56 protein-coding genes and 1 riboswitch (1 of these 57 only partly in view) are annotated in these 55,947 nt (G+C 73.4%); of the genes, 35 read left to right on the plus strand and 21 right to left on the minus strand.

Going from position 1 to position 55,947, the window contains the following annotated elements; translation table 11 throughout:
• Positions 1-13: 13 nt before the first annotated feature.
• On the minus strand, positions 14-475 hold the full coding sequence (locus CLV70_RS30985) for a GNAT family N-acetyltransferase (RefSeq protein WP_245908561.1): 462 nt from the start codon (positions 473-475) through the stop codon (positions 14-16).
• A gap of 81 nt (positions 476-556) precedes the next feature.
• Here CLV70_RS30985 and CLV70_RS30990 point away from each other — a divergent pair, with 81 nt between their 5' ends.
• A complete protein-coding gene (locus CLV70_RS30990) occupies positions 557-1,342 on the plus strand; it encodes a GNAT family N-acetyltransferase (protein ID WP_106130233.1) in 786 nt (261 codons plus the stop codon).
• A 407-nt stretch (positions 1,343-1,749) separates the two neighbouring features.
• On the opposite strand, the gene CLV70_RS30995 is transcribed toward CLV70_RS30990, so the two are convergent.
• The 3 genes from CLV70_RS30995 to CLV70_RS31005 all read right to left on the minus strand — a co-directional run bounded on the left by CLV70_RS30995 (position 1,750) and on the right by CLV70_RS31005 (position 4,085).
• Complete coding sequence (locus CLV70_RS30995; RefSeq protein ID WP_106130234.1) at positions 1,750-2,742, minus strand: MerR family transcriptional regulator; 993 nt, start codon at positions 2,740-2,742, stop codon at positions 1,750-1,752.
• Positions 2,743-2,788: 46 nt separating this feature from the next.
• Positions 2,789-3,367: a DM13 domain-containing protein gene (locus CLV70_RS31000; RefSeq protein ID WP_106130175.1), complete on the minus strand. Its 579-nt coding sequence runs from the start codon at positions 3,365-3,367 to the stop codon at positions 2,789-2,791.
• A gap of 67 nt (positions 3,368-3,434) precedes the next feature.
• Positions 3,435-4,085, minus strand: a complete 651-nt coding sequence (locus CLV70_RS31005; protein WP_106130176.1) for a cysteine hydrolase family protein — start codon at positions 4,083-4,085, stop codon at positions 3,435-3,437.
• Between the two features lie 59 nt (positions 4,086-4,144).
• On the opposite strand from CLV70_RS31005, the gene CLV70_RS39890 reads away from it, so the two are divergent.
• The 4 genes from CLV70_RS39890 (at position 4,145) to CLV70_RS31020 (ending at position 6,468) form a co-directional block, all read left to right on the plus strand.
• The gene (locus tag CLV70_RS39890; RefSeq protein WP_158277856.1) at positions 4,145-4,306 is read left to right on the plus strand and encodes a hypothetical protein; all 162 of its coding nucleotides are present in this window, start codon (positions 4,145-4,147) and stop codon (positions 4,304-4,306) included.
• Positions 4,307-4,506: 200 nt separating this feature from the next.
• Positions 4,507-4,710, plus strand: a complete 204-nt coding sequence (locus tag CLV70_RS31010; RefSeq protein ID WP_245908562.1) for a hypothetical protein — start codon at positions 4,507-4,509, stop codon at positions 4,708-4,710.
• A 16-nt stretch (positions 4,711-4,726) separates the two neighbouring features.
• Entirely contained in the window at positions 4,727-6,133 is a 1,407-nt protein-coding gene (locus CLV70_RS31015; protein WP_106130178.1) for a DUF4331 domain-containing protein, read from the plus strand.
• Complete coding sequence (locus CLV70_RS31020) at positions 6,130-6,468, plus strand: phospholipase (RefSeq protein ID WP_106130179.1); 339 nt, start codon at positions 6,130-6,132, stop codon at positions 6,466-6,468. The genes CLV70_RS31015 and CLV70_RS31020 overlap by 4 nt, the downstream gene beginning before the upstream one ends.
• Positions 6,469-6,522: 54 nt before the next feature.
• On the opposite strand, the gene CLV70_RS31025 is transcribed toward CLV70_RS31020, so the two are convergent.
• Positions 6,523-6,957, minus strand: coding sequence for a DUF5980 family protein (locus CLV70_RS31025; RefSeq protein ID WP_146164217.1), 435 nt, complete (start codon positions 6,955-6,957; stop codon positions 6,523-6,525).
• A gap of 278 nt (positions 6,958-7,235) precedes the next feature.
• Between CLV70_RS31025 and CLV70_RS39295 the strand changes: the two genes are divergently transcribed.
• Positions 7,236-7,502 carry a hypothetical protein gene (locus CLV70_RS39295; RefSeq protein WP_146164218.1) on the plus strand — a complete coding sequence of 89 codons (267 nt, stop codon included), beginning with the start codon at positions 7,236-7,238 and terminating at the stop codon, positions 7,500-7,502.
• A gap of 95 nt (positions 7,503-7,597) precedes the next feature.
• A complete protein-coding gene (locus CLV70_RS31030) occupies positions 7,598-8,185 on the plus strand; it encodes a hypothetical protein (RefSeq protein WP_106130235.1) in 588 nt (195 codons plus the stop codon).
• A gap of 184 nt (positions 8,186-8,369) precedes the next feature.
• Here CLV70_RS31030 and CLV70_RS31035 read toward each other — a convergent pair whose 3' ends face one another.
• Positions 8,370-9,536 (minus strand): erythromycin esterase family protein, encoded by a 1,167-nt coding sequence (locus tag CLV70_RS31035; protein ID WP_106130181.1) that lies wholly within the window; start codon positions 9,534-9,536, stop codon positions 8,370-8,372.
• Between the two features lie 97 nt (positions 9,537-9,633).
• On the opposite strand from CLV70_RS31035, the gene CLV70_RS31040 reads away from it, so the two are divergent.
• Positions 9,634-10,299 carry a TioE family transcriptional regulator gene (locus CLV70_RS31040; RefSeq protein ID WP_342750429.1) on the plus strand — a complete coding sequence of 222 codons (666 nt, stop codon included), beginning with the start codon at positions 9,634-9,636 and terminating at the stop codon, positions 10,297-10,299.
• A 60-nt stretch (positions 10,300-10,359) separates the two neighbouring features.
• Positions 10,360-11,388 carry an AraC family transcriptional regulator gene (locus CLV70_RS31045; RefSeq protein ID WP_106130183.1) on the plus strand — a complete coding sequence of 343 codons (1,029 nt, stop codon included), beginning with the start codon at positions 10,360-10,362 and terminating at the stop codon, positions 11,386-11,388.
• Between the two features lie 12 nt (positions 11,389-11,400).
• On the opposite strand, the gene glgC is transcribed toward CLV70_RS31045, so the two are convergent.
• Positions 11,401-12,633, minus strand: coding sequence for a glucose-1-phosphate adenylyltransferase (glgC, locus tag CLV70_RS31050; RefSeq protein WP_106130184.1), 1,233 nt, complete (start codon positions 12,631-12,633; stop codon positions 11,401-11,403).
• Positions 12,634-12,693: 60 nt separating this feature from the next.
• Between glgC and glgA the strand changes: the two genes are divergently transcribed.
• The gene (glgA, locus tag CLV70_RS31055) at positions 12,694-13,917 is read left to right on the plus strand and encodes a glycogen synthase (RefSeq protein ID WP_106130185.1); all 1,224 of its coding nucleotides are present in this window, start codon (positions 12,694-12,696) and stop codon (positions 13,915-13,917) included.
• Here the strand turns inward: glgA and CLV70_RS31060 are convergent.
• Positions 13,899-14,798, minus strand: a complete 900-nt coding sequence (locus CLV70_RS31060) for an NAD(P)/FAD-dependent oxidoreductase (RefSeq protein WP_106130186.1) — start codon at positions 14,796-14,798, stop codon at positions 13,899-13,901. The two genes, glgA and CLV70_RS31060, sit on opposite strands and share 19 nt — an antisense overlap.
• Before the next feature lie 32 nt (positions 14,799-14,830).
• Here CLV70_RS31060 and CLV70_RS31065 point away from each other — a divergent pair, with 32 nt between their 5' ends.
• Positions 14,831-16,450: a glycoside hydrolase family 10-like protein gene (locus CLV70_RS31065; RefSeq protein ID WP_106130187.1), complete on the plus strand. Its 1,620-nt coding sequence runs from the start codon at positions 14,831-14,833 to the stop codon at positions 16,448-16,450.
• On the opposite strand, the gene CLV70_RS31070 is transcribed toward CLV70_RS31065, so the two are convergent.
• Entirely contained in the window at positions 16,440-18,074 is a 1,635-nt protein-coding gene (locus CLV70_RS31070) for an ABC-F family ATP-binding cassette domain-containing protein (RefSeq protein WP_106130188.1), read from the minus strand. The genes CLV70_RS31065 and CLV70_RS31070 overlap by 11 nt on opposite strands.
• A 39-nt stretch (positions 18,075-18,113) precedes the next feature.
• Positions 18,114-18,953: a PhzF family phenazine biosynthesis protein gene (locus tag CLV70_RS31075; RefSeq protein WP_106130189.1), complete on the minus strand. Its 840-nt coding sequence runs from the start codon at positions 18,951-18,953 to the stop codon at positions 18,114-18,116.
• A 96-nt stretch (positions 18,954-19,049) separates the two neighbouring features.
• Here CLV70_RS31075 and CLV70_RS31080 point away from each other — a divergent pair, with 96 nt between their 5' ends.
• From CLV70_RS31080 to CLV70_RS31130, 11 genes are all read left to right on the plus strand, one after another.
• On the plus strand, positions 19,050-20,474 hold the full coding sequence (locus CLV70_RS31080; protein WP_106130190.1) for a sigma 54-interacting transcriptional regulator: 1,425 nt from the start codon (positions 19,050-19,052) through the stop codon (positions 20,472-20,474).
• Between the two features lie 81 nt (positions 20,475-20,555).
• The gene (locus CLV70_RS31085) at positions 20,556-22,517 is read left to right on the plus strand and encodes a vWA domain-containing protein (protein ID WP_106130191.1); all 1,962 of its coding nucleotides are present in this window, start codon (positions 20,556-20,558) and stop codon (positions 22,515-22,517) included.
• 492 nt (positions 22,518-23,009) lie between these two features.
• Positions 23,010-23,621: a cardiolipin synthase ClsA gene (gene clsA / locus CLV70_RS31090; RefSeq protein ID WP_106130192.1), complete on the plus strand. Its 612-nt coding sequence runs from the start codon at positions 23,010-23,012 to the stop codon at positions 23,619-23,621.
• Positions 23,618-24,517 carry a DUF881 domain-containing protein gene (locus tag CLV70_RS31095; protein WP_106130193.1) on the plus strand — a complete coding sequence of 300 codons (900 nt, stop codon included), beginning with the start codon at positions 23,618-23,620 and terminating at the stop codon, positions 24,515-24,517. Before clsA ends, CLV70_RS31095 begins: the two co-directional genes overlap by 4 nt.
• Entirely contained in the window at positions 24,514-24,846 is a 333-nt protein-coding gene (locus CLV70_RS31100; RefSeq protein WP_106130194.1) for a small basic family protein, read from the plus strand. The genes CLV70_RS31095 and CLV70_RS31100 overlap by 4 nt, the downstream gene beginning before the upstream one ends.
• Before the next feature lie 8 nt (positions 24,847-24,854).
• A complete protein-coding gene (locus tag CLV70_RS41385; RefSeq protein WP_245908563.1) occupies positions 24,855-26,054 on the plus strand; it encodes a DUF881 domain-containing protein in 1,200 nt (399 codons plus the stop codon).
• Positions 26,055-26,082: 28 nt separating this feature from the next.
• A complete protein-coding gene (gene gcvH / locus CLV70_RS31110) occupies positions 26,083-26,463 on the plus strand; it encodes a glycine cleavage system protein GcvH (protein WP_106130195.1) in 381 nt (126 codons plus the stop codon).
• 230 nt (positions 26,464-26,693) lie between these two features.
• Complete coding sequence (gene odhI, locus CLV70_RS31115; protein WP_106130196.1) at positions 26,694-27,146, plus strand: oxoglutarate dehydrogenase inhibitor Odhl; 453 nt, start codon at positions 26,694-26,696, stop codon at positions 27,144-27,146.
• A gap of 59 nt (positions 27,147-27,205) precedes the next feature.
• Positions 27,206-27,886, plus strand: coding sequence for a transcriptional regulator FtsR (gene ftsR / locus CLV70_RS31120; RefSeq protein WP_245908564.1), 681 nt, complete (start codon positions 27,206-27,208; stop codon positions 27,884-27,886).
• 474 nt (positions 27,887-28,360) lie between these two features.
• Complete coding sequence (locus tag CLV70_RS31125) at positions 28,361-28,825, plus strand: bifunctional nuclease family protein (protein ID WP_106130198.1); 465 nt, start codon at positions 28,361-28,363, stop codon at positions 28,823-28,825.
• A 470-nt stretch (positions 28,826-29,295) separates the two neighbouring features.
• Positions 29,296-29,847, plus strand: a complete 552-nt coding sequence (locus CLV70_RS31130) for a MerR family transcriptional regulator (RefSeq protein WP_106130199.1) — start codon at positions 29,296-29,298, stop codon at positions 29,845-29,847.
• A 210-nt stretch (positions 29,848-30,057) separates the two neighbouring features.
• Here the strand turns inward: CLV70_RS31130 and CLV70_RS31135 are convergent, their stop codons facing one another.
• Positions 30,058-30,855: a LysR family transcriptional regulator gene (locus CLV70_RS31135; RefSeq protein WP_211303953.1), complete on the minus strand. Its 798-nt coding sequence runs from the start codon at positions 30,853-30,855 to the stop codon at positions 30,058-30,060.
• Positions 30,856-30,937: 82 nt separating this feature from the next.
• On the opposite strand from CLV70_RS31135, the gene CLV70_RS31140 reads away from it, so the two are divergent.
• Together CLV70_RS31140 and CLV70_RS31145 are read left to right on the plus strand one after the other, a co-directional pair.
• Positions 30,938-32,062, plus strand: coding sequence for an EamA family transporter (locus CLV70_RS31140; protein ID WP_245908565.1), 1,125 nt, complete (start codon positions 30,938-30,940; stop codon positions 32,060-32,062).
• 145 nt (positions 32,063-32,207) lie between these two features.
• Entirely contained in the window at positions 32,208-32,963 is a 756-nt protein-coding gene (locus CLV70_RS31145; protein ID WP_106130200.1) for a DUF3152 domain-containing protein, read from the plus strand.
• Positions 32,964-32,967: 4 nt separating this feature from the next.
• Here the strand turns inward: CLV70_RS31145 and CLV70_RS31150 are convergent, their stop codons facing one another.
• From CLV70_RS31150 to asnB, 3 genes are all read right to left on the minus strand, one after another.
• Positions 32,968-33,735 (minus strand): DUF6745 domain-containing protein, encoded by a 768-nt coding sequence (locus tag CLV70_RS31150; protein ID WP_106130201.1) that lies wholly within the window; start codon positions 33,733-33,735, stop codon positions 32,968-32,970.
• Positions 33,736-33,817: 82 nt separating this feature from the next.
• Positions 33,818-34,555, minus strand: coding sequence for a DUF3152 domain-containing protein (locus CLV70_RS31155; RefSeq protein WP_106130202.1), 738 nt, complete (start codon positions 34,553-34,555; stop codon positions 33,818-33,820).
• Positions 34,556-34,596: 41 nt separating this feature from the next.
• On the minus strand, positions 34,597-36,513 hold the full coding sequence (asnB, locus tag CLV70_RS31160) for an asparagine synthase (glutamine-hydrolyzing) (protein ID WP_106130203.1): 1,917 nt from the start codon (positions 36,511-36,513) through the stop codon (positions 34,597-34,599).
• Between the two features lie 170 nt (positions 36,514-36,683).
• Between asnB and CLV70_RS31165 the strand changes: the two genes are divergently transcribed.
• The 6 genes from CLV70_RS31165 to CLV70_RS31190 all read left to right on the plus strand — a co-directional run bounded on the left by CLV70_RS31165 (position 36,684) and on the right by CLV70_RS31190 (position 43,815).
• A complete protein-coding gene (locus tag CLV70_RS31165) occupies positions 36,684-37,367 on the plus strand; it encodes a response regulator transcription factor (protein ID WP_106130237.1) in 684 nt (227 codons plus the stop codon).
• Positions 37,364-39,145 (plus strand): sensor histidine kinase, encoded by a 1,782-nt coding sequence (locus CLV70_RS41845; RefSeq protein WP_211303955.1) that lies wholly within the window; start codon positions 37,364-37,366, stop codon positions 39,143-39,145. Before CLV70_RS31165 ends, CLV70_RS41845 begins: the two co-directional genes overlap by 4 nt.
• Before the next feature lie 37 nt (positions 39,146-39,182).
• A complete protein-coding gene (locus tag CLV70_RS31175; protein WP_106130204.1) occupies positions 39,183-39,827 on the plus strand; it encodes a nucleotidyl transferase AbiEii/AbiGii toxin family protein in 645 nt (214 codons plus the stop codon).
• 311 nt (positions 39,828-40,138) lie between these two features.
• Complete coding sequence (locus tag CLV70_RS31180) at positions 40,139-42,625, plus strand: DEAD/DEAH box helicase (RefSeq protein ID WP_106130205.1); 2,487 nt, start codon at positions 40,139-40,141, stop codon at positions 42,623-42,625.
• A gap of 1 nt (position 42,626) precedes the next feature.
• Positions 42,627-42,896 carry a hypothetical protein gene (locus CLV70_RS31185; RefSeq protein ID WP_106130206.1) on the plus strand — a complete coding sequence of 90 codons (270 nt, stop codon included), beginning with the start codon at positions 42,627-42,629 and terminating at the stop codon, positions 42,894-42,896.
• Positions 42,897-43,311: 415 nt separating this feature from the next.
• Positions 43,312-43,815, plus strand: coding sequence for a hypothetical protein (locus CLV70_RS31190; RefSeq protein ID WP_245908566.1), 504 nt, complete (start codon positions 43,312-43,314; stop codon positions 43,813-43,815).
• 444 nt (positions 43,816-44,259) lie between these two features.
• On the opposite strand, the gene CLV70_RS31195 is transcribed toward CLV70_RS31190, so the two are convergent.
• The 5 genes from CLV70_RS31195 to mgrA form a co-directional block, all read right to left on the minus strand.
• Entirely contained in the window at positions 44,260-45,360 is a 1,101-nt protein-coding gene (locus CLV70_RS31195; RefSeq protein WP_106130208.1) for a hypothetical protein, read from the minus strand.
• A 320-nt stretch (positions 45,361-45,680) separates the two neighbouring features.
• Entirely contained in the window at positions 45,681-46,079 is a 399-nt protein-coding gene (locus CLV70_RS31200; protein ID WP_245908567.1) for a hypothetical protein, read from the minus strand.
• A 216-nt stretch (positions 46,080-46,295) separates the two neighbouring features.
• On the minus strand, positions 46,296-47,042 hold the full coding sequence (locus tag CLV70_RS31205; RefSeq protein ID WP_106130209.1) for a nucleotidyltransferase domain-containing protein: 747 nt from the start codon (positions 47,040-47,042) through the stop codon (positions 46,296-46,298).
• The gene (locus tag CLV70_RS31210; protein ID WP_106130210.1) at positions 47,039-47,713 is read right to left on the minus strand and encodes a nucleotidyltransferase domain-containing protein; all 675 of its coding nucleotides are present in this window, start codon (positions 47,711-47,713) and stop codon (positions 47,039-47,041) included. Before CLV70_RS31210 ends, CLV70_RS31205 begins: the two co-directional genes overlap by 4 nt.
• Entirely contained in the window at positions 47,710-48,705 is a 996-nt protein-coding gene (mgrA, locus tag CLV70_RS31215; RefSeq protein ID WP_106130211.1) for an L-glyceraldehyde 3-phosphate reductase, read from the minus strand. Before mgrA ends, CLV70_RS31210 begins: the two co-directional genes overlap by 4 nt.
• A gap of 60 nt (positions 48,706-48,765) precedes the next feature.
• Positions 48,766-48,859: riboswitch (glycine riboswitch) on the plus strand.
• A 72-nt stretch (positions 48,860-48,931) separates the two neighbouring features.
• Between mgrA and gcvP the strand changes: the two genes are divergently transcribed.
• Positions 48,932-51,736, plus strand: coding sequence for an aminomethyl-transferring glycine dehydrogenase (gene gcvP / locus CLV70_RS31220; protein ID WP_106130212.1), 2,805 nt, complete (start codon positions 48,932-48,934; stop codon positions 51,734-51,736).
• 509 nt (positions 51,737-52,245) lie between these two features.
• Here the strand turns inward: gcvP and CLV70_RS31225 are convergent.
• Complete coding sequence (locus CLV70_RS31225) at positions 52,246-52,446, minus strand: DUF5999 family protein (protein WP_106130213.1); 201 nt, start codon at positions 52,444-52,446, stop codon at positions 52,246-52,248.
• A gap of 122 nt (positions 52,447-52,568) precedes the next feature.
• On the opposite strand from CLV70_RS31225, the gene CLV70_RS31230 reads away from it, so the two are divergent.
• From CLV70_RS31230 to CLV70_RS31240, 3 genes are read left to right on the plus strand one after another with little or no spacing between them, the layout of a single operon-like run.
• The gene (locus CLV70_RS31230) at positions 52,569-53,807 is read left to right on the plus strand and encodes a chorismate-binding protein (protein WP_106130214.1); all 1,239 of its coding nucleotides are present in this window, start codon (positions 52,569-52,571) and stop codon (positions 53,805-53,807) included.
• A gap of 25 nt (positions 53,808-53,832) precedes the next feature.
• A complete protein-coding gene (locus CLV70_RS31235; RefSeq protein WP_106130215.1) occupies positions 53,833-54,327 on the plus strand; it encodes a peptide deformylase in 495 nt (164 codons plus the stop codon).
• 7 nt (positions 54,328-54,334) lie between these two features.
• Positions 54,335-55,189 carry a phosphotransferase family protein gene (locus CLV70_RS31240; protein WP_106130216.1) on the plus strand — a complete coding sequence of 285 codons (855 nt, stop codon included), beginning with the start codon at positions 54,335-54,337 and terminating at the stop codon, positions 55,187-55,189.
• 26 nt (positions 55,190-55,215) lie between these two features.
• On the opposite strand, the gene CLV70_RS31245 is transcribed toward CLV70_RS31240, so the two are convergent.
• A complete protein-coding gene (locus CLV70_RS31245) occupies positions 55,216-55,830 on the minus strand; it encodes a TetR/AcrR family transcriptional regulator (protein ID WP_106130217.1) in 615 nt (204 codons plus the stop codon).
• Between the two features lie 63 nt (positions 55,831-55,893).
• Between CLV70_RS31245 and CLV70_RS31250 the strand changes: the two genes are divergently transcribed.
• Positions 55,894-55,947 carry the start of an NAD(P)H-binding protein gene (locus CLV70_RS31250; RefSeq protein WP_245908568.1) on the plus strand. 831 nt of this gene lie beyond the right edge of the window, so the window shows 54 of its 885 coding nt (coding positions 1-54); its start codon is at positions 55,894-55,896; its stop codon lies beyond the right edge, outside the window.

Genomic DNA, 55,947 nt, shown 5'->3' on the forward strand with positions numbered 1-55,947 from the left:
CGACGTCGCCGGGCTACCGGACGTAGTGCCGCAGCCGGACCGTCTCGCCGCGGGGGCCGCTCCAGCCGGCGGTCGTGGTGTTCGTGTAGCGCCAGCCGGTGGCCTCGTAGAACGCGACCGCGCGGGAGTTCGGCTTGTCGACCACGTGGAGGATCAGCCGTCCGCCGGCCCACACGCTCACGTGGTCGAGCAGCGCGCTGGCGACCCTGAGGCGCCGGGCCGCGGGCGCCACGAACAGGCGGGTGACCTCCCGGCCGTTCTGCAGGGCGACGTGGCCGTCGATGACCTCCGGGGAGCTCTGCGCCACCCAGGCCCGGTCGAGCCGCGGCTGGTCCAGCCAGGCCCGGGGATCGGACGGCCACTTCATCGGGTAGCCGTCGGCCAGGCGTACCTCGCGCAGCACCTCGACGCACCGGTCGAGATCCTCGGACCGCCGCGCTCGGATGGTCAGGGGCCGGACAGTCGCATTCCTCACCCCAGCATCATGAAGGGTACGGCCGCCCGCCGCCGAATTCGGTTGCCCCGGGGCCACCCGCGGGGCAACGTGGCGGTCGTGATGGACGCGGCTCACCTTCTCGCAGCGTACGACGACCAGCTCCGCACCGACGCCGAGACGCCGGGTGCGGTCTCCGTCGCCCGGCACGGGCCGCTGCGCCTCGTGACCTTCGCGGGCGGTCGCGGCTTCATCACCTACCGCAGCCTCGAGGGTGCGGACGCCGCGGCGACCCGGCGGCTGGTCACCGAGGCCCTCGACCATTACCGTACGGACCCGCGGATCACCCGCGTCGAATGGAAGACCCGCGGCCACGATCACGCACCCGGCCTGCACGAGGCCCTGCTGGAGCACGGCTTCACGCCGGACGAGCCCGAGTCGATCATGATAGGCGAGGCCCGCTCCCTGATCGCCGGCGTCACGCTGCCCGAGGGCGTCACCCTCCGCCGGATCACCGGCGAGGCGGACGTACGCGCGATGAGCGCGATGGCCGACGAAGCGTTCGGCGAGCCGGCCGACGAGACCACGGCGGACGCCCTCCTGCGCCGCCTCGCGGCCGGGGACGGCATGGAGCTGTGGGCCGCCGAAGCCGGTGGCCGGTTCGTCAGCGCGGGCCGCCTCGAACCGGTACCCGGCACCGACTTCGCCGGCATCTGGGGCGGCGCGACCCTCAAGGAATGGCGCGGCCGCGGCATCTACCGCGCCCTGACGGCCCAGCGGGCCCGCTCAGCCCTGAGACTCGGCAAGACCCTCATCAACAGCGACTCGACCGAGTTCTCCCGCCCGATCCTGGAACGCTCGGGCCTGCTGAAGGTCTCCACGACCACGCCGTACCTCTGGCAGCGGTAGAGGGTCACCCGCGGCTACGCGGCCACGACTGAGCCGGCGACCACATCAGCCGCCGCGACGGCCGGCGACGAGGCCGGGTCCGGGCAGAATCCGGTGGTCCATCTCGACCAGCCCGCCCAGGCCGGCAGCGGTCGACGGGACCAGCCGGCAGCGGCCCGTGAGCCGGCCCCGTGAGCCGGCCCCGTGAGCCGGCCCCGTGAGCCGGCCCCGTGAGCCGGCCCCGTGAGCCGGCCCCGTGAGCCGGCCCCGTGAGCCGGCCCCGTGAGCCGGCCCCGTGAGCCGGCCCCGTGAGCCGGCCCCGTGAGTCGGCCCCGCGAGTCGGCCCGTGAGCCGGTCCGCGAGTCGGCCCGTGAGCCGGTCCGTGAGTCGGCCCCGCGAGTCGGCCCATGAGGTGGTCAGGGAGGCAGTCAGGGAGGCGGGAGGGCGGACGCGTGCAGGGCCTCGGCCAGCCATTCGAATGGGAACGGTTCCGGTGGTCCGTTGTTCACGGCCGCGACCAGGGCCATGTAGCGGTCGAAGGGGCCCCGGGGGTCCGGCAGGGCGTGGTCCCATTCGGCGGCCTGCCGCATGTGGCCGGCCGCCTCGAGCCGGAACTCGGGGGTGTCCGGCCGGCCGGGGCTGTCCGGGGTCGCGAAGACGCCGGACAGCCACCCGATCCAGCCGTCGGCGACCGCGCGGGCCCGCGGCGAGTCCGGCGGCACCCGGTCCCGGGCCGCGTCCATCGCCGCGCGGCCGGCCGGGGTGGCCGCCTCCAGGGTGTCCAGCATCGGCGACGACATCATCACGGGCCCGGCGCCGGTGGTGCACGCGTCGCGCAGCTCGCGGCGTACGGCCTGGCGGACCTCGGGGTCGCGGACCAGCTCGGCCAGCGCGATCCACGCCTCCAGCTGGGCCGCGGTGGGACTCTCGGGCAGCTCGGGCCGGGCCGCCCGCCACCACCGGACCATCCGCTCCGGCGGCTCCCAGCCGGTGGTCACCTCCGTCCAGAACTCGTCGATCAGCCGTTCCCGTTCCTCGTCCGGCATGCCGACCAGCTTGTGCATCAGGGTGACCTGCTCGGCCGTGGTGTCCTGCCGGACGATGGCGGACAGCACCGCGCGACGGCCGCGCAGCCGCGCCTCCTGCCGTTCCAGCAGGGCGAGGTGGGTGGTGGCCAGCGCGCGCAGCGTCGCCTCGCCGGCCAGCACCCGCCGGATCTCGTCCAGGCCGGCGTCGAGGTCCCGCAGCGTCCGGACCAGCTCCAGCCGGGCGATGGCGGACACGTCGTAGAGGCGGTGGCCGGCCGGGGTGACGGCGGCCGGCGTGACGACCCCGGCGTCCGCGTAGTACCGGACGGCGCTGACGCTCAGGCCGGTCCGCCGGGCGACGTCCCCGATGGGGTACAGCTCGTTGGTGTCCACGACGCCCACTATGCGATCTCAAGCCGCTCGAGATGCAAGCACGGCGTCAGGTCAGGGCGGCGGCGCCGAAGGAGACCGAGAAGCGCTTGCACCAGATGCTGATGCTGCGCAGCGCGGTCAGGTCGGCGCTCCGCGGCACCGGGTAGACCTGGTCGCCGCGGTTGCCCTTGAGCCGCCCGAGTTCGAGGTAGCGCCCGTCGTCGAAGACGTGCCAGGCGTCGGAGCCCGTGCCGACCCGTTGGTCGCTGAGCCACACGCGCAGGTCGGGTCCGTCGGAGGTCGACAGGCCGGCCAGTTCGAGCTGATGGCTGCCGTCGGGGTTGCGGATCAGGCGGGCGGTGCCCGTGGTGGTGTGCTCGTGCGTGACGAAGGAGCCCTGACCGACCACCGCGGGTGCCGCGGGGCGGGAGGTGGCCGGCGTGGCCGTGGCCGGGGCGCTGGGCGGCCCCGGCGAGGCTTGCGCGCCGGGCGGCGTGGAAGCGGGGACCTGCGTGAGGGTCTCGGCGACGGTGGTGTCGGTGAACAGGCGCCACGGCTGGAACCAGTAGAGGCCGCCGGCGGCGGCCAGGCCCAGCACGGCGAGCAGGAGCCAGGAGAGCGGGGTGCGGAGAAGTCGTCGGATCACGACCTCGAGTCAACCGGCCCGCCCGCGTCGCCGGAAGGGTTCACGTCCTTACCATCCACTGACAAAATCACCTCACCGCCAGGCCCGCGACGATCTCCGCGACGTCCAGCAGCACCACGCCCAGCCCGGCGACCTCGCGCAACCCCTGCCCGGTCGCCTGCGAGACGGCGTCCGCCGCCAGCACCACGCGGTAGTCCCGCTCGCTGGCCTCGATGATGCTGGCCCGCGGGCAGTTCGGCAGGTTGCAGCCCGCGAACACCACCGTGTCGACCTCCCGCTCCCGCAGCATGTCGTCCAGCGGGGTCCGGTAGAACGCGCCCCAGCGCGGTTTGAACAGGGCGTACTCGTGCGGTCCGAGGGGTTGGGGTTTCCCGGCCAGCAGGAGGTCGTCGTCGAGGTCCGGTCCGTCGCCGGGCAGGAGGCCGGGTGCCAGCAGGCGGCCGGGGGTGCCGGGGCGGACCATGTCGGCCCCGGAGCCGATCAGGGTGCGGCGGACCCGGTCGACGTCGTCGCCCCGGTAGAGGCGGACGATGTGGATGATCGGGCGGCTGGCGGTCCGGAACGCGTCGATCAGGTCGCGCAGGGGCGGGACGATCTCGGTGGTGCCGGAGAGGCCGTAGCGGCTCTCGGACAGGAAGTCGCGCTGCATGTCGATGGTGACGAGGGCGGCGGCGCCCCAGTGCGGCGCCAGGTGGGCATCGACGGCGGAACCGGTCATCCGCCGATCCTCCGCCATCGGTGGGTGAAGAGCCAGACCGACCGCCGTCGGCCCCGGCGGTGAGCAGCCCGCCGGAGATCCAGCTCGGCGCGGCCGTGGGCATCGCGGTGCTGCTGGTCGTGGCCGGTCAGGGCCGGGCGACCGCCGTCCTGGGGGCCGCCGCTGCGGCGGTGGTGGCGGCCCTGGTCGTGGCGGCGAAACCTGTGGAGAACCTTTCCTGAGAAATTGCTTTGAACTCCTTCCGGGGCCGCTTCGTACTGATGGCTGTCGACGACGTTCAACCGGGCAACAATCCCGATCTGCGCCGCCGGTGGGAGACCCCGGAGCGCGTGACGAAAGGCCGAGCATGAGTCGTGTCCACTACGGTGCGAGGGCGGTTTCCCGCCTGTCGCGCCGTCGGGTTCTTACCATCGCCGCGACCGTGGGTGTCGGGGCTTCCGCCGCCGGCGTGGCCGGGCTGAGCCTGGCGGGTGAGAAGGGCGGCGCCGCCGCCGACGGCGAGCCGCTGGTGCTGTCCCTGCGTGACGCGAAGAAGGGCACCTTCGACCTGTTCTCGGGCGGGTCGAGGATCACCATCACCGACGCCGGCCTGGCGAAGAAGCTGCTCAAAGCCGTCAAGCGCTGACCAGGAAGGCAGACTCATGTCCTCGCACCGCGAAGCCCCGGAGATCAGCAAGGACCCGGTGGCCGACAGCTCCGACCTGTACGCCTTCGTCAGCCCGGACAACCCGGACACGGTGACGCTGATCGCGAACTACGTGCCGCTGCAGCTGCCCGCGAGCGGCCCGAACTTCTTCGAGTTCGGCGACGACGTGCTGTACGAGATCCACGTCGACAAGAACGGCGACGGGCGGCCCGATCTCACGTACCAGTTCCGGTTCCGCACCGAGCTGCGTAACGACCGGACGTTCCTCTACAACACCGGCCCGATCGAATCGCTCGACAGCGAGAACTGGAACCGGCGGCAGTTCTATTCGGTGACCCGGGTGGATGCCAGCGGCAAGCACACGGTGCTCGCCGAGAAGCTGCCCTGCCCGCCCTGCAACGTCGGCCCACTGTCCATCCCGGACTACGACAAGCTGGCCGAGGACGCCGTCCACAAGTTGAAGACCGGCGAGAAGGTCTTCGCCGGCCAGCGCGCCGACCCGTTCTTCGTCGACCTCGGCGCCATCTTCGACCTCGGCACGCTGCGGCCGTTCCAGGACAAGCACCTGGTCGGGCAGAAGCTGTTCAACTACGCCGGCAAGGCCGTCAACGCCACCGACAAGATGAACGTGCACAGCATCGCCGTACAGTTGCCTCTGCACATGGTCCGCAAGGACGGCAAGAAGAAGGTCCGCGGGCGCGACCCGGAGGCGGTCATCGGGGTGTGGACGTCGGCGAGCCGGCGTCAGGTCCAGGTGCGGCACGGCCGCAGGAACGACGATGTGTACGTCGGCCCGCAGGTCCAGGTCTCCCGGCTGGGCAACCCGCTGTTCAACGAGGTCATCGTGCCGATGGCGCAGAAGGACCTGTGGAACAGCCTGCCGCCGAGCGAGGACAAGCGGTTCGCCGAGTTCGTCGAGCAGCCCGAGCTGGGCCAGCTGCTGCCGGTGCTCTACCCGGGGCTGTTCGACAACCTGGCCGAGCTGAACAAGGCGAAGACCGCCCGCGCCGACCTCGTCGCGATCCTGCTGACCGGCATCCCGGACGGCCTCATCGACGACTTCCAGAACAACACCGGCGACACCCAGGCCGACATGTTGCGGCTCAACACCGCGGTGCCGCCGGCCAAGGAGCAGAACGCCTTCGGCATCCTCGGCGGTGACCTGGCCGGCTTCCCCAACGGCCGCCGCGTCGCCGACGACGTCGTGTCGATCTCGCTGCGCGCGATCGCCGGCGTGACCTTCCCGCTGGTCGACGAGAAGTTCAAGCCCGACGCGGCCGCCGCGCTGGTCGAGCAGGGCCTGACCGCCAAGGACGCCAGCTCGAAGCTGCTGAAGAAGTTCCCGTACCTGGGCGTACCGTTCGACGGTTTCAACAACCCCGAGGGTGAGGACGGCAAGTGAGCGTCGGCGTCCACCATCACCACACCCTCGCGCCCTCCGGCCAGGGCACGGTGGTCCTGAACATCGGCGCCGGCATCGGCGCCCTGGTCATCCACACCCCGGGCAGCCTGCACGGCCACGAGATCGAGGTCAGCCCGGTCGAGGACGGCGGCCGTCGCACCCACGCCGCGGTCCGCGCCCGCTACGTCCGCGACGGCGTGATGTTCAGCGTGGTCATCGACAACCTGGCCGCCGGCCGCTACGTCGTCTGGCAGGATCCGGTGACCCCCCGCGCCGAGGTGACGGTGACCGGCGGCGCGGTCACCGAGTTCGACTGGGAGACCGCGGCAGCCTAGCCCGCGCGCTCCCCGGCCGGTGGTCCCGCGGGCGGGACCACCGGCCGGAGCCGTTCAGCAGCGTTCCACCGCCCGCAGCGGGACGTCGACGCTCTGCGTCTCCACCCCGTCGGTCGCCCACAGCGAGGCCGTACCCGTGCCGGCCGGCAGCGCCGGCAACGCGACCCGCACCAGCCCGAGCACCTTGACGCCGTCGTTCGACCCGGCCGGCACCGGGTCCGCCGGCAGCACGGTGGACCCCTCGGGAAGCCCGCTCATCCCGAACGTGACCGTACTGGTCCACTCCCCGGCGAGCGAGACGAACACCCAGTTCATCCGGCTGTTGTCAGCCTCGGCGCAGAGCCGCTGGTCGAAGTCCATCAACGTCCACCCGGCCTCCGCGCCGGCCGGCCCGCCCGCGACCGCGGGCACCCCGCCGCCGGCCACCGACGCCACTCCGGCGGCCACCGCCAGCATCATCCCGAACGTACGACGGCTCGTCGAACTCACCACAGTGCTCCCCTCGGACCAACATCAACTTCGCCGCCAGGATAGGGTCCCGCATCGTCGTGATTGATGCCCATCAACACCGACTTGTCCGTACGGGCAGCCAACCGTGACCGCCCGCCCCGGCGTGACGCTGTCCGGCCGCGGCTCTCGAGACCCGGGACGTGCGGTGGACCGGAGGAGCGCCTCGACCGGGGACGAGTCGCCCACAGCTCGGACGGTCACGCCCGCTGCTTTCTGCCGACCGCCGGGAGGACGCCCGCCGACTACTGTCGGCGGGGATGGCGGTCGACGAGGTGGCGATGGCGGCGGGCGGGTTCCGGCGGGTCGGGGAGGCCGAGGTGGTGCTGGCGTTTCTGCGGGGGGAGCTGGATTCGGCCCGGTTCGGGGCGGCGGTGCGGCGGGCGGTCGCCGAGGCCGGCGGGCTGGATCTGGTGCGCAGGCCCGACCTCGGGTGCGAGGAGGAGAACCGGGCGCGGGAGCGGGCTCTGGCGGTGAGCCGGGGGTGGCGGGACTCGGGGCTGTTCGACGGGTGGGGCTGCTTCTGACGTACGCCGGAAGCGTGACGCCGGGCGGTGATGGCTCCGGAGCCGGAGCGGGCGTGGCAGCGTGCGGGGAAGCGGCCCTACGAGCGGGAGATCCCATGGTCACGATTCCGGCGGGCAGCACGCTCGTGCTGCGGTGCCCGGGGGAGCAGCCGCTCGCGCTGATCTCGCTGGGCGAGGTCAGCGCCCCGTTCCTCGCCGAGCTTCCGCCGATCCCGGTGCTCGGCCCGGACGGTCCGGGCGTGCGCCGGTTCGGGATTCTGGAGCTGGTCAGCAGCGCCGGCGTCACCTGGGTCGAGGCGGAGCTGCGGGACGGCGTCCTCACCCGGCTCGGCGATCCCCCCACCGACGTGGTGCAGCGCCGCGGGGCGGCCCGGAAGCCTGGCCTGTACGCCGCGACGGGCACCGCCGAGCTCGACTCCGAGCCGGGGCGCCGGCTGGTGGCGCTGTCGGGCCACGTCGAGGACGTGTCCACCAGCGGGCTGCTGCTGCGCGCCGTGCCCGCCGGCGGTGTGCACCTGCCGGCGGGCATCGTGCGGACGTTGCTGCACATCAGCATGCCGTGGGGCGACCTGGCGACGACGGTCACGACCGTCGAGCAGCGGGCCGACCTGCTGCGCGGCACGTACGCGTGGATGGGGCCGGCCGACGAGGAGGCCCTGCGCGCCTTCTGCGCGGCGCGCTGAGCGTCAGGCCCCGCGCCGGACCCTGTGCAACCAGTCGGCGATCAGGGCGCCGCCAGCCTCCGGACCGCTCGAACACCGGCTCCAGCGGCAGCAGACTGCGATGGTCCAGACCGAATCCGTGGAGGAGCACCACCGGGACGCCCGAGCCGGCTTCATGGGTGAACATGCCGACAGGGTACGGGTGTCACGGCCGGTGGGCGTCGCGGACGAAGAGGAGGCCGTCGGTGTGGGGGAGGTCCGCCGGGTCGAGGGGGGCGTAGCCGTACCAGGGGGACACACGGGTGGCGGCCGGCCGGGCGGTCAGGGAGTGCGGGTCGAGGAGGAGGTGCGCCTGGCCGCAGGCGTACAGGAGGCCCTCGATGGTGTCCGGGGGTGGGGTGCCGACGTCGTGGTGGTGGATCGTGCCGACGGCGGTCGCGACGAAGGCGTAGACGTCGCCGAGGTGGGCGTCGACGATCGCGCCGGCGCTCCACCAGTGCAGGGGGGTGTCGCCCAGGGTCATGCTGCTCCGGGTCCGTTGCAGGTGGCTGTTGTGGGCGCTGACCAGGGTGGGGCCGCGGTCGGCGAGGGCGAGCAGGTTGGCGGCCATCATGGAGTCGCGGACGCCCAGCAGCCGCGTCAGCCTCCCGGGTGACGTGTCCGCCATCCAGTAGTGGTAGCTCAGCAGGCCGGTGGCGGTACGCCCGTACAGCCGCGCCCGGTCCCAGTCCTCCCGGGACGAGCCGGCGATCAGCTCGGGGGTCCGCGCGTCGAGCAGCGCCACCAGGTCGTCCGCGAGGAGCCGGAGCCGGCGGGCGTCGGCGGTGCGCCCGGCGGACGCGGACGGGTCCCGCATCGCGGCGGGGTCGGGCCACCGGTCGTCGGGGCCGAGCAGGCGGTCGAGGGTCTCCGCGGTGCACGGCAGCAGGTCGGCGTCGACCCCGGCGGCCAGGTACGCGTGCAGCCCGGTGAGCGCCTGCCGCGGGCTCTCCGCCCCGGTGATCTCCAGCGGGCCGTCGAACCCGGCGAAGCGCACCCGGTCAGCCGCGGGCCGCCCGTCGTTGTACGCGCGCATCCAGCCCACCAGCTCCCGGTTGCCCGCGAAGGCGCCCCATCCGTGGCTGAAGCCGCGGGCCATCACCTCGTCGGGATCGCCGGCGCCCGTGGCGACGTACGCGTCGACGAGCTCGCCCCGCAGGCAGTCGCTCTCGATCGTGATCGTGCGGTATCCGTGCTCCTCGACGAGGCCGCGGAACAGGTCGTTGCGGACCCGCAGGAGATCGTCCTCGCCGTGGGTGGGTTCGCCCAGCGCGAGCAGCCGCGGCCGGCCGGGGAGCAGGGCCATCAGGGTGGAGGCGTCGACGGAAGTCATGCCCTCAACGCTATCGTTGAACCGACGGTGGAGACTTTGACGAGGTCAGACGGGGATCATGGCGCATAACCCTCAAAGCGGTGGTCAGCTCCGCCCGGTGGATCTGGCGCGCCGCCACGGCCTTTCGGCGCAGGCGGTCCGCAACTACGAGGCCGCGGGCATCCTCCCGGCCGCCGCGCGCACCGCGAGCGGCTACCGCGTCTACACGCAGGCGCACGCGCGGGCGCTGGGCGCCTTCCTGGCCCTGCTGCCGGGGCACGGGCACCAGGCCGCCGCCGCGATCATGCGGGCGGTGAACGCCGGCGCCGAGGCGGAGGCGTTCCGGCTCATCGACGAGAGTCACGCCCAGCTCGCCGACGACCGGAGCACGGTGCGGGCCGTGGAGGGCGCCCTGGGCGACCTCGCGCCGGTGGCCGACGACCGCGGCGAGACGTTCGTCGGGCCGCTGGCGCGGCGGCTCGGCCTGCGCCCGGCGACGCTGCGCAAATGGGAACGCGCCGGGGTGGTCCGGCCGCGCCGGGACCCGCGTACGGGTTACCGCGTCTACACGGCGGCCGACGTCCGCGACGCCCGCCTCGCCCACCAGCTGCGCCGGGGCGGCTACCGGCTCGACCGGGTGGCGGCCGTGATCGCGCAGGTGCGCTCGGCCGGCGGCGTCGCACCGGTGGCGGCGATGCTGGACGAATGGCATGCCCGGCTCGCGGCCCGCGGCCGGGCGATGCTCGCCGGCGCGGCGGCACTCGACGGATATCTGAATTCCTGAATGCGTCAACCGGTCACTTTGTAACTGCACGTGTTGCCGTTGTCGGTCTAGGGTGAGCGGATGGACACGGCAGGGGCGGTCGATCGCGACCCCGGTCCGGCCACGACCGACTCGGACGTCGCCGCGCGGGCCGCGCTCAGGACGACCGATGTGGACGAAGCGCGGGCGTTCTGCCGGCGCGTGTTCTACGGCCCGCTGGAGGTCAAACCGGCCGGCGACACCGACGCCTTCCACTTCGCAGGCGACGTCACCCAGATCGGGCCGCTGACCATCGGCGAGGTCAGCTACGGGGTGGAGATCTGCGTCGCCATCGGGGATCTGCGGACGGCGTACCACGTGCTGGCCCCGGTCACCGGCGAGGTGCGGGTCCAGCACCGCGGCACCTCGACGACCGCCGACCCGGGCCGCGCGGCGGTGTTCCAGCCCGCCGGCGACATCGACCTGCGCTGGTCGGCGGACTGCCGCCTGTTCAGCGTCAAGGTGGAGCGGCTGGCGTTCGAGCGCGAGCTGGAGGCGGCGCACGACGCGCCCGGCGGCTCGCCGCTGCCGCTGGGCGCCACGTTCGGCCTCGCCGCCGGGCCGGGTCGCAGCTGGATGGCGCTGACCCGGCTGCTGCACGCCGAGCTGCGGGAGCCGGACGGGATCGCCGCCCAGCCGTGGCTGCTGCGCCGCTGGCGGGACCTGGCGATCAGCACCCTGGCCGGCGCGGTCGAGCACTCGTCGGGCGACGGGGCGACGGGACGGCCGACGGCGCGCCGCCCCCGTACGGTGAAACGCACGCTCGACGCGATGCACGCCGAGCCCGGCCGGTCGTTCACCGCGGCGGAGCTGGCCGGCATCGCCGGGGTCGGCATCCGGGTGCTGCAGGACTCGTTCCGCCGCCACGTGGGCGTGCCGCCGCTGACCTATCTGCGCCGGCTGCGCCTCGAGGGGGTGCACGCCGAGCTGACCCGGGCCGACCGGGGCGAGGTGAGCGTCAGCGAGGTCGCGTACCGGTGGGGCTTCACCCACCTGGGCCGGTTCGCCGGCGCCTACCGGGCCCGCTACGGGGTGTCGCCGTCGCAGACGCTGCGCGGCGACCGCCCGTAGCGCCGGGCCGGGTCACGGCTCGATGCGCTGGCCCTTGCCGACGACCACGATGCCGCTGTCGCTGACCGTGTAGCGCTTGCGGTCCTTCTCGAGGTCGACGCCGACCTGTGCGCCCTCGGGCACGACGACGTTCTTGTCGAGGATCGCGTTGCGGATCACCGCCCGCCGGCCCACCTGGACGCCCTCCATGATGACCGAGCTCTCCACGTGGGCCCACGAGTTCACCCGGACGTTGGGGGAGATGACCGAGCGTTCGACCAGCGCGCCGGAGACCACCACGCCGGGGGAGATCATCGACTCGATGGCGCGGCCGGAGCGGTCGTCGTACCCGTGGACGAACTTCGCCGGCGGCCAGGAGCCGTAGTTGGTGTAGATCGGCCAGTCCATGTTGTAGAGGTTGAAGACCGGCAGGGTCGCGATGAGGTCCATGTGGGCCTCGTAGAACGAGTCGAGCGTCCCCACGTCGCGCCAGTAGCCGCGGTCGCGGTCGGTGCTGCCCGGCACCTCGTTGTCGCGGAAGTCGTAGACGTTGGCCTCGCCGCGCTCGACGAGCATGGGGATGATGTTGCCGCCCATGTCGTGCTTGCTGTCCGGGTTCCGCGCGTCGGCGCTGACCGCCTCGCACAGGGCCCGGGTGGTGAAGACGTAGTTGCCCATCGACGCGTAGATCTCGTCAGGGGCGTCGGGCAGGCCGTCGACCTCCGTGGGCTTCTCCCGGAACGCCCGGATCCGCTTGCCGTCCTCGGCCACGTCGATGACGCCGAACTGGTCCGACATCGCCTTGGGCTGGCGGATGCCGGCCACGGTCACCGCGGCGCCCGAGGCGATGTGGTCGTTGACCATCTGCTTCGGGTCCATGCGGTAGATGTGGTCGGCGCCGAAGACGATGACGTAGTCGGGGTTCTCGTCGTTGATGAGGTTGAGGCTCTGGTAGATCGCGTCCGCGGAGCCGGCGAACCAGCGCGGGCCGAGCCGCTGCTGGGCCGGCACGGGCGTCACGTAGTTGCCGAGCAGCGTCGACATCCGCCACGTCTTGGTGATGTGCCGGTCGAGCGAGTGGGACTTGTACTGGGTCAGCACGACGATCTTCAGGAAGCCGCCGTTGGCCAGATTCGAGAGGACGAAGTCGATCATGCGGTAGATGCCGCCGAACGGGACGCCGGGCTTGGCCCGGTCCGCGGTGAGAGGCATCAGGCGCTTGCCTTCGCCACCTGCCAGAACGATCGCGAGCACCTTGACAGCCATGACCGAGACGCTAACTTTCCTGCCGCGCTCACGCCAGTCGAAAGGCTTATTCTGCGTGGCGTGACCGACTCGCGTACGAAACCCGGCCCCGGCAGCCTCCGCGTCGACCTGTTCACCCGGGAGTATCCGCCGGAGGTCTACGGCGGTGCGGGTGTGCACGTCGAGTATCTCGCCCGGGACCTGCGCCCCCTGGCCGACGTGCGGGTGCACTGCTTCGGCGCGGAGCGCGACGAGCCGGGCGTGACCGCGTACCCCGATCCGGCCGGGCTCGCCGGGGCGAACGCCGCCCTGCGCACCATGGGCGTCGACCTGGCGATGGCCGCGGGCGCCGAGGGCACCGGCATCGTGCACAGCCACACCTGGTACGCCAACTTCGCCGGGCACACCGCGAAGCTTCTGTACGGCGTACCGCACGTGGTCACCACGCACAGCCTCGAGCCGCTGCGCCCCTGGAAGGCCGAGCAGCTCGGCGGCGGGTACGCCCTCTCGTCGTTCTGCGAGCGCACCGCGATCGAGGCGGCGGACGCCGTCATCGCCGTGTCCGCCGGCATGAAGCGGGACGTGCTCACGGCGTACCCGGGCGTCGACCCCGACCGGATCCGGGTGGTCTACAACGGCATCGACACCACCCAGTACGCCCCGGACCGCGGCACCGCCGTGATCGAGCGCCTCGGCATCGACCTGAACCGGCCCAGCGTGGTGTTCGTCGGGCGGATCACCCGGCAGAAGGGCCTGCCGTACCTGCTGCGGGCGTGCCACGAGCTGCCCCCGGAGACGCAGATCGTGCTGCTCGCCGGCGCCCCCGACACGCCCGGGATCGCCGCCGAGGTGGAGACCCTGGCGACCCGGCTGCGCGAGGCGCGCGACGAGCACGGCGTGATCTGGGTGCAGGAGATGCTGCCCAAGCACGAGGTCGTGCAGGTCCTGACGCACGCCACGGTGTTCGTCTGCCCGTCGATCTACGAGCCGATGGGCATCGTCAACCTGGAGGCGATGGCCTGCGAGACCGCGGTGGTCGCCACCGCGACGGGGGGCATCCCGGAGGTCGTCGCCGACGGCGAGACCGGCCTGCTCGTGCCGATCGAGCAGGTCCCGGACGGCACCGGCACGCCGGTCGACCCGGACAAGTTCGTGGCCGACCTCGCGGCGACCATGCGCCGGCTGATCGAGGACCCGGCCCTGGCCGCGCGGATGGGCCTGGCCGGGCGCCGCCGCGCCGAGGACAAGTTCTCCTGGGCCACGATCGCCGAGGACACCCTCGAGGTCTACCGCTCGCTGCTCTGAAGCACCGCCGTCGCCGCCGCGCGCCCGGACAGCCAGGCCGTCTGGACGCGCGGCCTGCCGAACGCGTCCCCGGCGAGCCACACCCGCCCGTCGGTCGCGTACGGCCCGGTGCCGGGGGCGGGCTGCGCGTAGGTCCAGCGGTGCACGCGGACGCCGGGCCGCGCCCGGATGCCCAGCACCTCGGCCACCGCCCCGGCGAGCACCGGCCCCGCGGCGTCCGGGGCGGCGAGGTGGTCCGCCGCCAGCCCGGGGGTCGAGTGGGCGACCAGCACCGGGGCGCCGTCGCCGCGCCGGTCACCGTCGTCGCAGACCGTCGCGAGCACCGGGTGGTCGTTGACGAACGCGCCGTGAAAATCACCCCAGACCCGTTCCGGGTACGTGAGGACGGCCGTGAGCACCGGCTGCCACCGCTGGCCCCGGGCGGCGTCCGCGACCCCCGCCGGAGGCCCGAGGCGCAGGGCCTGGGGTCCCGGCATGGCGAGCACGACCGCGTCCGCGTCCCGCGGCAGCGTGCGCACCTCGTGCTCCAGGGTCACGTCGAGGCCCTCCGCCAGGTCCTCCGCGAGCGAGCGCAGGCCGCCCGGCGCCGCCCACCGCACCGGGCCGCGGGCCGGCGAACCCGGATACACCGCGAACGTGTCCGTCCACGGCCGGGCGAGGCCCCGGTCCTGCCAGCGGGCGGCGAGGGCGGCGAAACCCGGGTCGTCGGCGACGAGGTACGCGGCGCCGATGTCGGCGTACCGGCCGTCATAACGCCTGCTCGCGAGGCGCCCGCCGACCACCCGGCCGCGTTCCAGGACGCGGACCCGCGCGCCGCCGTCCGTCAGCGCGCGGGCACAGGCCAGCCCGGCGATTCCCGCCCCGATCACGACCACGTTCATGCCACCACGCTAGGACCGGGCACACTGGGTGGGTGCCCCGTCCCCCCGTACGGCTCGTCCTGATCGTCTGCGCGGTGCTGCTCGCGGTCGCCGTCCTCGGCCTCGGCCTGGTCCGCGCCGCCACGTACGAGGAGCCCCGGACCGCGCCGATCGCCGGGCAGGCGGCGGTGCCGGCGAGGGGCACGGTGGGGCGCTGCGGCCAGGTGCCCGCCCGCGCCACCCGGGAGCTGCGGGGCATGTGGCTGACCACCGTCACGAACATCGACTGGCCCAGCCGGCCGGGGCTGCCCGAGGACCGGGTGAAGGCGGAGTACCTGCGGTGGCTCGACCTCGCCGTGGCCCAGCGCCACAACGCGATCTTCGTGCACGTCCGGCCGTCCGGCGACGCCTTCTGGCCCTCGGACCACGCGCCGTGGTCGGAGTGGCTCACCGGCAGGCGCGACGCCCGCTCGCCCGGCTGGGATCCGATGGCCTTCATGGTCGCCGAGGCGCACGCCCGCAACCTGGAGTTCCACGCGTGGTTCAACCCGTACCGGGGGAGCCAGCCCGGCCCGAGCGGGCCCGGCGCCGACTTCGCGAAGCTGGCACCGAACCATCCGCTGCTCAAGCACCGCGACTGGGCGATCGCCTACCCGGACGGCGCGCGGGCCCGGCTCTACTTCGACCCGGGCAACCCGGCCGCGCGGCGGTTCGTCGAGGACGCCATGCTCGAGGCCGTCGAGAAGTACGACGTGGACGGCGTGCACTTCGACGACTTCTTCTACCCGTACCCGGAGGGCGGCGGCAACGAGTTCCGCGACGATGCCAGCTTCGCCCGGCGCGCCGACAAGGCGCAGAGCCGCGCCCAGTGGCGGCGGCAGAACGTGAACACCCTGGTCCGCGAGATGAGCGAGCGGATCAAGCAGCTCAAGCCGTGGGTCAAGTTCGGGATCAGCCCGTTCGGGATCTGGCGCAACCGGGCCACCGACCCGGCCGGCTCGGACAGCCGCGGCCTGGAGAGCTACGACGCGATCTACGCCGACACCCGGACCTGGGTACGCCAGGGCTGGCTCGACTACGTGGTGCCGCAGCTCTACTGGGCGATCGGGTTCGACAAGGCCGACTACGCCAAGGTGCTGCCGTGGTGGTCCGCGCTGGTCAAGGGCACGAAGGTGCAGCTCTACATCGGCCAGGGCGACTACCGGATCGGCGAGAAGGGCGCGTGGAGCGAACCGGACCAGCTCGACCGCCAGCTCGCCCTCAACGACCGGTACGGCGTACAGGGCAGCGTCCACTTCAGCGCCAAGCAGATCCGCGCCGACCGGCTCGGTGCGGTCACCCGGTACCGCACCCGGCACTACGCGGCACCCGCGCTGGTGCCCACCATGGACCGGCTCCCGGCGGACCCGCCGTCCGCACCCCGGACCACCGCCGCGCGCCGCACCGGCGCCGCCGTGACCGTGGAGTGGCAGGCCGGCGCCGGCCCGAAGGCCGCCTCCTGGGCGCTGTACCGGGTGGACGGCGCCGCGGCGAACCTGGTCGCGACCGGCCGCGCCGGTAGCAGGGTCGTGGATCCGGCCCCGCCGCCGGCCGGTGCCACCTACTGCCTCAGCGGGCTGGACCGATCCGGCAACGAGGGCGCCCTGAGCAACCCGGTTTCGGTCAGCCCGTGACCGTGCCGCCGGCCACCTCGAAATGCCGGTCGGTGTGCACCGCCTCCAGCATCCGCCGGTCGTGGGTGACCAGCAGCAGGGTGCCCGGATAGCCCGCCAGCGCCGACTCCAGCTGCTCGATGGCCGGCAGGTCCAGGTGGTTGGTCGGCTCGTCCAGGACCAGCAGGTTCACCCCGCGGGCCTGGAGCAGCGCCAGCGCGGCCCGGGTCCGCTCGCCGGGGGAGAGGGTCGCCGCCGGCCGCAGCACGTGCGCCGCCCGCAGCCCGAACTTGGCGAGCAGCGTGCGGACGTCCGCGTCGGCGAACTCCGGCACGGCGGCGCCGAACGCGGTCAGCAGCGGCTCGCCGCCCAGGAACAGCCCGCGCGCCTGGTCGACCTCGCCGACGACCACCTGCGGCCCGAGGTGGGCGGTGCCCGCGTCCAGCGGCAGCCGGCCGAGCAGGGCCGCCAGCAGCGTCGACTTGCCCGAGCCGTTGGCGCCGGTGATCGCGACCCGGTCGGCCCAGTCGATCTGCAGCGTCACCGGGCCCAGGGTGAAGTCGCCGCGGCGGACCACCGCGTCGGTCAGGGCGGCCACCACCGCGCCCGCCCGGGGCGCCACGGCGATCTCCATCCGCAGCTCCCACTCCTTGCGCGGCTCCTCGACCACCTCCAGGCGCTCGATCATCCGCTGGGTCTGCCGCGCCTTCGCCGCCTGCTTCTCGGTCGACTCGGCCCGGGTGTTGCGGCCGATCTTGTCGTTGTCCTTCGCCTTGCGGCGCGCGTTGCGGACCCCGTGCTCCATCCAGTTGCGCTGGGTACGGGCCCGGTCCTCGAGGGCGGACACCCGGCCGGCGTACTCCTCGTAGTTCTCCCGGGCGTGCCGGCGCTGGGTGGCCCGCTCCTCCAGGTAGGCGTCGTAGCCGCCGCCGTACAGGTGGATCTGCTGCTGGGCGAGGTCGAGCTCCAGCACGTCGGTCACCGTACGGGCCAGGAACTCCCGGTCGTGGCTGACCAGGACCACCCCGGCGCGCAGCCCGGTGACGAACTCCTCCAGCCGGGCCAGCCCGTCCAGGTCGAGGTCGTTGGTGGGCTCGTCGAGCAGGAAGATGTCGTAGCGGCTGAGCAGCAGCGACGCCATCTGCGCGCGGGCCGCCTGCCCGCCGGAGAGGGCGGTGGCCGGGTGGTCGAGCGCCACCGTCAGGCCCAGGTCCGCGGTGACCTGCCCGGCGCGCTCGTCCAGGTCGGCGCCGCCCAGGTCGAGCCAGCGTTCGAGGGCCACCGCGTACGTCTCCTCGGCGCCGGGGGTGCCGGCGGCCAGGGCCTCGGCGGCGGCGTCCATGGCGGCCTGCGCCGGGCCCACGCCGGTGCGCCGCAGCAGCAGGTCGTGCACCGTCTCGCCGGGCCGGCCCCCGCGCTCCTGCGGCAGGTAGCCGACGGTGGCGGTGGGCGGGCTGAGCGAGACCGAGCCCGCCTCCACCGGCAGCAGCCCGGCGAGGGTGCGCAGCAGCGTCGTCTTGCCGGCCCCGTTGGCGCCGACCAGGCCGATCGTGTCGCCGGGGCCGACCACCAGCTCGAGGCCGCTGAACAGGGTGCGGTCGCCGTGCCCCGCGGCGAGATCACGGGCGATCATCGTGGCACTCATCGGGACCCGACTCTAGCGCCCGGCCCCGCCGTGCCCGGTTCAGCCCGGGATGGGCACGGCCGTGCCGCTGACCCGCACGCCCGGTTCGCCCGGCGTGAGCGTCACGGTGAGGTGGCCGGGGCGGCCCATGTCGGCGCCCTGGGAGAGTTCGATCACCGCGTCGCCCGCGACGAGCCACAGGTCACGCAGGTAGCCGCCGAACGCCGCGGCGGCCGCCCCGGTCGCCGGGTCCTCGTACACGCCGCCGACCGGGAACGGGTCGCGCACGTCGAAGCGGTCCTCGCCCTCGCGCCAGACCAGCTGGACCGTGGTCCAGCCGCGGCGCTCCATCAGCGCCTTCAGCGCCGGCACGTCGTAGTCCAGGCCGGCGAGGCGGTGGCGGGTGCGGACCGCCACGATCGGGTGATAGGCGCCCGCGTACGCCACCCGCGGCGGAAGCGAGTCGTCGAGGTCGTCCGACACCCAGCCCAGCGCCCCGAGCAGCTGCTCCAGGTCGTCCTCGGGCAGCTCCGCGACGCGGGTGGCCACGCTGGTCAGGGTGGCGCGGCGGTGCTCGTCGACGGTCACCGGCACCTCGCCCGCGTTCGTCACGAAGACGTACGTGCCCGGCCCCCGGCGGTCGGCGAGCGCCACCGCCGTGCCGACCGTGGCGTGCCCGCAGAACGGCACCTCGGCCAGCGGGCTGAAGTAGCGGACCCGGAACACGCCGCCGCCGCGCTCCTCGGTGAGGAAGGCGGTCTCGGAATAGCCGACGCCGGCCGCGATCGCCAGCATCTCGTCGTCGGTGAGGGCCGACGCGTCCAGGACCACGCCGGCGGGGTTGCCGCCGGAGGGGTCGGCGCTGAAGGCCGCGTACCTCAGGATCTCGACGTCTGTCATGCCCCGAGCGTGCCGCGACCGCCGGGGCGGAACCAGGGCCAATCGCCGGGCACTGGTCTTGGCCGAACGGCGCGGCCCGGGGGTAGCGTTCGGGAAGTGACAGAGGCTTCCACCCCGCTTGTCCCCACCCCACCTACCGATCTTCCGCGCACCCTCGGCGAGCTCCGGGCCTCCGGCCACGAGTTCCGTACGGTCAAGGAAGAGCTGCGCGACAACCTGCTCGACCGGCTGCGCGGCGGCGCGCCGCGGTTCCCCGGCATCGTCGGCTACGACGACACCGTGCTGCCCGAGGTCGAGCGGGCCCTGCTGGCCGGGCACGACATGGTCCTGCTCGGCGAGCGCGGCCAGGGCAAGACCCGGCTCATCCGCGGGCTGGTCGGCCTGCTCGACGAGTGGACGCCGTACATCACCGGTTCCGAGCTGCGGGAGCACCCGTATCATCCGCTCACCCCGGCCGTGCGCCGGCTCGCCGCGGAGACCGGCGACCTGTTGCCCATCTCCTGGCTGCACCGCTCCGAGCGGTACGGCGAGAAGCTCGCCACCCCGGACACCAGCGTCGGCGACCTCATCGGCGACGTCGACCCGATCAAGGTGGCCGAGGGGCGCCCGCTCGGCGACCCGGAGACCATTCACTTCGGCCTCGTGCCGCGCACCAACCGCGGCATCTTCGCCGTCAACGAGCTGCCCGACCTCGCCGAGCGCATCCAGGTGTCGCTGCTCAACGTGCTGGAGGAGCGCGACATCCAGGTCCGCGGCTACCAGCTGCGGCTCCCGCTCGACCTGCTGCTGGTCGCCTCGGCCAACCCCGAGGACTACACCAACCGCGGCCGGATCATCACCCCGCTCAAGGACCGCTTCGGCGCCGAGATCCGCACCCACTACCCGCTCGGGATCGAGCTGGAGACGGCGCTGATCCGGCAGGAGGCGGCGCTGGCCGCGGCGGTGCCCGACCACCTCGTCGACGTGCTCGCCCGCTACACCCGCGCGGTCCGCGAGTCGCCGGCGGTGGACCAGCGCTCCGGCATCTCGGCCCGGTTCGCGATCGCCGCCGCCGAGACCGTCGCGGCCTCCGCCCTGCGCCGGGCGGGCCTGCGCCACGAGCGCGAGGCGGTCGCCCGGATCTGCGACACCGCGTCGGTCACCAGCACGCTGCGCGGCAAGGTCGAGTTCGACAGCGGCGAGGAGGGGCGCGAGACGGAGATCCTCGCCCACCTGCTGCGGCTGGCCACCGCCGAGACGTTCCGGGACCGGCTGGCGGGCCTCGACCTGTCCGGCTTCACCGGCCTGGTCGCCGAGGGCGCGATCATCGAGACCGGCGACCTCGTCTCGGCGGAGGAGCTGCTCGCCCAGATCGGCACCGTACCCGGCCTCGCCAAGGTCCTCGACCGCCTCGGCCTCGGCGACGCGCCCAGCCCCGGCCAGGCCGCCGCCGGCGTCGAGTTCGTGCTGGAGGGCCTGCACCTCACCCGCCGGCTGGCCAAGGAGCTGACCGACGACGGCCGCACCCTGTACGGGAGCTGAACCCGTGCCCGAACGCAGTGAGGGCACCATCGAGCTCAGTGCCGTGCCTCATGCCGGCACGCAGCGAAGCGGAGTGCCGGCATGAGCGGAAACCGTTTCAGGTACGGGGCGTGGCGGGACGGACCGGACCCGCTGGCGCCGCCGTACGACGTGCGGGCCGCCGTCGACGAGGTCGGGGAGCGGGTGCTCGGCGGCGAGAGCCTGCGCGACGCCCTGCGCAACCTCATCCGCCAGGGGCCGCGCGACGGGCGGGGCCTCGACGACCTGCGGGCGCGGGCCCGCCGGCTGCGCCGGGAGGCGTTGCGCCGGGGCAACCTCGACGGCGCGGTGACCCGGGCGCAGCAGCTGCTCGACCAGGCGCTCGCCGCCGAGCGCGACGAGCTGCGTGGCCGCGACGACCCGGACGCCCGCTTCCAGGAGGCAGTCCTGGACAACCTGCCCCGCTCGACCTCGCGGGCGGTCGAGGAGCTGTCCGGCTACGGGTGGGCCAGCGAGGAGGCCCGCGGGCTGTACCAGCAGATCCTCGACGGGCTGCGGCGCGAGGTCGTCGAGCAGCGCTTCGCCGGCATGCGCGACGCCCTGCGGGGCCGCGACCCGGCCGGCGACGCCCGGGTCGCGGAGATGGTCGGCGACCTCAACGAACTGCTCGGCAAGCACGCCCGCGGCGAGGACACCGACGACGCGTTCCAGCGGTTCATGGAGAAGCACGGCGACTTCTTCCCGGAGAAGCCGGCGAACGTCGAGGAGCTGATCGACTCGCTGGCCCGGCGCGCCGCGGCGGCGGAGCGGCTGATGCGCTCGCTCAGCCCGCAGCAGCGCGAGGAGCTGTCCCGGCTGATGGACCAGGCGCTGGGCGACGGGCCGCTGCGCGATCAGCTCGCCCGGCTGACGGACAACCTCCAGGCGTTGCGTCCGAACCTCAACTGGGGCCGCGGCGAGCGGATGCGCGGGAACGAGGACCTGGGCTACGGCGACGCGACGGCCGCGCTGGGCGAGATCGGCGAGCTGGACGAGCTGCTCGACCAGCTGGGTCAGGAGCACCCCGGTGCCACGCTGGACGACGTCGACGTGGAGGCGGTCGAGCGCCAGCTGGGCCGGGGCGCCGCCGACGACGTGCGGCGGCTGCGCGAGCTCGAGCGCGAGCTGCGCCGGCAGGGCTGGGTGACCCGCGACGACGACGGGCTCACCCTGTCGCCCAAGGCGCTGCGCCGGCTCGGGCACACCGCCCTGTCCCGGGTCTTCGACGATCTCAGCAGCAAGCGCCGCGGCTCGCACGACCTGCGCGACGCCGGGGCGGCCGGCGACCTGATCGGGTCGTCGCGGCGCTGGCAGTTCGGCGACGAACAGCCGCTGGACGTCGTGCGCACGATCGGCAACGCGGTCCGCCGCCGGGCCGGGTCGGGGGCGGGCACCCTGCCCGTACGCCTGGAGCCGGAGGATTTCGAGGTCGCGGAGACCGAACGGCGGGCCTCGGCGGTGGTGGCGCTCTGCGTCGACCTGTCGTACTCGATGTTCGCGGACGGCCGCTGGGGCCCGATGAAGCAGACCGCGCTGGCCCTCTCGCACCTCGTCGCCACGCAGTTCCCGCAGGACTCGCTGCAGATCGTCGGCTTCGGCCGCTACGCCATGCCGCTGTCGCAGGGGGAGCTGGCGGGCATCGAGCCCGACATGGTGCAGGGCACGAACCTCCAGCACGCCCTGAAGCTGGCGGGCCGGCACCTGCGGCGGCACCCGGGCGCGGAGCCGGTGGTGCTGGTCGTCACCGACGGCGAGCCCACCGCGCACCTGGAGGAGGACGGCGAGGCGTACTTCACCTGGCCGACCACCCCGGAGACGGTGCGGCTCACGGTCCAGGAGGTCGACCAGCTCACCCGCTACGGCGCCACGCTGAACCTGTTCATGCTCGGCGAGGATCCGGGCCTGCGCCGGTTCGTGGACGCGGTGGCGAAGCGCAGCGGCGGCCGGGTGTTCAGCCCCGACGTCGCCGAGCTGGGCCGCTACGTCGTGGACGACTACGTCCGCAGCCGCCGCGGCAAACGCTGATCGACAGGCCGGTGCCTGACGACTACGTCCGCAGCCGCCGCGGCAAACGCTGATCGACAGGCCGGTGCCTGACGACTACGTCCGTAGCCGCCGCGGCAAACGCTGATCGACAGGCCGGTGCCTGACGACTACGTCCGTAGCCGCCGCGGCAAACGCTGATCGACAGGCCGGTGCCTGACGACTACGTCCGTAGCCGCCGCGGCAAACGCTGATCGACAGGCCGGTGCCTGACGACTACGTCCGTAGCCGCCGCGGCAGACGCTGATCGACAGGCCGGTGCCCCTCGCCGGGGGAAACGGCCTGTCTTCCTAGGATGCTCTACGGGGTGTGGGCCGGGTGACGGCCGCCGCACGGTCCGGCACCGGGTGCTCCGGCACCACGGCGGGGCTGGATATAGTGGCCCGGCGCCCATCCGGGGGGAGCGGCGCGGATCGCGGGGTTGCAACCGCGGAGATCCTGTGGTGGGGCCGGATCCGGGGGAGAGGGGGCGCCATGTCGCAGCACGCTGCGCCCTTCGCGGTCACCGACCGCATCTGGACCATCCCGAACGTGATCAGCTTCATCCGGCTGCTCGGCGTACCCCTGTTCCTGTATCTCCTGCTCGGACCGCACCACGACGTCGCGGCCGTCGTCGTCCTCGCGCTCGGCGGCACCACCGACTGGGTCGACGGGTACGTCGCCCGCCGGATGAACTCGGTGAGCCGCCTCGGCGAGCTGCTCGACCCGTTCGCCGACCGCCTCTACATCCTGGCCACGCTCATCGGCTTCACCGTGCGCGAGGTCGTCCCCTGGTGGCTGACCACGGCCCTGCTGCTGCGCGAGGCCGTCCTCGGCGTCGCCCTGCTGGTGCTGCGCCGCCACGGGTACGGACCGCCGCCGGTGCACTACGTCGGCAAGACCGGCACGTTCGTGCTGCTCGGCGCGTTCCCGGTGCTGCTGCTGGCCGAGGCGGTGCCGGCCGCGCACGCCGTCGCCGCCCCGATCGGCTGGGGGCTGGCCTGGTGGGCGCTCGGCCTCTACTGGGCCGCCGCCGTGCTCTACCTGGCGCAGACCCGCGCCCTGCTGCGCGCCGACCGCGCCGTGCCCGGAGCTGTCGCCGGATGACCTCGCCCGACGACGGCACCGACGGCGGCCAGCGCCGGACGTTCACCCCGGACTTCCTCACCGAGCTGTTCCGCAACCCGCTGGATCCCGGGTACGCCGAGGCCGCCGCCCGCAAGGCCCGCGGCGAGGGGCCGGCCGGCGCCCGCCGCAGGATGCTGAGCGGGGTCAGCGCCCTCACCCTCGCCGGGGTCGGCTTCCTGCTCGTGGTGGCGTACCAGCAGACCGTCGCCGACGAGCCGGCCCGCGCGCGGGCCCGGAACACCCTCGTCGAGCAGGTGCAGAGCCGCCGCGAGGCGACCGGCGAGCTGCAGGCCCGCGCTGAGCGGCTCCGGGCCGAGGTGGCGAGCCTGCGCGAACAGCAGCTCGGCGGCGCGGCCGTCGCCCGGCTGCGCGACCTGGAGGCCGAGACGGGCCTGGCGCCGGTGCACGGCAACGGCGTACGCGTCACCGTCGGCGACGGGCCCACCCCGATCGACCCGGTCACCGGCGAGCGGCGCAACGAGGCCCGGGTCCGCGACACCGACCTGCAGCTCGCCACGAACGCGCTGTGGGCGGCGGGCGCCGAGGCCATCGCGGTCAACGGCCAGCGGCTCACCGCGACCTCCACGATCCGGCAGGCGGGGGAGGCGATCCTCGTCGACTTCCGGCCGGTGACCACGCCGTACCAGGTGATCGCGATCGGGCCCGAGGACCTGCTCAAGGACTTCCGCGACGGCGCGGCGGGCAAGTTCTTCCGGGCCCTGAACACCAAGTACGCCATGTCGTACGACGTGGCGCCGGTCCGCGGCGTGACGCTGGACGCGGCCACCGAGCCCACCCTGCGCCAGGCCACCGCGGCCACGCCCGCGCCGCCCCCGTCCGCCCCGTCCACCACCCCGTCGAAAGGCGGCCGATGATCGCCGTAATCGCCCTGATCGCCGGAGTCGTCCTCGGCATCGTGTTCCATCCGACCGTGCCGGCGGCGCTGCAGCCGTACCTGCCCATCGCGGTGGTCGCCGCGCTCGACGCGGTCTTCGGCGGGGTACGCGCGAAGCTCGACGGCATCTTCGACGACAAGCAGTTCGTCGTGTCGTTCATCGCCAACGTGGTGGTGGCGGCGCTGATCGTCTACCTGGGCGACCAGCTCGGCGTGGGCGGCCAGCTCTCCACGGGCGTCGTGGTGGTGCTCGGCGTCCGCATCTTCGGCAACGTGGCGGCGATCCGCCGCCACCTCTTCCGGGCATAGGGCGGGCCATGAGCGACGACAAGGACCCGCGGACGCCGCCGGACACGTTCGACTTCATGGCGGTGCCGGAGCGTCCCGCGCCGGCGGACGCCCCTGCCTCCGAGCCGCCGGCGGACGCCCTTTCCTCCGGTCCGTCCGCGGACGACCTCGGCTCCGGTCCGTCCGGGGACGACCTCGCCTCCGGTCCGTTTGGCGATGACCCCGGCTCCGGTCCGTTTGGCGACGACCTCGCTTCCGGTTCGTCCGCGGCCGGCTCGGCGCCTCCGGAGGACGACGAGCCGACGGTCAGGGTGCCGGTGGAGGCGGTGCTCGCCGACGTGGGGGACCGGGAGACGGTGAAGCTGCGGCGCCCGCCCGCCGCCGGACCCGCTGCCGAGGATGCCGCGCCCACTGCCGCCGCGTCCGATCCCGCGCCCGCCGCCGCGGAATCGGCCGGTGATCCACCCGCCCCGGCGTCCTCCGGAGGCGGTGAGCCGGCTGACGGCGTACCGGAGAAGGCTTCTGCTCCGTGGCGGCGGATGTCGTCGGCCGGGGCGCTCATCTGGGTCCTGCTGGCCCTGTTCGGCTTCACGCTGGTGGTGCAGCTGCGCAGCAACGACGCCGACTCCGGCCTGGCGTCGGCGCGGCAGGAGGACCTGGTCCGGATCCTGTCCGACCTCGAGGCCCGCGACCAGCGGCTGCAGCAGGAGATCAACACGCTGGAGGAGAGCCAGCGGCAGCTGACCTCCGGCGTCGCCGGGCGGCAGGCCGCGCTGGCCGAGGCCGACAAGCGGGCCGGCGAGCTCGGGCTGCTCTCCGGCACGCTGCCCGCGAAGGGGCCCGGACTCAAGATCACGATCGACCCGCGGGGCCAGCTGATCAAGGCCTCGCAGCTGCTGAACGCCGTGCAGGAGCTGCGCGGCGCCGGCGGCGAGGTGATGGAGCTGGTCGGCAACAACGGCGTGTCGGTGCGCATCGTCGCCTCGTCGTACTTCGTCGACGCCGACGGCGGGGAGATCGTCGTCGACGGCAAGCAGCTCAGCGGCCCGTACACCCTCTGGGTGATCGGGGTGCCGGCCACGATGCAGACCGCGCTGCAGATCCCCGGTGGGGTGGTGGCGTCGGTGAGCCAGGCCGGCGGTAACGTGACCATGGAGCAACGCACGGCGGTCGACGTGGCCGCGGTGCGCCAGCCCGCCAGCCTGCAGTACGCGCGCCCGGTCTCATGAACGGGCGCGCTTCTCAACGGAGGAATGTGTGATTCCCGAGGATCTGCGGTACACGGCCGAGCACGAGTGGGTGTCCGGCGACGGCAGCGGTCCCGTGCGGGTGGGCATCACCCACTTCGCGCAGGACGCGCTCGGCGACATCGTCTACGTGCAGCTGCCCGAGGAGGGCACGGCGGTGCAGGCCGGTGACCAGCTCGGCGAGATCGAGTCGACCAAGAGCGTCTCGGAGCTGTACGCGCCCGTGTCGGGCACCGTGGTGGCCCGCAACGCGACGCTGGCCGACGAACCCGAGCTGATCAACGCCGAGCCGTACGCGGCCGGCTGGCTGGTCGAGATCGCCCCGGACGACCCCGGTGCGCTCTCCGGCCTGCTGGACGCCGAGGCGTACAAGGCACTGACCGACGGCTGAGCCGCGTTCGCGTGGGTCGTCCGGGCAACGTCCGCGCGTCTGGTTGCCCGGTATTTCGGTGCTGACTAGGCTCGCGGGGCACATGTAGAACTGTTATTACTTCGAAACCGATAGTCGTACGTCCGGAGCACCGGGCAGCGGCGGCGGGGGCGCTGCGCTCCGGACCTCACGTCCGGCTCGCTCACCCATCGTCGTCGGGCGGCGACCGAAACAGATCCGTGAGGTGGTCCATGACGCGCCCAGACGACGAGTTCCCCCCGCTCGACGTCACGTCCACGCTGAACCTCGGAGCGCTCGACGAGGTGCTCGAGGGACCCGAGACCGACGTGGTGCCGAGCCGGATGTCCGGCTCGCTGCCGCCCGGAATGGCCCTGCTGGTGGTGCGCCGTGGTCCCAACGCGGGTGCGCGGTTCCTGCTGGACCACGACGTGACCACGAGCGGGCGGCACCCCGACAGTGACATCTTCCTGGACGACGTGACGGTCTCGCGCCGGCACGCCGAGTTCCACCGCGACGAGGGCACCTTCACGGTCCGCGACGTCGGCTCGCTCAACGGCACGTACGTGAACCGGGAACGGGTCGAGTCCGCGACGCTGAGCAACGGCGACGAGGTCCAGATCGGCAAGTTCCGCCTGGTCTTCATCGCCGGTCCGCGGCCGGAGGGCGAGGGCGGCCGGGCGTGAACCCGGCGGGGGCGGCCGCACACGACCCGGGCGCACGCCCGGGTCGTGACGTCGCGCTGATGAGCATCGGGGAGGTACTGGCCCAGCTGCGCACGGAGTTCCCCGACACGACGATCTCCAAGCTCCGGTTCCTGGAGGCGGAAGGGCTGGTAGACCCCCAGCGCACCGCCTCCGGCTACCGCAAGTACTCGTGGAACGACGTGGCCCGGCTGCGGTTCGTCCTGACCGCCCAGCGCGACCAGTATCTGCCGCTGCGGGTCATCCGCGAGCAGCTGGAGGCGCTCGAACGCGGCGAGGACCCGATCGGCCACCAGCGCCCCTCGCTGGTGGCGGTGGGCTCCGAGACGGAGGTGGCCGCGGACACCGCGGACACCCGGGTCTCCCGCGCCGACCTGGTCGAACGTACGGGCATCGCGGAGCAGCTCCTCACCGAGCTCGAGCAGATCGGCCTGGTCTCCTCCCGCCCCCCGGGCTGGTACGACGGCGACGCCGTGGTGATCGTGGAGGCCGTGGTCGGCCTGACCCGGCACGGCCTGGAGGTGCGCCACCTGCGGGCGTTCCGCGCCGGGGCGGACCGCGAACTCGGGCTGTTCACCCAGCTCCTGGCCCCGCTGGTACGCCAGCAGGACCCGGCGGCGAAGGCCCGGGCGGCCGAGACGGCCCGGGAGTTGCAGGCCCTGTCGCAGCGGCTGCACGCGGCCCTGGTGCGGGCGGGACTGCGGGACACGCTGGGCCGCTGAGCCGGCGACTCCCGGCCGCGCATCCGGGCGGCGACTCCCGGCCGCGCATCCGGTCCGTGGCGCGCTGCCGAGGCTGCCCGTCGCGGTCGGTGCTTGAGCCTCGTGCTCCGGTCGGTGCCTCGGTGCCCGGGCGGTGTGTTCTGCTACCCCGGACGCGGCTTTTCCGGCCCGGGGCCACGCCGGGCCGGCGGGGTATTACGCCGAGCGCTGAACCGGCGGCGCCCGGCGGCCCGCCCGGTGAGCCCCGGCAAGATCGTCCGGAGGACGCCCGCGACCTGCGGCGTCGTCCCGTGACGACCGGGCGGTTCGGCACCGCCCGGAAGGGTATGCGCAGTGGGATCGGACACGGACCTCGTGTGGCGCTTGTCCCGGGGCGTCCGTGTACCGTGCAGGATAGGGCGGGAAACAGCCTGACGGTCCCCGTTCCACCGGGGCCCGACGGGGCGGCGACGACGTGCGACACGGAGGCGGGCGGTGCGCGAGCTGAGCGTGGTCGGGGTTCGGGTAGAGCTGCCCAGCAACCAACCGATCGTCCTGCTCAGGGAGGTCGACGGCGATCGTTACCTGCCGATCTGGATCGGCGCGGTGGAGGCGACCGCCATCGCGTACGAGCAGCAGGGCGTGAAGCCGGCCCGGCCCCTGACCCACGACCTCCTCCGCGACGTCCTGGCGGCCCTCGAGGCGCCGCTGAAGGCCGTGGAGATCACCGAACTCAAGGAGAACGTCTTCTACGCCGACCTCCTGATCGGCGACGACCTGCGCGTGTCCGCCCGCCCGAGCGACTCGATCGCCCTGGCCCTGCGGGTAGGAGCCCCGATCCGCTGCGCCGACCAGGTGCTGACGGAGGCGGGCATCGTCATCCCGGACGAGCAGGAGGACGAGGTCGAGAAGTTCCGCGAGTTCCTCGACCAGGTCCGCCCGGAGGACTTCGCCGGCTGACCGGCCCACCCGGCCACCCGGTTTTCCGGCCCACCCGGCTTTTCCGGCCCGCTTCGAAGCGCCCGGAACCGCCGCCTCCCGGAACCGCCGCCTCCCGGAACCGCCGCCTCCCGGAACCGCCGCCTCCCGGAACCGCCGCCCCTGGACCGCCGCAGCGGCCTCGCAGCTTCGCGCCGATGCCGCCGCAGCACCGCCACCGCAGCGGGACCGATACGGGTTCGCGGCGCGCCCGGGCGGGATGTGACAAGTCCGGGCCGGGCCGGTTCGCCGTCCGCGGAGCGGAACCGGGCACTGCGTGCCTTTCCGCTCGCCAAGGGCCGGATTTCGGGGTTGTTGCATCGACGGTCACCACAGGCCCGGTCGTCCGTACGCGGCGTGTCGCGGCATTACCTCCCTGTTTCCGGGCACGCTGAGTTATAGGCTCGTGAAGTCCAGGTGAAAGCGGCACCGCGCAGCGGGGAGGTAGTCGCGTGCACGACTCAGATCCTCAGGAGGGTCCTTTCGTCGGCGAGGACGGCGAGGTTGGGTATCGCGGGGTCACCGCGTGTCAGGCGGTCGGGATCAGCTACCGCCAGCTCGACTACTGGGCCCGTACCACCCTGGTCGTGCCCAGTATCCGGGACGCTTCCGGCTCGGGGACCCAGCGCCTCTACTCATTCCGGGACCTGGTCGTGCTCAAGGTGGTCAAGCGCCTGCTCGACGCCGGGGTCTCGCTGCAGAACATCCGCAAGGCGATCGAGACGCTGCGGTCGCGCGGGGTCGAGGACCTGGCCGGCATCACACTGATCTCCGACGGCACGACCGTGTACGAGTGCCGCTCGCCCGAGGAGGTCGTCGATCTGCTCCAGGGCGGCCAGGGCGTCTTCGGCATCGCCATCGGCGGTGCGTTCAAGGAGATCCAGGGCTCGCTGTCGCACCTGCCGGCCGAGCCGGCCACCGCGCCGCAGCCGGTCGGTACCCCCGCCGAACCCGCGGCCGGCGACGAGCTGGCCGCCCGCCGCGCCCGCCGCCGCGCCGGCTGACCCTCCGCCCAGCAGGACCTCCGAGCAAGGTCCCCGATCCAGACCAGCCAGACCAGGCGGGACGGGCCAGACCGGCCCGGCCAGGCAGGACGGGCCAGACCGGAACGGCCCGGAATGGCCCAGGTCGGCATCAGGGCCCCGGGCCGAGCGGGGCCCGGAGCAGGTCCAGGACCAGCGCGAGCGGCGCCCACCCGGCGCGCCCCCGCCGGGTCACGGCATAGCTGCGCAGCAGCACCGGCTCGGTCCCCAGTGCCAGCAACCGCACCCCGGGCGCCGCGGGCCGCCGGTCCGGCACCAGCGCCACCCCAGCCCCGCCAGGATCAGGTCCTCCACCAGCTCGAGACTGTCCGCCCGGTGCCGGATGCGCGGCGCGAACCCCTCCAGCGAAGCCACCGTACGGACCACGTCCTCGTCGGCGGTGTTGCGCGAGTTGACGATCCAGTCCGCCTCGGCGAAGTCGGCCAGGCGCGTACCCGGGGCCGCCTCCGCCACCGCGAGCGCCCACGGCGTCTCCCACAGCGGGAACACCTCCACCGACGGGTCGAACGCCACCGGGGCGAGGTTGTAGTCGTACGTGAGGATCAGGTCCATGGCGTCGGCCGCGAGCAGGTCGAACGCCTCGGCCGGCTCGTGCTCGTGGATCCGCGGGCCGACCCGGGGGTGGTCGCGCGCGAGGGTGGCCGCCACCGGCAGCAGGCTCCGGCGTACGCCGGTAGCGAAGCCCGCCACCCGCACCTGGCCGGACGGCTCCGCGCCGGGGGTGAGGTCGAGGCGCGCCGCCTCGACCGCTGCCAGGATGGTGACCGCGTGCCCGGCCAGTCGCCGCCCGGCGGGGGTGAGCCGGACGCGGCGCCCGTCCGGCTCGACGAGGGTCGCGCCCGCCTCCCGGGCCAGGACGGCGAGCTGCTGGGACACGGTCGAGGTGGTGAGGTGCATCGCATCGGCGACCGCACGCATCGATCCGCGCCGGGACAGTTCGAGCAGTAGGCGCAGGCGGCGGGTCTCCACCCCGTCATCGTCCGGGAAACCTTGACGGTACGTCCAGGATTATCACGTGGACGCGAACGTTCGGGCGGCCTCTACTGGACCGATGGGCCAGCAAACCCGCTCCGGTACGGCCATGGCCCTCGCCTCGATGCTCCTGGTCCAGCTGGGCCTGGCGGCGTCCGTCGGGCTGCTCGACCGGCTCGGCCCCGAGGGCACCGCGTGGCTGCGGCTCGCCTGGGCCGGCGTCATCCTGCTCGTCCTGGTCCGGCCGCGTCCGGGCTCGTTCGGCCGCCCGGCGCTGCTCGCGTCCGTGGCGCTGGGCGTGGTGACGGCCGGCGTGACGATCCTGTTCATGGCGGCGGTGTCGCGCCTGCCGCTCGGTACGGCCAGCGCCCTCGAGTTCCTCGGCCCGCTCGGCGTCGCGGTGGTCCGTGGCCGCCGGGGCACGAAGCTGTGGCCGGCCCTGGCCGCGGTCGGCGTGGTGCTGCTGACCGAGCCGTGGCACGGCGGCACGGACCTCTTCGGCGTCGGCTTCGCGCTGGCCGCGGCGGTGTGCTGGGCGGCGTACATCCTGCTGACCCAGCGCGTCGGCGACGGCGTCTCGGGTTTCCAGGGTTTGGCCGTGTCGATGCCGGTGGCGGCCCTGGTCGCCACGCTGGTGGCCGGCCCGTCGGTGTTCGCCGTGCTCACCTGGCAGCTGCTGCTGATCGGGCTGGCCCTGGCGGTCCTGCTGCCGGTGGTGCCGTTCGCGCTGGAGTTCCTGGCGCTGCGCCGGCTGACCACCGCGGCGTTCGGCACGCTGATGAGCCTGGAACCGGCGTTTGCCCTGCTCATCGGCCTGCTCGTACTCGGCCAGCGCCCCGGCTGGGCCGCGGTGGCCGGCATCGCCTTCGTGGTCACCGCGGGCATCGGCGCCGAACGCACCGGCGCCCGCCCCACCCCAGCCGAAGGCGTCGATGCCGGCCCCACCCCAGCCGAAGGCGTCGGCGCCCGCCCCACCCCAGCCGAAGGCGTCGATGCCGGCCCCACCCCGGCCGAAGGCGTCGGCGCCCGCCCCACCCCAGCCGAAGGCGTCGATGCCGGCCCCACCCCGGCCGAAGGCGTCGGCGCCGGGCTCGACGCGGTAGCGGCCCGCCGCGCCTCGTCCGCGCCGGCACCCGGTCCCGGCCGCGGACCCGCGCGGCCCATCCCGGCCGCGCCGGGCGGCGAGCCGGCGACGGGAATGTGAGGTAGGCCGCCCCCGGCCGCGATCGACGGCCGAGCTAGGACGTCCGGGCCGCCGAAAAGGTTGACATCGTCCTCGATCAACTATTCGCGGCCCTCACCAGTCTCTCCCTGCGCACAACCGGTTCCCGGTGCGAAGGAGAGAGCCCATGCCCGTCCGCGTTCGCGTCGTCCCCGCGGCCCTCGCGGCCGCCCTGCTCGCCGGATGCGGCTCGGCCGCCGGCGGCGCGCCATCCCCGCCGGCGCCCCGGCCGACGACTCCCGGCGAGCGGTCCGTCGCCCCGTCCCGGCCGGTGCAGGTCACCTACCCCCGCGAGGGAACCGGCGCCTTCTCCGCCGCCCGGGCGGAGAAGGACCCCGGCGGCGGGTCCGCGCTGCGCTACCGGGTCCTGGTGGAGAAGGACATCAAGGGCATCAGCCCCGGTACGTTCGCCGCGACCGTCCGCGCCACCCTCGCCGACCCGCGCGGCTGGACGGCCGGCGGCGACCGGGAGTTCCGGCGGGTGGGGGCCCGGGAGCCGTACGACTTCACGATCTACCTGGTCACCCCCGCCACGCGCGACGAGCTGTGCCAGGACGTGCCGGACGGCTACACGTCCTGCCGCAACGGCGACCGGGTGGTGCTGAACGTGGCCCGCTGGGTCAAGGGCGTGCCGGGCTACGGCGCCCCGCTGTCGGTCTACCGGCAGTACATGGTCAACCACGAGGTCGGGCACCGCCTGGGCCAGGGCCATGAGCGGTGCCCGGGCCGCGGCCGGCCCGCACCCGTGATGCAGCAGCAGACGCTCGGCCTGCACGGCTGCACCGCCAATCCGTGGCCGTACCGCGAGGGTGAGCGCTACGCGGGCGCCTCCGGCGTCTACGACGACAGGATGCCGCCGCCCGACCGGGGGAGCGCCCGGTGAGGGCTCACCCGGCGCGGTAGCGCACCCCGGCGGCGCCGATGCCCGCCGGCCGTTCCACCATCACGCACACCTCGTCGCCGGGCCACCACCACCCGGTGGCGCGGGCCAGGGCGGCCCACTCGTCGAGCCGCTCCGCCTCGCGGGTGGCCGGCCGGGACAGGCCGAGCCGCCGCAGGATGTCGTGGTGGGCGATCCAGGACGCGTCCTGCTGGCCGTACCAGCAGATCGGGAGGGTGGCCGGGGGTCCGAGGGCGGACCGGACCGGCAGCGCGACGTCGCGCAGCAGGGCCGTCCACAGCGACTCGCGGACGCCCCGGCGCAGCACGATCCGCAGCGGCACCCCGGCCTCCAGGGCCGGCACGGGCGGCAGCTCCGGCCACGGCTTGTCGCCCCGGGGCCGGGGCGCCTCCAAGTCGGGGTGGTCGGCGGCGGCGTCGAGGGCGGCCAGCAGGCGGGACCAGCTCGCGGCGAGGTCGACGGCGATCGGCGGGCGGCCGGACGGTGGCCGGGGCCGCAGCCAGGCGTGCAGGTCGTCGTGGCCGGGGATGCCGGCGGTGAGCGGGAGCCCGGCGGCGGGCGAGTCCACCCAGGCGAACCGGGGCCGGCCGCGGCCGTGCCGGCGGTAGAAACGGGTCAGGACGTGTTCGGCGGTCTCCCGGTCGGCCGGCTCGGTGGCGAGTCCCACCTCGAGCCATTCCCGGCGCCAGGCGTCGGCGCGGTGCCAGTGGTCCAGGACGGCGGCGGCGCTCCTGCGCCGCGCGGTGGCGGTCAACGCGCGAGGGCGCGCACGCCCTTTCGGTCAGCGATCATCATGCGGACCACGATGACCGGCCCCGTGCCGGGCCGCAACCGGTTTACCGCCGGCCGCGGTCGGGGGCGGGCAGGCGATCGGCGTACGCGCCGGACGGTCCGGCGTACCGTTCGCCCGCCCGGTAGGGCCAGGGGTTCGGGTCGCAGCCGTGCAGGCCGAGCGTCTGCTGCTGCATGACCGGCGCCGGACGCCCGCGGCCCGGGCACCGCTCGTGACCGTGGCCCAGGCGGTGCCCGACCTCGTGGTTGACCATGTACTGCCGGTAGACCGACAGCGGGGCGCCGTAGCCCGGCACGCCCTTGACCCAGCGGGCCACGTTCAGCACCACCCGGTCGCCGTGGCGGCAGGACGTGAACCCGTCCGTGCCGTGCCCGCACAGCGCGTCCCGGGTCCGCGGGGTGGCCAGAAAGATCGTGAAATCGTACGGCATCCCCGGCCCGGACCGGCGCAGCCGCAGCGTGCCGCCGGCGGTCCAGCCGCGCGGGTCGGCGAGCGCCGAGGTCACCGTGGCGGCGAACGCGGCGGCGGACAGGCCCCTGATGTCCCGCTCGACCAGCACCCGGTAGCGCAGCAGCGGCCCGCGCTCCCCGGCGGTCCGCGCCGAGGCGGGTGCGGTGCGCCACTCCCCGGTGCCACGCGCCGGATACGTGACCTTCCCGACCGGTACGGCGCGGGAGGCCTGCGGCGCGGCCGCGGGCCGGGGGACGGCGGGCGGCACCGGGCCGCACGCCGCCACGCCGAGCAGCGCCAGGGCCGCCGCCGCCCACCGGATCCGTCTCACGTCCGACCATCGGCCCCCGCCGCGGCGGGTTGAGGGAGCCGTCACACGACCGCGGGGGCGCGTACCGGAGAAGGGTCGATGGTCTTCTCCACCGTGATCGCGTGCCAGAGGCAGAACATCGCCACCGTCCAGACCTTGCGGGAGTGGTCGGCGACGCCGGCGCGGTGGTCCTTGAGCAGCCGCTGCGCGTACCCGAGGTCCAGCAGGTGGCCGGTCTGCGAGCTGTCGAACAACGCGCCGACCCAGTCGCCGATGCCACCCTTGAGCCACAGCCGGGTCGGGGTGGGGAAGCCCAGCTTGCGCCGGTCGCGGACCGACTCGGGGACGATGCCGCGCATCGCCTCGCGCAGGGCGTGCTTGGTCGTCTTGTTGCCGTGCGGCAGCTTGAGCTCGGTGGGCAGGCCCGCGGCGGCCGCGTAGACCGCCTGGTCGAGGAACGGTACGCGCAGTTCCAGCGAGTGCGCCATCGACATCCGGTCCGCCTTCACCAGGATGTCGCCCTGCAACCAGGTGTGCAGGTCGACGTACTGCATCGACGCGACCGGGTCGACGTCGGCCGTCTCGGCGTACAGATGGGCGGTGATGGCGGTGTGCGGTTCGGCCGTGAAGCGCATGAGCTGGGACTTCTCCTCCGGCCCGAAGATCCGCGCGTTGCCGTAGTAGCGCTCCTCGATCGGCGTCGTGCCGCGCTCGAGGAAACTGCGGCCGCGCATGCCCTCCGGCATGACGTGCGACAGGTTGCGCAGGCCGCGCTTCATCCCGGCGGGCAGCCGCTCGATGCCGGCCAGCGACATCGGCTCGCGGTAGATGGTGTAGCCGCCGAACAGCTCGTCGGAGCCCTCGCCGGAGAGCACCACGGTCACGTAGCGCGACGCCGTCTGCGCGAGGAAGTAGAGCGGGATCAGCGACGGGTCGGCCACCGGGTCGTCGAGGAGCTGGACGATGCGGGGCAGCTCGCGCAGGACGTCGTCCTCGGTCACGACGGTCGGGGTCAGGCGCACCCCGAGCTGCTCGGCGGTGTCCTGGGCGATCTCGATCTCCGAGTAGCCCTCGTGGGCGAAGCCGGCCGTGAACGCGTGCAGGTCCGGCTTGCTCTCCCGGGCCAGGGCCACGATCGCCGACGAGTCGACACCGCTGGACAGGAACGCGCCGACCTGCACCTCCGCGTGCAGGTGCTTGCGGACGCTGTCCCGCAGCGCGTCCCGGATCGCGTGGTACGCCGCCTCCGGTTGCACGTGCAGCGGCCGCAGCGAGGGCCGGAAGTAGCGCTCCTGGCGCAGGCCGCCGCCGGGGGTCCAGGTCATCCGGTGCCCCGGCGGCAGCCGCCGCACGTGCCGGTGCAGGCTCAGCGGGTCCGGCACGTACTGGAACGTCAGGTAGTGGGCCAGCGCGTCGGTGTCCAGGGCCGCGCCGGAGTCGCCGCTGAACGGCAGCAACGCCTTGCGCTCGCTGGCCAGGAACAGGCCGTCGGAGGTCTCCAGCACGTACAGCGGCTTGATGCCGAACGGGTCGCGGGCCGCGTGCAGGGTCCGGGTGAAGTGGTCGTACGCGACGAACGCGAACATGCCGCGCAGCCGGGACAGCGCGGCGGCGCCCCAGTAGTGGAACGCCGCGGCGAGCACCTCGGAGTCACCCTGGGTGGCGAACGTCGCCCGGTGCTCGCGGATCAGGTCGGCGCGCAGCTCGCGGTAGTTGTAGATCTCGCCGTTGAAGACCACCGTCCAGCGCCCGGCCTGCGGGCCGTCGACCGGGTAGTGGGCCGGCTGGGCGCTTTCCGCGCGGTCGATGATGGCGAGGCGCTTGAAGCCGAAAGCGACGCCGTCGCCGAACTCCACCTGGGTGTCGTCCGGGCCGCGGTGGTGCATCGTCTCCAGCGCGCTTGCGAAGACCGCCGCCGACTCCGCGTCGGGCACCCCGGCGTGGGGGCGGCTGCTGACGAACACGCTCAGACCACACATCTCGTCACTCCTGTCGTTGTGGCGACTTGCGCGGCGAAACGTAGGCGGGGCGTGGTGAAGAAGTGATGAAGAAGCCGCCGAGATCCGGACCGGCACCGGAATCGGAGCGGATCTTCATCGGATCCGCACATTTGTTGGCCCCCGAGGAGGTCCTGAGCCAGAATCCGACGGTGACCGCACGCATTCTCGTGGCCGACGACGATCCGAAGCATGCCCAGCTCATTCGCCTGTACCTCGAGCGCGAGGGCCATCAGGTGCTGACGGTCGGTGACGGTCGGGCCGCCCTCGAGCAGGCTCGCGCCCGCCGGCCGGACCTCGTCGTGCTCGACGTGATGATGCCGCTGGTCGACGGTCTCGACGTGTGCCGGATTCTGCGGGCCGAGTCGAACGTGGCCATCCTGCTGGTGACCGCCCGCTCGTCGGAGAACGACATGCTGCTCGGGCTCGACATCGGCGCCGACGACTACCTGGCCAAGCCGGTGAGCCCGCGGGAGCTGACCGCCCGGGTCCGCGCACTGCTGCGCCGCACGGGCGCCGCCGACGGCCCCTCGCCGGTGCTGCGGGTCGGCGACCTGGAGATCGACGCCGGCCGCTTCGAGGTCCGCGTCGGTGGCGTGCCGGTGAACCTCACCGCCAAGGAGTTCGGCATCGTCGAGCTGCTCGCCCGCGAGCCCGGGCGGGTCTTCACCCGCGGGCAGATCATCGACAAGACCTTCGGCTTCGAGCAGGAGGTGTCCGAGCGTACGGTCGACGCCCACGTGGTGAACCTGCGCCGCAAGATCGAGGCCAACCCGGCCGAGCCCCGGTACGTCCAGACCGTCTACGGCCGCGGATACCGGATGGCCGAGCAGTGAGTTTCCGGCTGCGCATCTTCATGCTGGTGATGATCGTGGCGGTGACCGCGATCGGGGCGACCGCCTGGCTGACGCTCAGCCTCACCTCGCGGGAGGTCGAGCGCTCGCAGCGGGCCTCGGTGCAGCATCAGACGACGATCGTCGACGCGGTGCAGCGCTTCGGGCTGCTCCGCGGTCGCTGGCCCGGCCTGGACCGGGTGGTGGCCGGGCTGGCCACCGCGACCCGGCTGCACATCCAGCTCCGCACCGGGGACGGCCTGGTGCTGGTCGACTCGGACACCATGCAGGGCCGCCCGTCCGGGCCGGTGCAGGGCGCCGCGCTGGGCGTCGACGCGCGCCCCGCGCTGAGCCCGCGGATCGCCGCGGCCGCCGACAGGCTGACGGAACCGGGGGCGTCGGGGGTGGTGTCGCCGGAGCTGGCGGACCCGGGGGCCCCACCCGTACGCCTGGGCTACAAGCCGGTCACGCCCCGCGACCTGTTCGGCGCCGAGCCCACCGATGACATCTTCGGCTCCCCGCCCGCGCTGATGGTGCGGCAGGCGGCCCAGTACCGGGCGGCGCTGATCGCGGTCCGCTGCATCGACGAGAAGGCGGCCACCGGCGACCCGGCGCTGCTGATCGACAAGGCGCCGTACCTGACCGGGGAGCAGGTCACCCGCAACCCGGAGTGCGTCAAGGAGGCGGTGCTGAAGGTGGTCACCGACGAGGAGTGGATCAACGGCGTGTGGGCCACGTACAGCCAGTGCGAGCGGGCGGGCTCGCCGGAGGGGAACAACTCCTGCCTGTACTCCTCGTTCACGCGCGCGGTGACCGCGGCTTCCGCCGTACCGTTGCAGCTCCTTCTCGGTCCCCGCACCGACACCGACGGCGTCGGGTCCCTCGGCCGGCCCGCGGCGTTCGGCGCGGCCGGTCTCGTGGCGGTGGCCCTGGTCGGCACGGCGCTGATCGCCCGCCGGGTCAGCCGGCCCGTGCGGCGGCTGACGGAGGCCTCCCGCGAACTCGCCGACGGCCGCCTCGACGTGCGCGTCCCGGTCGGCGGCGGCAGCGAGCTGGCCCGGCTGTCCGCGTCGTTCAACGCCATGGCCGAGGCCCTGCAACGCAGCGAGGAACGCCAGCGGCGGCTGGTCGCCGACGTCGCCCACGAGATGCGTACGCCGCTGTCGAACCTGCGGGGCTATCTCGAAGGGCTGTCCGACGGCGTGGTGCAGCCGAGCCGGGAGCTGTTCGCGTCGCTGCACGAGGAGACCCTGCTCCAGCGCCGCATCCTGGACGACCTGCAGGTGCTCGCGCTGGCCGAGGCCGGCGACCTGAACTACACGACCGCGCCGGTCGACCTGGCGGACCTGGTCTCCGGCGGGGCCACCGCGCACCGGGTCGTCGCCGCGGACGCCGGGGTCGCGCTGACCGTCGACGCGCCCGCGCCGGTCTGGGTCGACGCCGACCCGGACCGCCTGCGCCAGGTCCTCGGCAACCTGCTGAGCAACGCCATCCGCTACACCGACCGCGACGGCCACGTCCTGCTGCGGGTCCGCGCCGAGGGCACCGAGGCGGTCCTGACCGTGCAGGACAACGGCGTGGGCATCGCGCCCGGCGACCTGTCCCGGGTCTTCGACCGGTTCTGGCGCGCCGACCCGGCCCGGCAGCGGGCCACCGGCGGCACCGGCCTCGGCCTGACCATCGCGCACCGCATCGTCACCGACCACGGCGGCCGCATCGAGGTCACCAGCCGGCAACACCTCGGCACGACCTTCACCGTGCGGCTGCCCGGGCGGCCGTGACGGAATTTCTGTCGTACGGGACCGCTACGGTCCTCGGGTGACCGCGAACATCGACGACTTCTACCGCGACGTCGCCACCATCGCCCTCACCGCGGGGGAGAAGCACGGCTTCGTGCTGGGCGGCGGCGTCGCCTGGCTGGTCAACGGCCTGGTCCGGCGGCCCACCGAGGACATCGACCTGTTCACCGACACGGCCGGGGCGGTCGAGGCCGCCGCGGCCGGGGTGACCGGCGCCCTCACCGCGGCCGGCTACCAGGTGTTCCGCGAGGTCGCCGACGAGATGTTCGCCGGCATGGACGAGGACCTGCGCGAATACCACGTGGCCGACGGGCGGCGGGCGCTGCGGCTGACCCTGACCCGGCTCGACCGCCGGCGCGCGCCGGTGGTGATGGACGTCGGCCCGGTCATGCACCTCGACGACCTGGTCGCCTCGAAGGTCGCCGCCCTGGTCAACCGGCGGGAGGTCCGCGACTACATCGACGTCGCCGCCGCCCTCGAACGCTATCCGCTGGACCGGGTGCTCGAGCTCGCCCACGCCCTCGACGACACCCTGGAGCCCGGCGACATCGCCGACGCGGGCCGCTACCTCGACCGCCTCGACGACGCCCGGTTCGCCGTGTACGGCCTCGGCGCCGCCGACGTGGACCGGCTGCGCGCCCGGCTCGCCGGCTGGCCCCGCTGAGCCGGGCCGCCACGCAACCGTTTCGCAACCGGGGGCGTACCCGGCGGCAACCTGCGGGGCCGAATCTTGCTGTCAGCGAGGCCAGTCAGCACCAGGAAGGCTCCCGAATGCGCCTGAGAATCGGTTCCACCATCGCCGTCTTCGCCGCCGTCATCGGCCTCGCGGGCAGCGTCGCCGGCCCGATCTACGCGGCGTTCGCCGCGTAGATCACCCGCACGAATCCACAGCAGGGTCCCTTCCGCGGCCGGGCGCACAGCGCGCCCGGCCGCGGTGCTGTCCGGCTCCGGTGCTGCTCATAGACTGGGCGCATCATGAATCTCACCGAACGCCTGCCCGGCACCGCCGAACCCGACGCCGTCTTCGACGCCTTCCAGACCTGGGTCGCCGAGCAGGGCCTGACGCTCTACCCCCACCAGGAGGAGGCGCTCATCGAGATCGCCACCGGGGCGAACGTCATCCTGAACACCCCGACCGGCTCCGGCAAGAGCCTGGTCGCGACCGGCGCGCACTTCGCCGCGCTGGCCGGAAAGCGCACCACCTTCTACACCGCGCCGATCAAGGCCCTGGTGTCGGAGAAGTTCTTCGCCCTCTGCGCGGTCTTCGGCGCGCACAACGTGGGCATGCTGACCGGCGACGCGAGCGTCAACGCCGACGCGCCGATCATCTGCTGCACCGCCGAGATCCTCGCCAACCTGGCCCTGCGCGAGGGCGCCGACGCCGACGTCGGCCAGGTGGTGATGGACGAGTTCCACTTCTACGCCGAGCCCGACCGCGGCTGGGCCTGGCAGGTGCCGCTGATCGAGCTGCCCCAGGCGCAGTTCCTGCTCATGTCGGCCACCCTCGGCGACACCACCCGCTTCGTGGACGATCTGACGCGGCGCACCGGCCGTGAGACCGCGGTGGTCGCCAACGCGGAGCGGCCGGTCCCGCTCCTCTTCTCGTACGCGATGACGCCGCTGCACGAGACGATCGAGGAGCTGCTCACCACCCACCAGGCGCCGGTCTACATCGTCCACTTCACCCAGGCGGCGGCCCTGGAGCGGGCGCAGGCGCTGATGAGCATCAACATGTGTACGCGCGCCGAGAAGGACGCGATCGCCGCCGCGCTGGGCAACTTCCGGTTCACGGCGGGCTTCGGGCGTACGCTGTCGCGGCTCGTGCGCCACGGCATCGGCGTGCACCACGCGGGCATGCTGCCCAAGTACCGCCGCCTGGTGGAGACGCTCGCCCAGGCGGGCCTGCTCAAGGTCATCTGCGGTACGGACACCCTCGGCGTCGGCATCAACGTGCCGATCCGCACGGTCCTGTTCACCGGCCTGTCCAAGTACGACGGCGTGCGCACCCGGCTGCTGAAGGCCCGCGAGTTCCACCAGATCGCGGGCCGCGCGGGCCGGGCCGGCTACGACACCCTCGGCACGGTCATCGTGCAGGCGCCGGAGCACGTGATCGACAACGAGCGCATGCTGGCCAAGGCCGGCGACGACCCGAAGAAGCGCCGCAAGGTGGTGCGCAAGAAGCCGCCGGAGGGCACCATCGGCTGGGGTCAGCCCACCTTCGACCGCCTCGTCGCCGCCGACCCCGAGCCGCTGACCTCCTCCTTCCAGGTCTCGCACGCGATGCTGCTCAACGTGATCGCCCGCGGCGGCGACCCGTTCGCCTCGATGCGGCACCTGCTCACCGACAACCACGAGGAGCCGGCCGCGCAACGCCGGCACATCCGCCGCGCGATCGCGATCGCCCGCGCCCTGCTCGCCGGGGGCGTCATCGAGCGCGTGGACGGGGCGTACCGGCTGGTCGACGACCTTCAGCTCGACTTCGCCCTGAACCAGGCGCTGTCGCCGTTCGCGCTGGCCTGCCTCGAACTGCTCGACAGGGAGTCGCCCGACTACCCCCTCGACGTCGTGTCGGTGATCGAGGCGACGCTCGAGGACCCGCGCCAGGTGCTCTCGGCCCAGCAGTTCAAGGCCAAGGGCGAGGCGGTCAACGCCATGAAGGCCGAGGGCATCGAGTACGACCAGCGCATGGAACTGCTGGAGGAGGTCACGTACCCGAAGCCGCTCGTGGACCTGCTCGAGGGCGCCTACGAGACCTACCGCCGCGGTCACCCCTGGGTCGCCGACTACGAACTGAAGCCCAAGGCCGTCGTCCGCGACATGTACGAGCGCGCGATGACCTTCACCGAGTACGTGTCCTTCTACGGCCTGTCCCGCTCCGAGGGGCTGGTGCTGCGCTACCTCGCCGACGCGTTCCGGGCGCTGCGGCAGACGGTGCCGGAGGACGCCCGTACGGAAGAACTGACGGACCTGATCGAATGGCTCGGCGAACTCGTCCGCCAGGTCGACTCCAGCCTCCTCGACGAGTGGGAACGCCTGCGCAACCCGGGCGCCGAGATCGCCGAACCGTCGCCGCTGGACGACCGCCCCCCGGCCGTCACCCGCAACACCCGCGCGTTCCGCGTCCTGGTCCGCAACGCCCTCTTCCGCCGCGTCGAACTCTTCGCCCTGCGCCGCGCCGAGGACCTGGGCGACCTCGACGCCGAGTCGGGCTGGACCACGGACCGCTGGATCGAGGCCCTCGAGAACTACTACGCCGAGTACCCGGTGGTCGGCACCGGCCCGTCGGCCCGCGGCCCGGCCTTCCTGCACATCGAGCAGGGCCCGGCCGTCTGGAAGGTCCGCCAGGTCTTCGAGGACCCGGAAGGCGACCACGACTGGGGCATCGAGGCGGAGATCGACCTCGCCGCCAGCGACGAGGCAGGCGCCGCGGCGATCCGCATCATCGCCGTGGGCCCGCACTGACATGAAGGCCCCCCTCCGCCGCCTCCACCACGACGGCCACCCGTACCGCTGGCAGGCCCGCCCGGTCCCCTCCCCGGGCCACCGAGTCCTGCGCCTCCGCATCTTCGGCGCGGGCAAGACGGGCCGCGCCCTGCAGGTGGACCTGCCCCAACAGCCGGGCCGGTACGACCACCCGTCAGCAGACGACGTCCGCGAACTGATCGCCCGGGGCCTCGCCGCAGGCTGGGACCCGCACGCCCGGGGCGGCACGTTCCCGCTCCCGCCCCCGTGACCCGCGCCCCGGCCGGACCTCAACTCCCACCCGAGCCGCCGGCCTCCCGCTTGCCTGAGCCGCTCGCTTCTGGCCTGTCCGAGTCGCCGGTTCCTCGCCTGCTTGAGCCGTGGGCCTCCCGCTTGCGCGAGTCGCCGGTTCCTCGCCTGGCTGGGCCGCGGGCCTCCCGCTTGCCCGAGTCGCTGCCTGACCTGGCAGTCTTCCGCCGGCCCGAGGTGCCGTCCGTCTCGTCGGCGAAGGCCATGCCCTGAGCGCCGGGCCGCCGGGCCCGCTGCCCGGGCGTCCGGAGTCCCGTCTGCGCGAGCGTCTGGCGCACGTCTATTGGCTCGGCGGCGGCAGCGGCGCCGGCAAGTCGACGATCGCCGCCCGCATCGCCCGCCGCCGCGGCCTGGACGTGTACTCGACCGATGACGTCATGACCGACCATGTCCGGCGGAGCGCGCCCGGCGAAACGCCGTACCTCCGGCGCTTCCTGGCGATGACCATGGACGAGCGCTGGGCGGACCGCTCCCCGCAGACCATGCTCGACACCTTCCACTGGTACCGCGGCGAGGCGTTCGACCTGATCGTCGAGGACCTGCTGGCCCTGAGCCCGCACCGCGGCGTGATCGCGGAAGGCTTCCGCCTGCTCCCGGAGCTGGTCGCCCCTCTGCTGGCCACACCGGGCCACGCCCTCTGGCTCCTCCCCACCCCCCATTTCCGCCGCACCGCCCTGGAAGCCCGCGGCGACCTGTGGACGATCGCGGGCAGAACGTCCCACCCGGCCCGTGCCCTGCTCAACCTCCTCGAACGGGACGCCCTGTTCACCGACCGCCTCGCGGAGACCACCACCCGCCTGGCGCTCCCACACCTCCACATCGACGAGGCGATGACCGAGGACGCCCTCGAGGCGAAGGTCACCGCAGCACTCGGCCTCTGACAGCACCACTTCGGCCGCCGTCCCGCCCTCGCCGCCGTCCCGCCCCGCTGGCGCCCCGGGCCCACCGGTGATCCGATGTCGTGCCGATCCCACAGGAACCTCGCGCCGTCGGAGGCCCGCATCCGACCCCGGCCCGCGGGCTCGCCGTGTCCGCCGGTCGGCCGCTGTGGTCTCCGGGTCGCGCGCGGCCGGCGGACTCCAAGAACCTGGCCGACCAGCTCCGCGACTGTGCGCCGAGGCCTGCCGGCTCGCCGTGTCGGCCTGCCGGCTCGCCGTGTCGGCCTGCCGGCTCGCCGTGTCGGCCTGCCGACCCGGTCCGCGCCCGCGCCGCCGCCCGTGGGCCTTCATCGAGCCCGTCGCCGTCGGCCGGCAGGCGGCAGTGACCGGATCAACCATCGGCAGCGGTGGCTGCGCGCCGGCCGGAGCTCGGGCCGGGAGCGGCGGTCAGGTTCGGGTGGCGTTGGTGGCCATGCGGGTGTTGAGGGATGTGGCCTGGGCCGGGGTGATGCTGCCCTCGCGCTCCCAGTTCAGGGGGAGTTCCACGGAGAGGCCGCCGACGTTCGCCGCCCAGGTCGCGGTGGCCAGGGGAGTGCCGCCCGCGTCCGTGATCTTTGCCAGGGTGGCCGTCTGGAACTGGATGGGGTGACCGTCGGCCGCTCCCGCGATCATGTGGTCGTACAGGCGCTGGTAGTCGGGCCGGGCCTGTTCGAGGGTGCCGTCGGGCAGTTGCCGGACCATCAGGGAGTTGTTCGCCCAGATGCCGGCGTTGCCGGCGAGGGTGCGCTGGTAGTTCATGGCCGTGATGGTCTCCTCCATCCTGACCTCCAGGCGCTCCTTGTCATTGATCATCTGCCACGGGTTGTAGGCCACCGACGACGAGATGCCGAACGGGCTGAACGCCGCGTGCTGGTCGGCGATGGCCTTGTAGAGGGCGTCCCTGTCACGCACGTCGGTATAACCCGCTTCGAGCGCCTTGGACCGGTTGTCGGCGACGCCGAGCTGGTGGATCAGCGGCTCGGCGAAGATCGTCGTGGTGCCGGCGACGGTCGCCTCGCACCACTCGGGTGCGGTGAGGTGCGGCGCGAGCGCGGTGAGGAAGGCCGCGTACGCGTCCAGGAACTGCGGGCACCACCAGCGGGGCACGACGAACTTCTTGCCGTTCTCGGGCTCGAGCCAGTCGGCGATGGGTCCGCCGCCGAGGGCGAGAGCCCAGGCGGGGGACTGGTGGCCCGCCAGCAGGCGCAGCTTGATCTTGGGATAACCCCGGTCGCGGGCGAGGTCGACCGCGACCTCGAGTTTCGCCACGGCGGCCGGCGAGATCGGGCCGCCCGCGGTGGGCTGCGCCTCGGCCCACGTCAGTGGCTGGACGAAGCCGTGCAGCCGGTCGTCCGGCGGGTCGAGAAGCTGATCGGGCTCGCGCGCCAGCAGGCCGGTGATGCGGCCGCGGGCGGGAGCGGCGTGAGCGACCGCCGCGGGCAGGCCTGCCACGGCGAGCGGAACGCCCGCGGCCAGGGTCAGGAAGGATCGCCGGTTCAGGTGTGCCATGGTCGCCCCGTTTCCCCGTTGACGTCCCGTCGGATGGTCCGGGACGTCCGTGGCGGAGAACCTAACAGGTCCGAGGTGGACGGTGGGGGCGCCTGTGGACAACGGGCCCGCGGACGAAAGACGTCCTTGAAGCTGTCGCACGGCCGGCAGCGTGACGCGGCAAGCACGTCGTGGTGATCCTGCGGCTCGTGCTGATTCTCGGTCGGCACCGGCGGCGGGCGGTAAAGCGGGCCCCGCGGTGAGCCGGGCTCAGCGGTGGGCCGGGCCCTCGCGGTGAAGCGGGCCCTCGCGGTGAAGCGGGCCCCGCGGCCCGGCTGATGTCAGGCGGCGCGCGCGGCCCGGCGCAGCACCGGGTGCCGTGCCTCCCAGGCCGCGCGGACGCCCCGGGGCAGATTCAATTCCGGCCATATCCGTACGAGCGTCGCCCCGTCGAGGTGGTCGCGCAGCTCGTCGACGCGGACCGCCTCGCGCAGGACGTTCTCGTACATCCACAGCAGCATGGTGTGTTCGCCGAGGTCGAACGCGCGCTGGGGATTCCACCACAGGCGCAGCGGAAGCGCGACGAGGCCGTGGGTCGGCCCGGTCAGCTCGCCGAGCGTCCCGGCCACCAGCACGGGCCGGTGCGGCCTCGCGAGATGGACGACCGGTGCGCGGGCGTCCTCGCTGGTCACCTCGGCGGCGATCGTGATGCCGTGACCGTCGAGCGTGCGGGTGGTCATGGGACCAGCGTAGACCGCCGCCCCCGCCCGACGATAACACCTAGGTTCCTAGGATGCCCCACGCGCGGAGCGCGGCACCACAAACCACAGAACGACGGCTTCGCCGACAGCCACAATCAAGCGGTCGCGAGGGCGGTCGCGAGGGCGGTCGCGAGGGCGGTCGCTTTCAGCAGGCAGTGGCGGGCCGGCCGGCAAGGCAGTCGACTGCCGGGCGACTCAGGCAGGAGCGAGCCGGGCACGGACCACCAGCTGATGCAGGGCCTCGACGGCACCCGGATCGGCGCGCAAGGGCAGCGCCGACGCGTCCCGTGCCTGCTCCAGCTCCTCCCGCAGCCGCGCCACGTCTTTCTCGACCGCCTCGCGCAGGGCGGCCGGGAATGCGCCGTGTTCCGCCGAGCGCTTCATCGCGATCAGCTCCGGGACGTACCCCAGGGGGCTCAGCGCGCCGAGGTCCGCGACCACCTCGCCCGTACGCATGAGGTGCAGGCCCGTGTGCAGCACCCGCAGCGTGTAGAGGGCCGGCTTGAGCTCGCCGGTGCCGGCGAAGAGGCGTTGCTGGGTGGCGGCGAACCCCAGGTAGTGGTGGGCGTGGTGCCGGGTGATCAGGCCGGGTGCCAGCTCCACCAGGTCGCGGTGCAGGGGCGACGTCGTGACCACGAGCGGGGACAGCAGCTGCTCCAGGACGTACCCGTTGCGGCTGTTGAGGAGGCGCGCGAACTTGAGCAGGTCGTGGCTGACCACGTCGAGTTCGACGCCGTCGCGCCAGGTGCCGGACGTGATCGTGTCCGGGCCGGTGCGCAGGCCGACCACCTCCCCGGCCGGCAGGAGGTGGCTCGCGCGCAGGTCGAGGTCGCTGTCGACGGAGGCGAAGCCGTAGAGGTGGGCGCCGCTGACGGTCACGAAGACGGCCGGATAGGGCAGGGCCGCGCCTTCCGCGGCCCAGGCGGGAACGGTCAGCGTCACGACAGACCCCTTTCCCGTACGCCGGTGAGCAGCGCATCGATTCTTTCCCGGCCGGGTTCGTCCGGCAGGGTGCTGGCGGCCTCCGCGGCGGCGAGGTCCCGTTGCAGTTCGCCCGCCCACGAGACCACGGATTCCCAGGGCTCACCACCGTTTTTGATCCGCAGCAGCCGCTCGCGCAGCGGCCGTACGTCGACGAGCACCTCGCCGGTCCGCAGCACGTGGGCGCCGGCGTGCAGCAGCCGGATCATGTGCATGGCCTGCTTGTAGTTCGTCTCGCCGGTGCGGGCCCGCCGGGCGGAGACCCGGTGGAGCTGGTCGCGGGCGTACGCGCCGTACGTGCGGGCGACGTGCCGGGACAGGAACGCGTCGCGGGCGGCGAGCAGTTCCCGTCCGTCGGCGGTGACGTGTTCGATCAGCGGCGACCAGAGCACTTCGAGGACCGTGGGGTTGGCCTGCAGCGCGAGGGTGCAGAACCGCTCGATCTCCCAGGAGAACTGCTCGTCGCGCGGGCCGTCGAGGTGGGTGGGCGGCTTGTCGAGGTGCCAGAAGGCGCGGGTGGGCGCCGCGTACACGCCTCGCCGGTCGTGGTCGGAGCGCGGGCCGTCGAGGCCGTACGCACGCGAGCCGACCACGACCGCGAGGATCGTGCGGGGCGGGAACAGGACGCTCACAGGCCGAGGACGGTCCCGTCGATCTCGTCGAGTTCCTCCTGGCCGAGGTCGGTGTTGCGCAGCGCCGCGAGGTTGGTCTCGAGCTGTCCGACGCTGCTGGCGCCGATGATGAGGCTGGTCATCCGGGGGTCGCGCAGGGCCCAGGCGAGGGCGAGCTGGGCGAGGCTCTGGCCGCGGCGGCGGGCGATCTCGTCGAGGCGGCGGATCCGGTCCATGGTCGCGGCGTCGAGGTCGCTCTCGTTGAGGAACACGCTGGTGCGCACCCGGGAGTCGTCGGGGATGCCGCCGAGGTAGCGGTCGGTGAGCAGGCCCTGTTGCAGGGGGCTGAAGGCGATGCAGCCGGCGCCGACGCGTTCGAGCGTGTCGAGCAGGTGGTCGCGTTCGATCCAGCGGTTGAGGATCGAGTACGAGGGCTGGTGGATGAGCAGCGGCGTGCCGAGTTCCTGGAGGATGGCGGCGGCCTGGGCGGTCTGCTCGGCGCTGTAGTTGCTGATGCCGACGTAGAGGGCCTTGCCGGCGCGGACGACGGCGTCGAGGGCCGTCATGGTCTCCTCGAGCGGGGTGTCCGGGTCGGGGCGGTGGTGGTAGAAGACGTCGACGTAGTCGAGGCCGAGCCGCTTCAGGGACTGGTCGAGCGACGAGACGAGGTACTTGCGGGAGCCCCACTCGCCGTACGGGCCGTTCCACATGTGGTAGCCGGCCTTGGTGGAGACGACGATCTCGTCGCGGTGGGCGGCGAAGTCGGTGCGCAGGATGCGGCCGAAGTTGCTCTCGGCGCTGCCGGGCGGCGGGCCGTAGTTGTTGGCCAGGTCGAAGTGGGTGACGCCGAGGTCGAAGGCGCGGCGGGTGATCGCCTGCTGCCGTTCCAGGGGGCGGGCGTCGCCGAAGTTGTGCCAGAGGCCGAGGCTGATGGCGGGCAGCCGCAGCCCGCTGCGCCCGGAGCGGCGGTAGGTCATGGTGTCGTAGCGGTCGTCCGCGGGGGAGTAGGTCACACGCCACAGCCTAGGGACACATGATCGAAACACGTGCGCTGGTAGGTTGGGCGGTGCCGTACCACCCACGCGGGAGAGACCACCGGTTCGCCGGCGGCGCCGAAGGGGCAAATCCTCCCCGGAACCTCTCAGGCAAAAGGACCGCGGGGGAAGGCGACTCTGAAGTGCGCTCGTGGGTATGACAGAGGGGGAGGTTGCCCGTCGACCTCGCTTCCCTGGAGCCGCCATGACGTTCGCACCCCGCCACATCGGTCCGGATCCGGACGCGCAGACCCAGATGCTCAAGGCGATCGGGTACGCGTCCCTCGACGCCCTCATGGACGCCGCGATCCCCGAGGTGATCCGCTGGCACGGGACGCTGGCGCTGCCGGACGCGGCCACCGAGGAGGAGGCGATCGCCGAGCTGCGGGAGATCGCCGGGCGCAACACGGTCACCACGTCGATGATCGGGCTGGGTTACTACGGCACGTTCACGCCCGCGGTGATCAGGCGCAACGTGCTGGAGAATCCGGCCTGGTACACGGCCTACACGCCGTACCAGCCGGAGATCAGCCAGGGCCGGCTGGAGGCGCTGCTGAACTTCCAGACGATGGTGACCGACCTGACCGGCCTGGCGACGGCGAACGCGTCGATGCTCGACGAGGGCACGGCGGTCGCGGAGGCGATGACGCTGGCGCGCCGGTCGAGCAGGAGCAAGAGCAACGTGTACGTGGTGGATGCCGACACGCTGCCGCAGACGCTGGCGGTGCTGCGGACCCGGGCGGAGCCGCTGGGCATCGAGCTGGTCCTGGCCGACCTGGACGCCGGCGACGCGCTGCCGGCCGAGTTCTTCGGGCTGCACCTTCAGTATCCGGGCGCCTCCGGCGCGGTCCGTGACCATGCCGCGCTGGCCGTGGCCGCGCACGAGGCGGGGGCGCTGGTGACGGTGGCCGCCGACCTGCTGGCGCTGACGCTGCTGCGGGCGCCGGGGGAGATCGGTGCGGACATCGCCGCGGGGACGACGCAGCGGTTCGGCGTACCCCTGGGGTTCGGTGGTCCGCACGCGGGCTACCTGGCGGTGCGCTCCGGGCTGGAGCGGTCGCTGCCCGGGCGCCTGGTCGGGGTGTCGAAGGACGCGGACGGGGCGCCGGCCTACCGGCTGGCGTTGCAGACCCGGGAGCAGCACATCCGCCGGGAGCGGGCGACGAGCAACATCTGCACGGCGCAGGTCCTGCTGGCCGTGATGGCGAGCATGTACGCGGTGTACCACGGCCCGGCGGGCCTGCGGGCGATCGCCGAGCGGGTGCACGGGCGGGCGCTGGCGCTGGCCGGGGGCCTGGCCGCGGCGGGTGTGGAGGTGGCGCACGAGCGGTTCTTCGACACGGTGACCGCGGTGGTGCCGGGCCGGGCGGCGTCGGTGGTGGAGGCGGCGGCCGGGTCGGGCATCGACCTGCGGCTCGTCGACGCCGACCGGGTGTCGGTGTCGTGCGACGAGACGACGACGGCCGCGCACGTCGAGGCGGTCCTGGCCGCGTTCGGTGCCGCCGGTGCCGAGCCGGCGGCGTCGGGCCTGCGGGAGTTCGCGCGGACGTCGGAGTTCATGACGCACCCGGTGTTCCGGTCGCACCACTCGGAGACGGCGATGCTGCGGTATCTGCGCAAGCTGTCGGATCGGGACTACGCGCTGGACCGGGGCATGATCCCGCTGGGTTCGTGCACGATGAAGCTGAACGCGACCACGGAGATGGAGCCGGTCAGCTGGCCGGAGTTCGCCGAGATCCATCCGTACGCGCCGGCGTCGCGCACCGCCGGTTACGAGGCTCTGGTGGCGCAGCTCGAGGGCTGGCTGGCGGAGATCACCGGGTACGACGCGGTGAGCGTGCAGCCGAACGCGGGTTCGCAGGGTGAGCTGGCGGGCCTGCTGGCGATCCGCGGGTATCACCGGTCCCGGGGCGAGGCGCACCGGGACGTGTGCCTGATCCCGTCGAGCGCGCACGGCACGAACGCGGCCAGCGCGGTGATGGCGGGCATGCGGGTGGTCGTGGTGGCCTGCGACGAGAACGGCAACGTGGACCTGTCCGACCTGGCCGCGAAGATCGGGAAGCACCGCGAGGCGCTGGCGGCGATCATGGTCACGTACCCGTCGACCCACGGCGTGTACGAGAAGGGCATCGCGGAGCTGTGCGGCCAGGTGCACGACGCCGGCGGTCAGGTGTACGTCGACGGCGCGAACCTGAACGCGCTGGTCGGCTTCGCCCGTCCGGGGAAGTTCGGGGCGGACGTGTCGCACCTGAACCTGCACAAGACGTTCTGCATCCCGCACGGTGGCGGCGGCCCGGGTGTCGGCCCGGTCGCGGTCCGCGCGCACCTGGCCGAGTTCCTGCCGGGTGACCCGCTGGAGCCGGGCGATCACCACGCGGTGTCGGCGGCGGCGCACGGCTCGGCGGGCATCCTGCCGATCTCGTGGGCGTACCTGCGGATGATGGGCCCGGACGGCCTGGCGCAGGCGACGTCGGTGGCGGTGCTGGCGGCCAACTACGTGGCGGCCCGGCTGCGCGAGCACTACCCGGTCCTGTACGCCGGCAACGAGGGCCTGGTCGCGCACGAGTGCATCCTGGACCTGCGCCCGATCACGAAGGCGACGGGCGTGTCGGTGGACGACGTGGCGAAGCGCCTGATCGACTACGGCTTCCACGCGCCGACGATGTCGTTCCCGGTGGCGGGCACGCTGATGGTCGAGCCGACCGAGAGCGAGGATCTGGCGGAACTGGACAGGTTCTGCGCGGCGATGATCGCGATCAAGGGCGAGATCGACCGGGTCGCGGCGGGCGAGTGGCCCCGTGACGACAATCCGCTCCGGCATGCCCCGCACACGGCGGCGGCGGTGACGGCGGACGAGTGGTCGCACGCGTACCCGCGATCGCTGGCGGGCTTCCCGGCGGGCGTGGACCGGACGTCGAAGTACTGGCCGCCGGTCCGCCGCATCGACGGCGCGTACGGCGACCGCAACCTGGTGTGTTCGTGCCCGGCGCCGGAGGCGTTCGAGGACTGAGTCCGCCGGGCGGGTCGGCCGGGATCACCGGTCGGCCCGCACGCGGGGAGTTCCGGTGTCTTCCCGGCGCGCGGGGCCTTGCGGCGCGCTCGGGCTTGTCGCTCGGGGCCGGTCGCGCGGCTTTCTCAGGCCTTCACGGCTTTCACGGTGCCCGGGGCTGCAACGCTCGGGGTGCCTGTGGCGCTCGGGGGCTCGGAGCGCTCCGGGGCCGGGGAGCTCCGGGGCCGGGGTGCTCTCGTGCCGCGGCGGCGCGGGCCGTGACGTGATGCGGGCCGTGACGGTGCGGGCCGTGAGGTGATGCGGACCTGATGATGCGGGGCCGTGGTGGTGCGGGCGGCGTCGTCGCCGCTAGGCTGCCGGCGGTCGGGCCGGCCGGGGTCCGGTGCGTCCTCCGGTGGCCTGTGCGGGTCGTCGTGACGACCCGGGCCTTCCGGTGGCGCTTGCCGGCCACTGTGCCGGCGGACGATCGTGGTGCGGTGCCCGGCTGCGGTGCCGGGCCGGTGGGTCGCTCAGGCGGCGAGCGCGTGGCGGGCGGGGCCGCGGTGCGGTTCGATCTGGCTGCCGTCCGGCAGCAGCTCGCCCGTGTCCTCGAAGAGGATGACGCCGTTGCAGAGCAGGCTCCATCCCTGTTCGGGGAAGGTGGCCACGATGCGGGCCGCTTCGCGGTCCACGGCTTCGGCGGAGGGACAGGTGTTTTGGTGCTGGCACATCGGAGGTCTCCGGTTGGGGGGTTGTGTTGTGCTTCACATCAACGGTGGCGAACACTACTCCCATCCGAACGAATCCGGATGGCATGGGTGACGGTGCCCCATTGAACGAGTCCACTGTTCAGATGGTCCACGGAAACCGTGGATACGACCACTGTGCGACAGTCGCGCCAGCCGTTCCACCGGGTTCTCCGGCCTCCTGCCAGCGCCGTCACCGTCCGTCATCGATGTTCGAATGGCATCTCGGTGATGGTGGTAACCCCGCTGAGCTTGTTACAGCGTGGCTCGCGGACAACGGACTGCCGGTGCGAGACCTCCTCCGAACGGCTAATGCATTCCACCCGAACGGCGTCGGCACCCCCTGCGGATCTTCACTGTACGTGTCGGCCGCGGCCGGATCGGTGATGGCCGGCGGGGCTGTCGGGCGGCCCTCGCCCGTACCCGGAATCCCCGATGTCGCAGCGGTTTTCTACGAGCACACCGATCCGGGAGCCGGGCGGGAGAGCGGTCTCTCGCAGCGTGCGATCAGTGACTCTCGGTCAGATTCTGTGCCCTGGTCGCTGGGGGCGTGGGAGGACAGCTGGACGCCCGCGGAGCATGCCGCCGCGGTCCGGGCGGTGCACGCCGCCATCGCCCGCGGGGACGTGTATCAGGTCAACGTCGTCGGCCACGCGAGCGCTCCGTACACGGGAGATCCGGGCCCGTCCCTACAGCGGGTCACCGAATTGCCCGGCGCGCGGTACGGCGGCCTCCTGGCGGGCGCGGGCTGGGCGATAGCCACGGCGTCCCCGGAGACCCTCGTCGAGGTGCGCGCCGGCCGGGTCGTCACGCGGCCCATCAAGGGCACCCGGCCGGCCACCGCGCAGGGCCGCCGCGAGCTGCTCGGCTCGGCCAAGGAACGCGCCGAGCACATCATGATCGTCGACCTGGAACGCAACGACCTGTCCCGCCTGCCCGGCGTCGGCCCGGTCCGCGTCGACGAGCTGTTCGCGGTCCGCCGCTGGTCCGGCCTCTGGCAGGCGGAGTCCGAGGTGTCCGCGCCGATCGAGGGCGGGCTGGGGCTGGCGGAGCTGCTGCGCGCGGTGTGCCCGGGCGGCTCGGTGACCGGCGCGCCCAAGCTGGCGGCGCTGGACCTGATCGCGGGCATCGAGCCGGTCGGGCGCGGCGCCGGCATGGGCGCGCTCGGCTGGGTCGGCACGGATCACGTCGACCTGGGGCTGACCATCCGTACGGTCGCGGCGACGGACGGCCGGGTGCACCTGTGGGCGGGCGGCGGCATCACCTGGGACAGCGACCCGGACGCAGAGGTGGCGGAGGCGGCGGCGAAGGCGGCCCCGATCCGGCGGGCCCTCGCGGCCGGGTGAGGCGGCGCGCCGTAGGTTGGGCGCCATGACTGTGCGCCCCATCCGGTTGTTCGGTGACCCCGTGCTGCGTTCCCCGGCCGAGCCGGTGACCGTTTTCGACGACGACCTCCGCCGCCTCGTGGCCGACCTGGAGGACACCGTCCGCGAGCCGGGCCGGGCCGGGGTGGCCGCCCCGCAGATCGGCGTGAGCCTGCGTGCCTTCTCGTACAACGTGGGTGGCAAGGTCGGCCACCTGATCAACCCGGTGCTGTCGGAGCTCGAGGGGGAGCAGGACGACGAGGAGGGCTGCCTGTCCCTGCCCGGCATGGGCTACCCGACCCCCCGCGCGTGGTCGGCGACCGCGACCGGCTTCGATCAGTACGGCGAACCCCTCACCCTCCGCGGCACCGGCCTGCTCGCCCGCGCGCTGCAGCACGAGACCGACCATCTCGACGGCCGCCTCTACATCGACACCCTCACCGGCGACGCCCGCCGGCGGGCCCTGCGCGAGCTGCGCCGCACCCGCCGCGCGCCGGCCTGAGGCAGCCGTGGACCCCGTTCTGGCGAGGCTCTCCCCACGGCAGCGGGAGCTGGTGAATCGGTGGCTGCCGGACGCGGTCGTCGAGAAGGACCACAGCTGGGGCCTGGTGGAGACCACGGTCGTCGAGGTGAGCCGAGCCGGTGCGCGGTTCATCGTCAAGGCGGGCGGCGGCAACGACCACCACATCGGCCGGGAACTCCACGCGCACCGGCACTGGCTGGAGCCGTGGACCGGCAGGGGCCGTGCCCCGCTCCTGGTGCACGGCAGCGCTGAGGCGAAGATCCTCGTCACCCGCCTGCTCCCCGGTGAGCTGGTGCTCGGCAGCGCGTACGCCGACGACCCCGGCGTCCACCGGCAGGCCGGCGAGTTGCTGGCGCTGCTGCACGCGCAGGAAGCCGTCACCGCCGACGACTTCGAGCGGTGCGAGAACGAGAAGTCGCTGGCGTCGCTCGACGGGCCGCACCGGATCCCGGCGGCCACGGTGGCGCGGCTGCGGGAGGAGATCGCCGGATGGCCGGCGCCCCCGGCGACCCTGGTGCCGACCCACGGTGACTGGCAGCCCCGCAACTGGCTCGTGCACGAGGGTGTCGTGTCCGTCATCGACTTCGGACGGGCGGCGCTGCGCCCCGCGTTCACGGACCTGGCCCGGCTGGCCGTCCAGGACTTCCGCCGCGATCCGCGCCTGGAGGCGGCCTTCCTCGACGGGTACGGCGCCGACCCGCGTGAGGCGGGCGCCTGGCACCGCAACCGGGTCCGGGAGGCGATCGGGACCGCGGCGTGGGCGTACCGGGTCGGTGACGAGCGGTTCGAGGCGCAGGGGCACCGGATGATCGCCGACTGCCTCTCCGCGGCCGGGTCCTGAGCTCGGGGTGGCCGTGGCGGCGGATCTCAGGGCGCGGTGGTGCCGTCGCGCAGCTGGGAGAAGGCCAGGTCGGCATCGGCGACCGCCTCGGGGTGGACGGACGCGGCGGTGCGGCCGCCGGCGATCTTCTGCCAGTTGGCCCGGGCCAGGACCCGTTGCACCGCGATCACCTGGGCGGCCCGCAGCCGGCCGCCGATGCCCCCGCCGAGGGCGGACGCCAGGGCCTCCTCGTCGTCGAGCTGGTAGCGGGTGAGCCGCCCGGCCAGGCTCGGCGTGCCGAACACCAGCCGGTGGAAGGCGACGACCTCGGGGTGGTCGTTGAGCCCGGTGACCGGCTCGTGGCGGTCGAGGCCGGCCCGGAAGTGCCGGTGCAGCGCCGTCACCGGTGCAATGCCCGGCGGGCTGTCGCGGACGACCCGGGCGGCCTCGCCGTGGTGGTCGGCGAACCGGTGCAGGACCAGGTCCTCCTTGGTGGCGAAGTAGCGGAACAGGGTCGGCTTCGACACCTCGGCCGCCGCGGCGATGTCGGACACCGCGACGGGGTCGAAGCCGCGCGCGAGGAACAACGCGATCGCCGCGTCGGCGATCGCCTCCCGGGTGCGTTCCTTCTTGCGGGCGCGCAGTCCGGCCGGCTCTGTCATCCGCTCAGGGTAACATTCGTTACCGGGTTGCGTTTTTGCCCGAGTTGCCGTTTGATGGCGGCCATGACCCCTACCACCTCCCCGTCCGTGCTGGTCACCGGCGCCACCGGGCGGATC

The organism is Pseudosporangium ferrugineum, from assembly GCF_003002065.1.
Taxonomy (GTDB): Bacteria; Actinomycetota; Actinomycetes; order Mycobacteriales; family Micromonosporaceae; genus Actinoplanes; species Actinoplanes ferrugineus_A.

Bases quoted from the DNA above. Each gene is read 5' to 3' on its own strand.
- CLV70_RS30990 (WP_106130233.1), top strand. From the start codon at position 557: ATGGACGCGGCTCACCTTCTCGCAGCGTACGACGACCAGCTCCGCACC.
- CLV70_RS31005 (WP_106130176.1), bottom strand. From the start codon at position 4,085: ATGACCGGTTCCGCCGTCGATGCCCACCTGGCGCCGCACTGGGGCGCC.
- CLV70_RS31015 (WP_106130178.1), top strand. From the start codon at position 4,727: ATGTCCTCGCACCGCGAAGCCCCGGAGATCAGCAAGGACCCGGTGGCC.
- CLV70_RS39295 (WP_146164218.1), top strand. From the start codon at position 7,236: ATGGCGGTCGACGAGGTGGCGATGGCGGCGGGCGGGTTCCGGCGGGTC.
- CLV70_RS31030 (WP_106130235.1), top strand. From the start codon at position 7,598: ATGGTCACGATTCCGGCGGGCAGCACGCTCGTGCTGCGGTGCCCGGGG.
- CLV70_RS31035 (WP_106130181.1), bottom strand. From the start codon at position 9,536: ATGACTTCCGTCGACGCCTCCACCCTGATGGCCCTGCTCCCCGGCCGG.
- CLV70_RS31045 (WP_106130183.1), top strand. From the start codon at position 10,360: ATGGACACGGCAGGGGCGGTCGATCGCGACCCCGGTCCGGCCACGACC.
- glgC (WP_106130184.1), bottom strand. From the start codon at position 12,633: ATGGCTGTCAAGGTGCTCGCGATCGTTCTGGCAGGTGGCGAAGGCAAG.
- CLV70_RS31060 (WP_106130186.1), bottom strand. From the start codon at position 14,798: ATGAACGTGGTCGTGATCGGGGCGGGAATCGCCGGGCTGGCCTGTGCC.
- CLV70_RS31070 (WP_106130188.1), bottom strand. From the start codon at position 18,074: ATGAGTGCCACGATGATCGCCCGTGATCTCGCCGCGGGGCACGGCGAC.
- CLV70_RS31075 (WP_106130189.1), bottom strand. From the start codon at position 18,953: ATGACAGACGTCGAGATCCTGAGGTACGCGGCCTTCAGCGCCGACCCC.
- CLV70_RS31085 (WP_106130191.1), top strand. From the start codon at position 20,556: ATGAGCGGAAACCGTTTCAGGTACGGGGCGTGGCGGGACGGACCGGAC.
- clsA (WP_106130192.1), top strand. From the start codon at position 23,010: ATGTCGCAGCACGCTGCGCCCTTCGCGGTCACCGACCGCATCTGGACC.
- CLV70_RS31095 (WP_106130193.1), top strand. From the start codon at position 23,618: ATGACCTCGCCCGACGACGGCACCGACGGCGGCCAGCGCCGGACGTTC.
- CLV70_RS31100 (WP_106130194.1), top strand. From the start codon at position 24,514: ATGATCGCCGTAATCGCCCTGATCGCCGGAGTCGTCCTCGGCATCGTG.
- CLV70_RS41385 (WP_245908563.1), top strand. From the start codon at position 24,855: ATGAGCGACGACAAGGACCCGCGGACGCCGCCGGACACGTTCGACTTC.
- odhI (WP_106130196.1), top strand. From the start codon at position 26,694: ATGACGCGCCCAGACGACGAGTTCCCCCCGCTCGACGTCACGTCCACG.
- ftsR (WP_245908564.1), top strand. From the start codon at position 27,206: ATGAGCATCGGGGAGGTACTGGCCCAGCTGCGCACGGAGTTCCCCGAC.
- CLV70_RS31140 (WP_245908565.1), top strand. From the start codon at position 30,938: ATGGGCCAGCAAACCCGCTCCGGTACGGCCATGGCCCTCGCCTCGATG.
- CLV70_RS31145 (WP_106130200.1), top strand. From the start codon at position 32,208: ATGCCCGTCCGCGTTCGCGTCGTCCCCGCGGCCCTCGCGGCCGCCCTG.
- asnB (WP_106130203.1), bottom strand. From the start codon at position 36,513: ATGTGTGGTCTGAGCGTGTTCGTCAGCAGCCGCCCCCACGCCGGGGTG.
- CLV70_RS31180 (WP_106130205.1), top strand. From the start codon at position 40,139: ATGAATCTCACCGAACGCCTGCCCGGCACCGCCGAACCCGACGCCGTC.
- CLV70_RS31185 (WP_106130206.1), top strand. From the start codon at position 42,627: ATGAAGGCCCCCCTCCGCCGCCTCCACCACGACGGCCACCCGTACCGC.
- CLV70_RS31190 (WP_245908566.1), top strand. From the start codon at position 43,312: ATGACCGACCATGTCCGGCGGAGCGCGCCCGGCGAAACGCCGTACCTC.
- CLV70_RS31195 (WP_106130208.1), bottom strand. From the start codon at position 45,360: ATGGCACACCTGAACCGGCGATCCTTCCTGACCCTGGCCGCGGGCGTT.
- CLV70_RS31200 (WP_245908567.1), bottom strand. From the start codon at position 46,079: ATGACCACCCGCACGCTCGACGGTCACGGCATCACGATCGCCGCCGAG.
- gcvP (WP_106130212.1), top strand. From the start codon at position 48,932: ATGACGTTCGCACCCCGCCACATCGGTCCGGATCCGGACGCGCAGACC.
- CLV70_RS31225 (WP_106130213.1), bottom strand. From the start codon at position 52,446: ATGTGCCAGCACCAAAACACCTGTCCCTCCGCCGAAGCCGTGGACCGC.
- CLV70_RS31230 (WP_106130214.1), top strand. From the start codon at position 52,569: ATGGTCCACGGAAACCGTGGATACGACCACTGTGCGACAGTCGCGCCA.
- CLV70_RS31235 (WP_106130215.1), top strand. From the start codon at position 53,833: ATGACTGTGCGCCCCATCCGGTTGTTCGGTGACCCCGTGCTGCGTTCC.
- CLV70_RS31245 (WP_106130217.1), bottom strand. From the start codon at position 55,830: ATGACAGAGCCGGCCGGACTGCGCGCCCGCAAGAAGGAACGCACCCGG.